This window comes from Bacillus sp. ISL-75 (assembly GCF_018613095.1).
Window position 1 is genome coordinate 57,672 of sequence record NZ_JAGGQX010000064.1, and the last position, 47,856, is coordinate 105,527.

The 47,856-nt window shown below is 38.2% G+C and carries 50 protein-coding genes (1 of these 50 cut by a window edge); 36 read left to right on the top strand and 14 right to left on the bottom strand.

Annotated features, from left to right (window positions below; all coding sequences use genetic code 11):
- On the top strand, positions 1 to 345 hold the 3' portion of the coding sequence (locus J7E63_RS24480; protein WP_215017334.1) for a hypothetical protein. The gene continues 159 nt to the left of window position 1, outside the view; 345 of the gene's 504 nt are visible here — the last part of the coding sequence; the start codon falls outside the window, past its left edge; its stop codon occupies positions 343 to 345.
- Between the two features lie 69 nt (positions 346 to 414).
- Here the strand turns inward: J7E63_RS24480 and J7E63_RS24485 are convergent, their stop codons facing one another.
- Positions 415 to 927 (bottom strand): CBO0543 family protein, encoded by a 513-nt coding sequence (locus J7E63_RS24485; RefSeq protein ID WP_215017336.1) that lies wholly within the window; start codon positions 925 to 927, stop codon positions 415 to 417.
- A gap of 218 nt (positions 928 to 1,145) precedes the next feature.
- On the opposite strand from J7E63_RS24485, the gene J7E63_RS24490 reads away from it, so the two are divergent.
- A complete protein-coding gene (locus J7E63_RS24490) occupies positions 1,146 to 1,868 on the top strand; it encodes a DUF2161 domain-containing phosphodiesterase (protein WP_215017338.1) in 723 nt (240 codons plus the stop codon).
- A gap of 49 nt (positions 1,869 to 1,917) precedes the next feature.
- On the opposite strand, the gene J7E63_RS24495 is transcribed toward J7E63_RS24490, so the two are convergent.
- A complete protein-coding gene (locus J7E63_RS24495) occupies positions 1,918 to 2,733 on the bottom strand; it encodes a cytochrome c oxidase assembly protein (RefSeq protein WP_251033733.1) in 816 nt (271 codons plus the stop codon).
- Entirely contained in the window at positions 2,720 to 3,229 is a 510-nt protein-coding gene (locus J7E63_RS24500; protein ID WP_215017339.1) for a DUF2243 domain-containing protein, read from the bottom strand. Before J7E63_RS24500 ends, J7E63_RS24495 begins: the two co-directional genes overlap by 14 nt.
- A gap of 212 nt (positions 3,230 to 3,441) precedes the next feature.
- On the opposite strand from J7E63_RS24500, the gene J7E63_RS24505 reads away from it, so the two are divergent.
- The 5 genes from J7E63_RS24505 to J7E63_RS24525 all read left to right on the top strand — a co-directional run bounded on the left by J7E63_RS24505 (position 3,442) and on the right by J7E63_RS24525 (position 10,101).
- Positions 3,442 to 3,615 carry a hypothetical protein gene (locus tag J7E63_RS24505; RefSeq protein WP_168244294.1) on the top strand — a complete coding sequence of 58 codons (174 nt, stop codon included), beginning with the start codon at positions 3,442 to 3,444 and terminating at the stop codon, positions 3,613 to 3,615.
- A 284-nt stretch (positions 3,616 to 3,899) separates the two neighbouring features.
- On the top strand, positions 3,900 to 6,086 hold the full coding sequence (locus tag J7E63_RS24510; protein WP_215017400.1) for a malate synthase G: 2,187 nt from the start codon (positions 3,900 to 3,902) through the stop codon (positions 6,084 to 6,086).
- A 171-nt stretch (positions 6,087 to 6,257) separates the two neighbouring features.
- On the top strand, positions 6,258 to 8,198 hold the full coding sequence (locus tag J7E63_RS24515; RefSeq protein WP_215017341.1) for an FUSC family protein: 1,941 nt from the start codon (positions 6,258 to 6,260) through the stop codon (positions 8,196 to 8,198).
- Positions 8,199 to 8,378: 180 nt separating this feature from the next.
- Positions 8,379 to 9,437, top strand: coding sequence for a tartrate dehydrogenase (locus J7E63_RS24520; protein WP_215017343.1), 1,059 nt, complete (start codon positions 8,379 to 8,381; stop codon positions 9,435 to 9,437).
- Between the two features lie 103 nt (positions 9,438 to 9,540).
- A complete protein-coding gene (locus J7E63_RS24525) occupies positions 9,541 to 10,101 on the top strand; it encodes a hypothetical protein (protein WP_215017345.1) in 561 nt (186 codons plus the stop codon).
- Between the two features lie 141 nt (positions 10,102 to 10,242).
- Here the strand turns inward: J7E63_RS24525 and J7E63_RS24530 are convergent, their stop codons facing one another.
- Positions 10,243 to 11,838 carry an acetolactate synthase large subunit gene (locus J7E63_RS24530; protein ID WP_215017347.1) on the bottom strand — a complete coding sequence of 532 codons (1,596 nt, stop codon included), beginning with the start codon at positions 11,836 to 11,838 and terminating at the stop codon, positions 10,243 to 10,245.
- A 182-nt stretch (positions 11,839 to 12,020) separates the two neighbouring features.
- Here J7E63_RS24530 and J7E63_RS24535 point away from each other — a divergent pair, with 182 nt between their 5' ends.
- Together J7E63_RS24535 and J7E63_RS24540 are read left to right on the top strand one after the other, a co-directional pair.
- A complete protein-coding gene (locus J7E63_RS24535) occupies positions 12,021 to 12,656 on the top strand; it encodes a hypothetical protein (RefSeq protein ID WP_215017348.1) in 636 nt (211 codons plus the stop codon).
- A 245-nt stretch (positions 12,657 to 12,901) separates the two neighbouring features.
- Positions 12,902 to 13,474, top strand: coding sequence for a DUF2062 domain-containing protein (locus tag J7E63_RS24540; RefSeq protein WP_215017350.1), 573 nt, complete (start codon positions 12,902 to 12,904; stop codon positions 13,472 to 13,474).
- Here the strand turns inward: J7E63_RS24540 and J7E63_RS24545 are convergent.
- Complete coding sequence (locus J7E63_RS24545; RefSeq protein ID WP_215017352.1) at positions 13,471 to 14,307, bottom strand: SDR family oxidoreductase; 837 nt, start codon at positions 14,305 to 14,307, stop codon at positions 13,471 to 13,473. The two genes, J7E63_RS24540 and J7E63_RS24545, sit on opposite strands and share 4 nt — an antisense overlap.
- 117 nt (positions 14,308 to 14,424) lie before the next feature.
- Positions 14,425 to 14,619, bottom strand: coding sequence for an alpha/beta-type small acid-soluble spore protein (locus J7E63_RS24550; RefSeq protein ID WP_026567533.1), 195 nt, complete (start codon positions 14,617 to 14,619; stop codon positions 14,425 to 14,427).
- A gap of 389 nt (positions 14,620 to 15,008) precedes the next feature.
- Here J7E63_RS24550 and J7E63_RS24555 point away from each other — a divergent pair, with 389 nt between their 5' ends.
- The gene (locus tag J7E63_RS24555) at positions 15,009 to 16,127 is read left to right on the top strand and encodes an NAD(P)/FAD-dependent oxidoreductase (protein ID WP_215017353.1); all 1,119 of its coding nucleotides are present in this window, start codon (positions 15,009 to 15,011) and stop codon (positions 16,125 to 16,127) included.
- A gap of 86 nt (positions 16,128 to 16,213) precedes the next feature.
- On the opposite strand, the gene J7E63_RS29825 is transcribed toward J7E63_RS24555, so the two are convergent.
- Both J7E63_RS29825 and J7E63_RS24560 read right to left on the bottom strand, forming a co-directional pair.
- A complete protein-coding gene (locus J7E63_RS29825; RefSeq protein WP_251033734.1) occupies positions 16,214 to 16,342 on the bottom strand; it encodes a LuxR C-terminal-related transcriptional regulator in 129 nt (42 codons plus the stop codon).
- A gap of 3 nt (positions 16,343 to 16,345) precedes the next feature.
- Positions 16,346 to 16,909, bottom strand: a complete 564-nt coding sequence (locus J7E63_RS24560; protein WP_251033735.1) for a helix-turn-helix transcriptional regulator — start codon at positions 16,907 to 16,909, stop codon at positions 16,346 to 16,348.
- A 144-nt stretch (positions 16,910 to 17,053) separates the two neighbouring features.
- On the opposite strand from J7E63_RS24560, the gene J7E63_RS24565 reads away from it, so the two are divergent.
- The 6 genes from J7E63_RS24565 (at position 17,054) to J7E63_RS24590 (ending at position 23,724) form a co-directional block, all read left to right on the top strand.
- Positions 17,054 to 18,001, top strand: a complete 948-nt coding sequence (locus J7E63_RS24565) for an alpha/beta hydrolase (protein ID WP_251033736.1) — start codon at positions 17,054 to 17,056, stop codon at positions 17,999 to 18,001.
- 30 nt (positions 18,002 to 18,031) lie between these two features.
- Complete coding sequence (locus J7E63_RS24570) at positions 18,032 to 19,675, top strand: flavin-containing monooxygenase (RefSeq protein WP_251033737.1); 1,644 nt, start codon at positions 18,032 to 18,034, stop codon at positions 19,673 to 19,675.
- Between the two features lie 264 nt (positions 19,676 to 19,939).
- Positions 19,940 to 21,022: a sulfate permease gene (locus J7E63_RS24575; RefSeq protein ID WP_215017357.1), complete on the top strand. Its 1,083-nt coding sequence runs from the start codon at positions 19,940 to 19,942 to the stop codon at positions 21,020 to 21,022.
- A gap of 186 nt (positions 21,023 to 21,208) precedes the next feature.
- Positions 21,209 to 22,123 (top strand): ketopantoate reductase family protein, encoded by a 915-nt coding sequence (locus tag J7E63_RS24580; RefSeq protein ID WP_215017403.1) that lies wholly within the window; start codon positions 21,209 to 21,211, stop codon positions 22,121 to 22,123.
- A gap of 190 nt (positions 22,124 to 22,313) precedes the next feature.
- On the top strand, positions 22,314 to 22,934 hold the full coding sequence (yyaC, locus tag J7E63_RS24585; RefSeq protein ID WP_215017359.1) for a spore protease YyaC: 621 nt from the start codon (positions 22,314 to 22,316) through the stop codon (positions 22,932 to 22,934).
- Positions 22,935 to 23,046: 112 nt separating this feature from the next.
- The gene (locus tag J7E63_RS24590; protein WP_214718196.1) at positions 23,047 to 23,724 is read left to right on the top strand and encodes a GntR family transcriptional regulator; all 678 of its coding nucleotides are present in this window, start codon (positions 23,047 to 23,049) and stop codon (positions 23,722 to 23,724) included.
- Positions 23,725 to 23,776: 52 nt separating this feature from the next.
- Here J7E63_RS24590 and J7E63_RS24595 read toward each other — a convergent pair whose 3' ends face one another.
- A complete protein-coding gene (locus J7E63_RS24595) occupies positions 23,777 to 24,583 on the bottom strand; it encodes an aspartate dehydrogenase (RefSeq protein WP_215017362.1) in 807 nt (268 codons plus the stop codon).
- Positions 24,584 to 25,249: 666 nt separating this feature from the next.
- Between J7E63_RS24595 and J7E63_RS24600 the strand changes: the two genes are divergently transcribed.
- Both J7E63_RS24600 and J7E63_RS24605 read left to right on the top strand, forming a co-directional pair.
- Positions 25,250 to 26,692: a hypothetical protein gene (locus J7E63_RS24600; RefSeq protein WP_214718199.1), complete on the top strand. Its 1,443-nt coding sequence runs from the start codon at positions 25,250 to 25,252 to the stop codon at positions 26,690 to 26,692.
- 193 nt (positions 26,693 to 26,885) lie between these two features.
- On the top strand, positions 26,886 to 27,593 hold the full coding sequence (locus J7E63_RS24605; protein ID WP_215017364.1) for a hypothetical protein: 708 nt from the start codon (positions 26,886 to 26,888) through the stop codon (positions 27,591 to 27,593).
- Between the two features lie 53 nt (positions 27,594 to 27,646).
- On the opposite strand, the gene J7E63_RS24610 is transcribed toward J7E63_RS24605, so the two are convergent.
- Complete coding sequence (locus tag J7E63_RS24610; protein ID WP_215017366.1) at positions 27,647 to 29,032, bottom strand: hypothetical protein; 1,386 nt, start codon at positions 29,030 to 29,032, stop codon at positions 27,647 to 27,649.
- A 405-nt stretch (positions 29,033 to 29,437) separates the two neighbouring features.
- Positions 29,438 to 29,773 carry a hypothetical protein gene (locus tag J7E63_RS24615; RefSeq protein WP_215017368.1) on the bottom strand — a complete coding sequence of 112 codons (336 nt, stop codon included), beginning with the start codon at positions 29,771 to 29,773 and terminating at the stop codon, positions 29,438 to 29,440.
- A gap of 344 nt (positions 29,774 to 30,117) precedes the next feature.
- On the opposite strand from J7E63_RS24615, the gene J7E63_RS24620 reads away from it, so the two are divergent.
- From J7E63_RS24620 to J7E63_RS24665, 10 genes are all read left to right on the top strand, one after another.
- On the top strand, positions 30,118 to 30,447 hold the full coding sequence (locus J7E63_RS24620) for a 2Fe-2S iron-sulfur cluster-binding protein (RefSeq protein ID WP_166258927.1): 330 nt from the start codon (positions 30,118 to 30,120) through the stop codon (positions 30,445 to 30,447).
- A gap of 66 nt (positions 30,448 to 30,513) precedes the next feature.
- A complete protein-coding gene (locus J7E63_RS24625) occupies positions 30,514 to 31,284 on the top strand; it encodes a creatininase family protein (RefSeq protein WP_215017370.1) in 771 nt (256 codons plus the stop codon).
- 242 nt (positions 31,285 to 31,526) lie between these two features.
- Positions 31,527 to 32,258: an iron-containing redox enzyme family protein gene (locus J7E63_RS24630; RefSeq protein ID WP_026567517.1), complete on the top strand. Its 732-nt coding sequence runs from the start codon at positions 31,527 to 31,529 to the stop codon at positions 32,256 to 32,258.
- 133 nt (positions 32,259 to 32,391) lie between these two features.
- Positions 32,392 to 33,855 (top strand): aldehyde dehydrogenase family protein, encoded by a 1,464-nt coding sequence (locus J7E63_RS24635; protein WP_215017372.1) that lies wholly within the window; start codon positions 32,392 to 32,394, stop codon positions 33,853 to 33,855.
- 29 nt (positions 33,856 to 33,884) lie between these two features.
- Entirely contained in the window at positions 33,885 to 34,364 is a 480-nt protein-coding gene (locus tag J7E63_RS24640; protein ID WP_215017374.1) for a GlcG/HbpS family heme-binding protein, read from the top strand.
- A 39-nt stretch (positions 34,365 to 34,403) separates the two neighbouring features.
- The gene (locus J7E63_RS24645; RefSeq protein WP_251033738.1) at positions 34,404 to 35,078 is read left to right on the top strand and encodes a chromate transporter; all 675 of its coding nucleotides are present in this window, start codon (positions 34,404 to 34,406) and stop codon (positions 35,076 to 35,078) included.
- The gene (locus J7E63_RS24650; RefSeq protein WP_098934160.1) at positions 35,075 to 35,605 is read left to right on the top strand and encodes a chromate transporter; all 531 of its coding nucleotides are present in this window, start codon (positions 35,075 to 35,077) and stop codon (positions 35,603 to 35,605) included. Before J7E63_RS24645 ends, J7E63_RS24650 begins: the two co-directional genes overlap by 4 nt.
- Positions 35,606 to 35,648: 43 nt before the next feature.
- Positions 35,649 to 36,353, top strand: coding sequence for a GntR family transcriptional regulator (locus J7E63_RS24655; RefSeq protein WP_215017376.1), 705 nt, complete (start codon positions 35,649 to 35,651; stop codon positions 36,351 to 36,353).
- A 184-nt stretch (positions 36,354 to 36,537) separates the two neighbouring features.
- Positions 36,538 to 36,885 carry a 2Fe-2S iron-sulfur cluster-binding protein gene (locus tag J7E63_RS24660; RefSeq protein ID WP_215017378.1) on the top strand — a complete coding sequence of 116 codons (348 nt, stop codon included), beginning with the start codon at positions 36,538 to 36,540 and terminating at the stop codon, positions 36,883 to 36,885.
- Between the two features lie 442 nt (positions 36,886 to 37,327).
- On the top strand, positions 37,328 to 38,101 hold the full coding sequence (locus J7E63_RS24665) for an NAD-dependent protein deacylase (protein ID WP_215017380.1): 774 nt from the start codon (positions 37,328 to 37,330) through the stop codon (positions 38,099 to 38,101).
- Positions 38,102 to 38,216: 115 nt separating this feature from the next.
- On the opposite strand, the gene J7E63_RS24670 is transcribed toward J7E63_RS24665, so the two are convergent.
- From J7E63_RS24670 to J7E63_RS24680, 3 genes are all read right to left on the bottom strand, one after another.
- On the bottom strand, positions 38,217 to 39,353 hold the full coding sequence (locus J7E63_RS24670) for a CAP domain-containing protein (protein WP_215017382.1): 1,137 nt from the start codon (positions 39,351 to 39,353) through the stop codon (positions 38,217 to 38,219).
- A 300-nt stretch (positions 39,354 to 39,653) separates the two neighbouring features.
- A complete protein-coding gene (locus J7E63_RS24675; RefSeq protein ID WP_215017384.1) occupies positions 39,654 to 40,331 on the bottom strand; it encodes a YdeI/OmpD-associated family protein in 678 nt (225 codons plus the stop codon).
- 21 nt (positions 40,332 to 40,352) lie between these two features.
- Positions 40,353 to 41,327, bottom strand: coding sequence for a 2-hydroxyacid dehydrogenase (locus tag J7E63_RS24680; protein WP_215017386.1), 975 nt, complete (start codon positions 41,325 to 41,327; stop codon positions 40,353 to 40,355).
- A gap of 479 nt (positions 41,328 to 41,806) precedes the next feature.
- On the opposite strand from J7E63_RS24680, the gene J7E63_RS24685 reads away from it, so the two are divergent.
- From J7E63_RS24685 to J7E63_RS24715, 8 genes are all read left to right on the top strand, one after another.
- Entirely contained in the window at positions 41,807 to 42,118 is a 312-nt protein-coding gene (locus J7E63_RS24685) for a MerR family transcriptional regulator (RefSeq protein ID WP_088087928.1), read from the top strand.
- A gap of 203 nt (positions 42,119 to 42,321) precedes the next feature.
- A complete protein-coding gene (locus J7E63_RS24690) occupies positions 42,322 to 43,512 on the top strand; it encodes a MalY/PatB family protein (protein WP_215017388.1) in 1,191 nt (396 codons plus the stop codon).
- Between the two features lie 394 nt (positions 43,513 to 43,906).
- The gene (locus J7E63_RS24695; protein WP_215017390.1) at positions 43,907 to 44,677 is read left to right on the top strand and encodes a transporter substrate-binding domain-containing protein; all 771 of its coding nucleotides are present in this window, start codon (positions 43,907 to 43,909) and stop codon (positions 44,675 to 44,677) included.
- Positions 44,678 to 44,738: 61 nt separating this feature from the next.
- On the top strand, positions 44,739 to 45,383 hold the full coding sequence (locus tag J7E63_RS24700) for an amino acid ABC transporter permease (RefSeq protein ID WP_215017392.1): 645 nt from the start codon (positions 44,739 to 44,741) through the stop codon (positions 45,381 to 45,383).
- A complete protein-coding gene (locus J7E63_RS24705; RefSeq protein ID WP_285289972.1) occupies positions 45,380 to 46,108 on the top strand; it encodes an amino acid ABC transporter ATP-binding protein in 729 nt (242 codons plus the stop codon). Before J7E63_RS24700 ends, J7E63_RS24705 begins: the two co-directional genes overlap by 4 nt.
- 415 nt (positions 46,109 to 46,523) lie before the next feature.
- Positions 46,524 to 47,159, top strand: coding sequence for a DUF2238 domain-containing protein (locus J7E63_RS24710; RefSeq protein ID WP_215017394.1), 636 nt, complete (start codon positions 46,524 to 46,526; stop codon positions 47,157 to 47,159).
- Positions 47,160 to 47,467: 308 nt separating this feature from the next.
- Positions 47,468 to 47,671 (top strand): hypothetical protein, encoded by a 204-nt coding sequence (locus tag J7E63_RS29830; protein WP_251033739.1) that lies wholly within the window; start codon positions 47,468 to 47,470, stop codon positions 47,669 to 47,671.
- A partial coding sequence (locus J7E63_RS24715) for a reverse transcriptase domain-containing protein (RefSeq protein WP_251033740.1) occupies positions 47,577 to 47,856 on the top strand: 280 nt, incomplete at its 3' end. The genes J7E63_RS29830 and J7E63_RS24715, both read left to right, overlap by 95 nt.

Sequence of the window (47,856 nt, forward strand, 5' to 3'; positions counted from 1 at the left end):
GTTGAGATAGAATTTGAAGATGGGAGAATCATAAATTCCATTATGCATGTAAAAATTCTGGCTGGAGGCTTGCCACAACTTAATTTATTCTGTGCACTCGATGATATCCAAGAATATCAAGATTTCGATCGGGTAAACGAAAATGATTCTTGGTTTCCGAATATAGAAGATGGCATTACTATAGAAGAAATAAGAAAAGTCGAAATGCCAAATGAGGATGTTGGTTTAAAACTTAATTTGCCAATCGACCAGGTCGAGTGGTTAAAAAAACAAAAAAAGAAAAGCTTAAATGAAATTTTTCATGAAATGATCTATGAATTTTGGGAAAAACAAGAATCGAAATGATTTTGGTGTAGTCAGCACACTTCCGTCTGAAAGAGGACAGACGGAAGTGTGCTGAAAGCCGTTATAAAATTACTTCATTTTGACAAGGGAAACATCAAAACCCAAACATAGAAAAATAGCAAAGATTGCTGAAAAAATAAGGGCGAGGATAGGTCTTTTAAAATGGATTCGAATGATTAAGAACATAACAATTACGAATAATAGGGACCATAATAAATTCCAATGATGGTGGTAGGTAATCGATCCGCCCTTCACCGCTACATATTCCAAAATAATATAGGCGAATGTAAAAAAGGCGATGTAAAGAGATTTATAGAGGACGCCTTTTCTAAAAGGATATTTGGAAAGGTAAACCCATGTCGAGAGGGGCATTCCAATCAAAGTTAATAACAAAATCGGAATCATAGCAAACTGTACCCCATTTGGTTCCATTTGCCAAAGTTGATATTTATAACAAAGGAGTTCATATAATGACTCTCCAAGGGAAGCAAAAAGCATCGTAGGATAATAGGCCTTCCAATTTCGATCTGCGAACTTAAAGGCAACAATTATCCAAATAACCGCATAAATGATGGCAATCATGAGGTACACTCCTAGAAGTTAATAAATACTATATTTCCCAAAAATAGATAGACCATCCATAGGTGAGTAATAATAAAATTTTTAAATTCAGTTATAAATTCTACAAATCATATAAAGAATTAAGTTCTTTCATCGGTAAAACATCCTTTTCCAAAAAGAAAAAATGGGTTACATTTGTAAGTATGATTCTAAAGGTTTGCATTGGGTGGTGATACCGTGTGACGGAAACAAAAAAGCTCCAAGAGATAGATTTATATAAACCCATTCAGACTTATTTTTTACGTGAAGGGTATGAGGTTTACGGGGAAGTGAAGGACTGCGATATTGTTGCAGTGAAAGATGAAGAGTTAGTTGTCATTGAATTAAAACTCACCTTAAGTGTGGATTTACTAATACAGGCGGCCAAACGGCAGCGGATTACGGATAAAGTTTATGTGGCGATACCGAAACCGAAGCATCGTTTAAATTCTAAACGGTGGACAGAAAAATGCCATTTAATTCGCAGGTTGGAGCTGGGATTGATTGTTGTTTCGAGCCCAGGAAAACGGGGAAGGGCAGAAATTATTTTCGAGCCCACTCCATTTATTCGCCGCAAAAACAAACGCAAGCGAGATTCTATTAGGAAGGAAATTAACGGCCGTAGTGCGGACTATAATGTGGGCGGCAGTAATCGAACCAAGATTATGACAGCTTATAAAGAAAATTGCATCCAAATTGCGTGTTACCTAGAAAATTTGGGTCCATTATCCCCGAAAAAGTTAAATCAATTGGGATCTGGAAAAAATACTTCCTCGGTCCTTACTAAAAACTATTATGGTTGGTTTGAAAGGATCAAACGAGGTATCTATGTAATAACTGAGAAGGGGAAAGAAGAAATCAAGGAATATCCAGAGTTGATAAATTATTATTTAACTAGTTTAGGCGATGACCAGGTTACTTAACTGCTACTACCTAAAAGGCTGCCCCAAAAATTACTTGGGACAGTCTTTTTTACTTTCTATGTTCAAAATATACTTGGGTCGTTCGCGGTCGTGTTTCTTTGAACCATTGATAACAAAAGATAGTGATCAGAATCAAGTCAATGACATCTCCACCATAGTACATAATCAAAGCGCCCGTTTTGGCTTGGGCAACGGGAACTCCCATTGGCGGATGAGCATAAATATATTTTGAAAGAATGCCGTGGCATGCCAAGGCGATGATTAATACGCTCGAACGGAATAGATTACTTGTCCGGTGTGGCTGGGGATCCGTATAAATAAAGGCTGCTGTGAAAAAATAGCCCGCAAGGAATACATGCAGGTGGACTATGATGTGAAGCAGTGCGTTATGTTGCATCGTTTGATATAGGCTAGTTGTATAGAGCACCCAAAGGCCGCCGACATTTAGGAGTGAGGCTACAATAGGATTACTGATGAATCTGATTGGGTTGCTTTTTATAATACGGGATAAGAGCCGTGCTTGCTTTACGTTTAATGTTCGCAGAATTAGTGTCATTGGGGCGGCCAGGACCATAAGAAGCGGTGCCAGCATCCCGAGCAGGAGATGGCCGAGCATATGTGACGTGAAATCTTGATGGGAACGGGCGGCCATAGGTCCTGAAATAGCAGCTAAGGAACAGGACAATCCTCCGATCCACAAGAATATTCGGAAAAACCGCCATGATTTTTCCCGTCGCTTAGATAGAATGACTGCGTAGAGATAGATTACTAATGCCATAATAAACGGCAGAGTTAAAATCAGTTGAGGAACCAATTCATGGATTTCCATTTCAGAACCTTGTTGGATGTGATTATGTATGTGCATTTTCTTTGGAGACTCCTGATGATTTATATCTCTTATTCGTACGAACGAGGAGGACGATGCCTATAATAATCATCAGAACAGAGGTTGTGTACCACACCATGTCGTAGGGTAGGATGTTTACTTGATAGCGTATTTGGTGAAGTCTCATCAGTTTATGTTGGATGGTTCCATCAAATAATTGGAATCCTCCAGCCCCAAGCAATACACTGCCCAACCACCTCGGTAGCAGCCATCCACTACGGCGGCGAAGGTCGGCAACCATAAATAATGATCCAACTGTAGCAAACCAGCTAAACGCATGAAAAAATCCATCGGATACTAGTCCAATCGCAGTCGTAGATTTATCGTAGAAATGATGCCAATGCAGTAATTGATGAAAAATAGTTTCGTCTATAAAAGCGACCAGTCCAATGCCAAACAGAATGCCAGACCAGAGATTTCGACTTGTGTATGCAGGGTAATTCTTGTGATTAGTAATCTTATTTTTTGGTTCCATTTTCTTCTCCTTTATCCAACTAATTCTTCTGCATTTCAATTTACCCTAAATGTATTAACAATAAACAGGTTTCCAGAAGAGTGCCAGTCCTTAATGTTATCTTATTGAGTTGATAGCAAAAATGGGTGGATAAAAATTCTTATTTTTAATTTCTCCTCAATTTGTCAAGACTGTTAAGCATAGGGCGATTAAGATAGGAAGGAGACTTATTTATGAATAAACCTTTTGAATACCAGGAAATCTTCTATAACGAAGTCATCTATTTTTTAGAAACGAAATGGAAGCGTCGACTAAGTGATCATGAGCGGCATGTACTGATTGAAGGATATCGATTTGGCAGAATGGTTGAGGCTGAAAATGAAATCAAAATCCTTTCGGCTAAGTAATTATAAATTTTTGAAGTGAAATAGACTTCTGGCAGCATCTAACGGTAATTGCTGCTGCCATCATTCTTATTTTTAACGGATGTTGAATGAAAAGATAATCTTGCATACTGCAAGGTTTTTTCTTATTTCAATTATTGTATAATAAAGGAAGCGCTTCATTATTTTTTGCGGAGAGGAGAAAATGGGGAAAGGTTTAATAAGATTCTTATTTTTTCATTTTGAAGAGAATCACAGATTAATAGGTGGATGTAAAAGTTTAAGCTACATAAGGAGGAATTTGAATGATGTCAAACTATGTAAAAATAGGTAATCTTCAAGTAGCAGATGTACTTTATCAGTTTATTAACGAGGACGCTTTACCTGGAACTGGCTTGGACCACGAAAAGTTCTGGGCTGATTTCGAGACACTCTTTGCTGATTTGACACCGAAAAATAATCAGCTATTAGCTCGAAGGGATGACATTCAACATCAAATCAATGCCTGGCACCGAATAAATAAATCCTTCCACTTTGAAAATTATAAATCATTTTTAAAGGAAATTGGCTATTTAGAGTCGGAGGCAGCAGACTTTCAAATTACTACTGAAAATGTCGATGAGGAAGTAGCCTTAAAAGCAGGACCGCAGCTTGTCGTTCCTGTTGATAATGCCCGCTATGCCTTAAACGCAGCTAACGCCCGGTGGGGAAGCCTTTACGATGCATTATATGGAACGGATGCAATAAGTGAGGACGGCGGAGCCCAGCGAAATGCTGGCTATAATCCACTTCGAGGAGAAAAAGTAATTGCTTTTGCAAGGGAGTTTCTTGATCAAGCCATACCACTTAACCAATTTTCCCATAAGGAAGCTGTTAAATATTCGATTGTGAATGGGAGATTATCAGTTTTACTCCGCAATGGCTCAACCAAAGGGCTTTCAGATGAAACCAAACTATTCGGGTATCAGGGGAATCCAGAAGAACCTTTCTCCATTTTGTTTAAAAATAATGGTCTCTATTTTGAAATCCAAGTCGACCGCAGCCATCCAATTGGCAAAACAGACCTGGCGGGTGTTAAAGATATTTTCATAGAGTCGGCATTAACAACGATTATGGACTGTGAAGATTCAGTTGCCGCCGTTGATGCTGAGGATAAGGTATCTGTTTACTACAATTGGCTCGGATTGATGAAGGGAGACTTGACAGCTGCTTTAACTAAGAATGGAAAGACGATCACGCGATCTCTCCAGCCTGATCGACAATATACATCCCCATCAGGTGAAGAATTCGCTTTAAAAGGGCGATCGCTTATGTTTGTCCGTATTGTCGGCCATTTAATGAAGAGTCATGCGATTCTTGACAAGGATGGGAACGAGGTACCAGAAGGGTTAATGGATACGGTCCTTACCAGTTTAATTGCCAAGCATTCTCTTTTGGCGAATGGAAAATATCAAAACTCGTCTAAGGGATCGATCTATATCGTAAAGCCGAAAATGCATGGATCCGAAGAAGCGGCGTTTGCCAACGAAACGTTTAATCGCGTGGAAGACATGCTTGGTCTTGTACGGAATACGCTTAAGATTGGTGTGATGGACGAAGAGCGCCGGACGTCTTTGAATTTGAAGAATTGTATTCGTGAAGTCAAGGATCGAATTGTATTCATTAATACTGGTTTCTTGGACCGAACTGGTGATGAAATTCATACGTCTATGGAAATCGGAGCGGTTATTCGCAAAAACGAAATGAAGTTTTCGACTTGGCTGCAAAGCTATGAAAAATCAAATGTGTATGTCGGACTTGCCGCTGGTCTGAAAGGTCGGGCCCAGATTGGTAAAGGGATGTGGGCGATGCCGGACCTGATGGCTGAAATGCTCAAACAAAAAATCGGACACTTGCAAGCGGGCGGGACGACTGCATGGGTTCCATCACCAACCGCTGCAACCCTGCATTCCCTTCATTATCATCAGTTAGATGTTTCAAGGGTGCAGGATGAGTTAGCAAAGGATATTCAGGATTTAAGAGATCAGATTTTAACGATTCCTGCTGCCGAAAATACCAACTGGTCCGCTGAGGAAATTCAGCAGGAGGTTGATAACAATGCTCAGGGCATTCTTGGCTATGTCGTTCGTTGGGTAGAAATGGGCGTTGGCTGTTCGAAAGTACCAGATATTAATCATGTGGGTTTGATGGAAGACCGTGCCACGTTAAGGATTTCTAGCCAGCATATCGCTAACTGGCTGCACCACGGTATTTGTACGAAGGAACAGGTCCTAGAAACGTTAAAGCGGATGGCGAAAGTAGTGGACCGTCAAAATGAAGGTGACCCGGCCTATCGCCCGATGGCTGTAGATTATGATCAATCTGTTGCATTTCAAGCAGCGTGCGACTTAGTATTTAAAGGCTATGATCAGCCAAACGGCTACACTGAGCCGATTTTGCATCGTCGCCGTATTGAAGCTAAAGCCAAATGGAGAGTTGAGCACCACAATTTATAGTGCCAAAATCACAAGCAACTACATGGTTACAGATGTAGTTGCTTTTTTTGATGAATGAAACTGTCAACATAAGGAAAAATACCTTTGATACATTACCTTTTAAGGAGTAAATAGGAATGAGTAATATGGAACAGAAGGAAACTTTACTAATGTTGGAAAGAAGCGATCAGGATGGAAGAAAGCCACAAAGCAGGAGCCTCTAAATCTAAATTCCTAACTATTATAAAGCAATCGATGGCAGTGAATAAGAAGCCATTTCCCTGGCTAAAGGCATTTTGTGCAGGTATTGCTGCAGCACTCCCTGTTATTATTGGATTATTATTTGGTAATTTAGAATATGGATTGTTAGCCGGGATGGGGGGCTTTACCTATCTTTATGTATTTAATATCCCCTATGCTCAGCGGGCAAAAAAGCTAGTTTTTGTCATTCTTGGCATGTGTTTGGTCTCAGTATTAGGGACTCTATCTGCTCCATATCCGCTTGCTATCGCCATTTTAATGGGGATCATTGGAGCAGCTGCTATTTTTATTTTTGGTGCATTACGAATAACGGGACCCTCTGCCATCTTTTTTGTGTTGGTTTTTTCGATGACTACAGGGATGCCAATCCAACCAGAGCTTGCCCCGTTACGCGCCGCTCTTGTCTTTCTTGGTGGAACCCTATCGTGGATGATTGCCATGTTTGGCTGGTTCTTCAATCCACATGGCCCAGAAACAGGGGTCGTCCAAAGAGTTTATTTGGAATTGGCTGCGTTTCTCGATTCCGTTGGTACAAATAAATTTTCTATTTCGAGACATCGAGTTATGTCCGTTTTGAAAGAAGCTGAAGAAACATTGGCAGCAGGGTATATCCCTTGGCGAACAACGGATCTCTTTAATCGCTTATACGTATTAAACGATCATGCCAATCAACTATTTTTGTATGTCCTTGAAAATTTTTCAGATAGTCATTCCAACTTCCCACCAGAATTGGGTCAAACTATCCGGGAAATGGCTCATTCACTAGACCATAAGAAAAAGGGAGAAAGTTTTTCAAAAAAAATTCTTCAGCCTTCAGTTATGGATGAAAAGGTGGCTCAATTATTTACAATCGTTTATGATGCGGATGCCATCATGAATGAACCAACATCTAAAATAAATCAAACGATTCGAATTTCCAAACCTTCCTTTAAGACTATTTTTATGGGTGCCTTTGATAAACACTCGATTGTTTTTATTACGGCGATACGATTCGGCGTTATTACGACCATTGCTGCAATTATTGCCTTTCAGTTTGCATTTGTACGGTCCTATTGGGTCCCTTTATCCTGTGTAGCTGTTTTGTCAGGCTCTACCATTGTTGCGACCTATCATCGTGCCATTCAAAGAGGATTGGGTACCATCATTGGTATTTTAATTGCTAGTTTCATTCTTGCTATGCACCCAGATGATTACATTATTGCTTTTTTCGTTTTACTATTGACGTTTATTACGGAACTTTTTATTGTAAAGAATTATGGATTGGCAGCCCTATTTTTTACACCGAATGCATTATTAATGGCAGAAAGCACGAGTCAGGGAAGTTTTAGCTTTTCTTATTTTGCCTCGGCCAGATTAATCGATGTGTTGATCGGAATTAGTATTGGTCTCATCGGTGTATGGTTAGTCGGGAGGCGATCAGCCTCTAGTCGACTGCCACATTTAATCACCAAAACCATCCGAAGTCAGGCTCAATTTTTGATTATCCTCTTTTCAGATCAAGGAGAAGGTTTTATTGCTTCGGAGAGTAGAGAATTAAGAAAAATGCGTACGAATATTATTAATTTAATTACGCTATATACTACAGCTGCAGGCGAGATTCCGGTTAATCAAAAAGCAGTGGAATACTACTGGCCGGTAATTTTTTCGATCGAGCATTTAGGATATTTACTAGAAAATTGTTCAAGAACCGAAGAACGTCCAATTCTAACAGATGAAACACTTTCCCAATTGCTTTATATATGTGAAACGATGGCCAATGCCACCGCTCGAAAACGTTCGCCTTCTTTAAAAAATGTACCTAACATCGAAGCATTTCCTAGCATTCAATGTGAAATTATCAGCCTGCAAAAGTCGCTTCAAATGGAAAGTTGAGTCTCTGTTAAAGTAAAAGAAGGACCTATTGCGATGTTTACAATAGGTGACTATAACAAAAATTTATTTCATATTTCTGTGTATTTTTATATTTTAAAAAAGTGTTATGATATTCATGTAATGTAAAAATATTCATGCGATCTGTCGACTGAATCGATACTAATTAAAGGTGGTGGAAAGATGAAGAATTTAAAAATTGCATCTATACCTGGGGATGGAATTGGAAATGAAGTTGTACCTGCGGCAATTAAAGTGTTGGATACATTAGCAAATATCCATGGCGGCATTAAGTTTGAATTCACTCATTTTCCGTACGGGTGTGAATATTATTTGAAAAATGGAGCAATGATGGCCGCAGATGGACTTGAAAGATTAAAAGAGTTTGATGCTATTTTTCTTGGGGCCGTGGGTAACGCCAAACTCGTTCCAGATCATGTTTCACTTTGGGGACTTCTCATTAAAATAAGACGAGAATTCGAACAGGTCATTAATATTAGACCTGCGAAAGTACTTAAAGGTGTGAAATCACCGTTGATTAACCCCAAGGACTTTGATTTAATGGTCGTCAGGGAAAATAGTGAAGGAGAATACAGTTCAGTTGGCGGAAGAATCTATCAAGGCGAAGATGAAATCACCATTCAAAATAGTATTTTTTCTAGAAAAGCAACGGAACGTGCGATGCGTTTTGCTTTTGAACTAGCATTAAAACGTAATAAGCATGTAACGAGCGCGACGAAGTCTAATGGAATTGTCTATTCGATGCCTTTCTGGGATGAGGTTTTTAAAGACGTATCAAAGGATTATCCAAATGTTGATACAGATTCGCAGCACATTGATGCCTTGGCAGCCTTCTTTGTTACCCATCCCGATAAATTCGATGTGATTGTGGCAAGTAATCTTTTTGGCGATATATTAACCGATTTAGGTGCGGCAATTATGGGAAGTATTGGGGTTGCGCCAGCCGCCAACATTAATGTAAATGGAAAATATCCTTCGATGTTTGAACCGGTACATGGGTCTGCACCTGATATTATTGGGAAAGGCATCGCAAATCCGCTAGGTCAAATTTGGACGGCCAAAATGATGTTAGACCATTTTGGAGAAGAGGAACTGGGGATTTTATTACTAGATGCTATTGAAAACGTCACCAATGCGGGCATCTTAACACCGGACCTTGGAGGAAGTCATTCAACAGAAGAAGTAACTGAAGAGATTATTAGGAAGTTAATAATAAACTAATATGTTATCGTTTCAACTTATTATTTCAAATACGCATCGGTTCCATCACCAATAAATAATAATATATTGTATGAAAAGAAACGCAAAGACCGAGGTGGAACCGATGTTTTTGTTCAAATCAATTTCGGATGATATTCATTCAGCGCAATTAGTCTTCAAACAAAATTCTAAAACAAAACGCCTTGTTCTAGCTGCACTATTCGCTAGCATTGCAGCTGTTCTCCAGGCAGCAGGTGGTTTTTTACCTGTAATGGGCTATTTTATCAGCCCTTTTGCGACCGCACCCATTCTATTCTGTTCAATCCTCTCCCTTCCACTTGGCACAATGTCCTATTTCCTTACCAATCTATTGCTTTTAATCCTTCAACCAAGTGAACTCATTGTTTTCCCCTTTACAACTGGCTTGTTAGGGCTGGGGACCGGAATCGCTTTCTATTTTCTCAAGAAAAGAATAAGCATCATTGCTTTTGGGGCTACTTTTTTAACGATTGGAATAATCAACCTTTTATATGTTTTCAAATTCCCAGTTTTAGGTCCAACTGTTTCTGATTCTTTTTCCATCCTTATAACAGGCAGTATTTTATTATTTTCTTGCTTTTATAACTGGATTTGGGTTGTTATTGGGTTAACATTTTTAAAAAGGTTTAAGAAGTTTATAACCTAGTAACCCTCCAAATCACACCTGTGCTCGGAGCAGCCCCATATTTGTTCCCGATTTTTTCTGGTCGTTCCATCGTATCCCACCTGGAATAAGCCTTTCTATCTACTTATTCAGATAGGAGTGGTCCTTATTTCAGGCTCGGGGTCAATTTTGCAAGGCAACGTCAATTACAACGATTTCCTCTAGGGGCTGCAGCTCCTCTTTGAGTATGTTTTCAAATTCACCGAGGGTGCTCGCTCTTATTCCTTTAATACCGAAGCTAGCGGCTAAATTAACAAAATTCGGGTTCTGGAAGGTGACTCCGTAGTTTTCTCCAAACATTTTGTTCATTTGCTGAACCTCAAGTTTTAACATTGAGTCATTTAAAACAATAATAAGGAAAGAGAGCCCTAGACGTTTGGCCGTCTCTAATTCTGCAAAATTCATGAGCGCGCCGCCATCACCAGTAATACAAATAACGTCGTCATCGGGACAAGCCAGTTTTGCTCCGATGGCACCTGGTATGGCAATTCCCATTGAAGCTAGACCGTTTGAGATGATTAACTGGTTTGGCATTTTGGGCTGATAGGTACGGGCGATTGAAACCTTATGGGAACCGACATCAGAAATCACAATTGTGTTCTCTGAAGTAAGACTTTCAATACTATGGAGAACATTCTCAATTGTATAGGGCAGTGTGCTGGAGTCTGGCTGATCTTGGTCGATTTGATAAGCAGTCTTTATTTTTTCTTTAAGTTCCCCAGAAGGTACCCAGGATTTAGTTGGGAGCTCTGATTGATTAAGCATTTGGAGTGTCATCTTAATGTTCCCGACCAGTTCAACCCCGACAGGGTAATATTCATTTATTTCGGCAGGTAAAGTATCGATATGTAGAACAGGAAATTTCTTTTGATTCCAGTCTTTCGGCAGTTTTTCAACAAAGTCGAAGCCGATAACAATCAATAAATCTGCTTCCTCCATGCCTGGTAAAACTTCATCGTTTTCATTAAATCCAAACGTAAAGAAATTCAGCGGGTGTTCCTTCGGAAACACACCTTTTGCCATAAAACTGTGGGTAACAGGAGATTGAATGGTATCGATAAAGGTCAGCAACTCAGGACATGCCTCCTGCCTGATTACTCCGTTACCAATGATAATAAATGGTTTTAGATGTTGTTTAATAAGTGTGGTTGCTGCTACGAGTGCCTCATTAACTGGGACACTTTCAGGCAAAGATGTTACCGGCAAAGGCTTCCCAGGAATCATTTGAGTGGAAAAGTTCTCCGGTATCGTAATAGCGACCGAACCCGGTTTCTCCATTTTTGCTACTCTGAATGCTTTTCGAATAATCGCGGGGACAGTTTCGGATTCCTTGATTTGAGTGCTCCACTTTGTTAACGGCTCAAACATTTTAGCTATATCTATATATTGATGTGATTCGTTATGGTGACGTTCCACACCAGCCTGTCCAATTAATGCCACCACGGGTGAATGATCGAGCTGAGCGCTGGCAATACCCGTTAATAAATTTGTAGCCCCAGGGCCAAGTGTTGATAAACAAACGCCGACTTTTTTTGATAATCTACCATATACATCGGCCATAAAAGCAGCCCCTTGTTCGTGCCTGACATTTACGTACTGAATTTGTGTTGATTTTGATAATGAATCAGCAAGATCGAGTGTCTCCGTGCCGACGATCCCAAACACATATTCCACACCTTCGTTTTCTAAACAATGGACGAGTACATCTGTTACTTTCATCTGATCCTCCTAAAAAACCTTGATTTTTATCCTATGTTTTCTATAGTTACCGCTGATAGGATTTTTCAACCCTCCCGCTAAAAGTGGATGATTGGATAATTGCAAAAGAAAGAAGGAGCAGACGTTAGGTTATGGTAGTGTTACAATTAGAAAAAATAATGGAAGTAAATAGGTGATAAATAATGAATGAACAACAATATGTCTGGTATGCAAGTTATGGTTCCAATATTAATGCCGACCGATTCTTATGTTATATAAAAGGTGGTCAACCTGAGGGGTCAGCCCAAATTGAGATAGGATGTAAAGATCCTACCCTTCCAGTAGACGAGTCAACCTTCACCATTGACCTGCCCCTTTATTTCGCCAAAGAAGCGGCTAGATGGGAATCTCAAGGTGTAGCCTTTATCGGATTGAACCAAGACAAAGGAAACCATACCTATAGTAAGAAATATCTAATTACTGGCGAACAGTTTCTAGATGTCGTCAAACAAGAAAATAATGGACTAAATTTTGAGATTGATTTACAAGAGGTTAAACAGAAGGGTTCAAAAGTATTCTACCGCGATTCCTGGTATGGAAATATACTGTATTTGGGAGATGAAAATGGCTTTCCCATTTACACCTTTACAGCCCCATGGGATATTAATGAAGTCGAGTGGAAGAAGCCTTCCCATGCTTATTTAAAAACTATTATTAAGGGATTATCAAAAGATTATTCAAATGAAGAAATCGTAGCTTATTTTCAAAGCAAACCTGGCATTAAAGATCAAATCACTGATCATGAATTGGCACTTCTGTTAAAAGGCCGTAAAGGATGATTTTTTCTTACCTCACGGCTTATTTTTATCAAGTAAGGAATAATAAGAACATTCATTTTAATGTCATTACGAGTAGGAGAGGAAAATTTATCCTTGGTAAATTGTGAATTCGCTTACAATTCACAATTTAGACCTTAATTATTCTATTTTTAGTGTTATGATAATGGTAATGGTACTAACTAATTGAAACCTCGAATTACTTGGAAGCTGTGGATGAAAATCTGTCGAAAAAAGGAAGTATTCCTATGAACTTAAAACATAAAAAGCATAATATTTTTCAACGAATTGGACGAGCTTTTAAGTTGAATTTTATCAAACTGTTACGTTCTCCCGGTGGAGCGAAAAAAGTTTCCTTGGGATTTGCGATTGGCTTTGGTTTGGAAATGGTCGTTCTATCGTCTGCATCCCTTATTTATATTGTGTTTTTACCGATGGTCCGGATAGCTAGAGGTTCATTGCCTGCAGCAATCATCGGAAATGTCATTGGAAAACTATCCTTTCTTCCTGTTCTTCTCTTACCTTTTGCCAAGAAAATTGGTAAACTCATCTATCCATTTAACGGGCAAATCGGTTATAAGACACCATTTTCGTTTGAACAATTATTGCAAGGGGATTTCCGAGGCGTTGTCAGTCTTCTTCATGGCGGAGTCCATGTGTTAATCGGAATGACTATTTTTGGAATCGTCCTTGGTGTCATCTCGTACTTCCTTGTTCATTATTTTTACGAAAAAGAAAAAACGAAAAGACTTACGAGAATTCGTGATAAACAAGCCTCTCGAAAAAATCCTCTTGTTATCATCGATGCTGCTAATAATTAAGGTTTTAGTTTCTTTATGATGATTGATTCTAAAAGCTTCCACGGCAGGAAGTTTTTAATGGTAAGCATATTCTTTACACCAGCCCCGATTGGATAACGGAGGTCGGGTGATTTCGGCTGCGAGGCAATTTGTGCAGCTAGTTTGGCTACCTCGATTGGATTGCCATGGCCAGCTTTTCCACCCTCTATTTCATTTACTATCTTCTCCATATAGGATGCGTACGGGGACTCGGCATTGACCCCCATCCCATCCACGCTTGCCCAAATATTGGTTTGAAAGGATCCAGGCTCAATTAAGGATACATCAATCCCAAATGGTTTAAGTTCCAGTCGTAAGCTTTCGCTATAACCCTCAAGTGCGTGCTTGGATGCGACATATGCAGATAATCCTGGGAAACCGAATCTCCCGCTGATACTGCTCATGTTAATAATCCTGCCTTGTTTCTTTGCCCGCATCAATGGAAGGACTGCCTGGGTAACGGCGATCAATCCGAAAAAATTGGTTTCAAATTGATGCCGATAATCCTCGATTGAGAGCTCTTCACTAAAACCTCCAAGTGCATAACCCGCATTGCTGACTAACACATCTATAGAGGGATATTTTTCCAATTTTCCTTGAAAAAGAAGAATGGATTCCGTGGATGTAACATCAAGCGGGAGGACATGAATGAAATTTTCTACCTGGTTTTCTTTTGCAAGTTCTATTAAGGGCTGTGCTTTGTTTACATCTCTCATCGTTGCAATCACTATAAATCCTTTTAATGCCAGTTCAATCGCGGTTAACAAACCGAAGCCGCTTGAAGATCCTGTAACGATGGCTGTTTTTTGTGTCATGATGGTCTCCTTTTCTTCCTTTTCTTCTATTTAAACTTAAAATAGAGAAGTTTGTATAGCAAAATGGAAAAAGGCTGCCCCAAAATACTTGGGTCAGCCTCTTTTTGAAATCACCTGTTATTGATTTTGATGATTTCGTAGGGTTTGTTCAGCATAAGCGACAAGACGTTTCGTCATTTCGCCTCCGACTGAACCATTTGCTCGTGCGGTCGTATCAGCACCAAGTTGAACTCCAAACTCGTTGGCAATTTCTTCTTTCATTTGATCTAAAGCATTGTCTGCTCCAGGAACCAATAGTTTGTTTCTAGCCATGATACATCACTCCCGACGAAGTTTTTTTGAGCAATGAAAAATTGCTCGTATATAATTTAACCGATTTTGTTCCATTTCATTATAAGTTGGTCCTTTTGAATCAATGAAAACTAAAATTTATTAATGTCATCGCAGTAAAATCTTCCGACTTTTGCTAAAATACGCTATCATGGGGAACATTACACTTATAGTTGTAAACATTATTTAATAAAGCGAGTGATGTAATTATGATAGAATTCCCCAAAAATCTTTATTGTGAAAAGTGCGGTAAAGAAACAGAGCACATGGTACGCGAAGATGCTCTAGAAATTGAATACATTTGTACAGAATGTATGAATGAACAAGAAATCATTAAGTCCTTTTTTTAAAAAGTGCGGAAAAGGTGTAATTTGCAGAAGATCGTTGTTATTGGAGCAGGAGTTCTTGGGGCGTCAACAGCGTATCACCTTGCCCAATTAGGGGCAGAGGTGACATTAGTGGATCGTATGGATCCCGGGCAGGCAACTGATGCTGCAGCGGGGATTGTTTGTCCTTGGCTTTCGCAACGGCGAAACAAAGCATGGTATCAGTTAGCAAGAGGAGGAGCTCGTTACTATCCAGAATTAATTGCTCAATTGGAAGCAGATGGCGAGAAAGAAACGGGCTATCAACGGGTAGGGGCAATTAGTCTTCATACAGAAATGAGTAAACTCGAACAAATGGCTGAACGAGCACTGAAACGAAGGGACGATGCACCCGAAATTGGGGAGATAACCATTCTTTCACCTGCTGAAACAAAGCAGCTTTTCCCGCTGTTATCTGAGGAGTATGGGTCTGTTCATGTTAGTGGGGGAGCACGGGTAAATGGAAGAGCATTACGTGAGTCATTAATCCGCGCCTCAATCAAGCATGGAGTTACTTTCATTAACGGGAATGCCTCCCTAGCAATGCAGGGAAACAAAGTGGTTGGCATTATACTTGATGATTCAACACTTTTAGCGGATCAGGTCATTGTTACGGCAGGTGCATGGTCTAAAGAGCTTTTACAGCCATTAGGAGTTCATTTTTTAGTCAAACCACAAAAGGCACAAATCATCCACCTTGAGTTGCCTGAAACAGATACGAGCCAATGGCCGGTTGTTATTCCACCCCAAAACCATTACATTCTTACCTTTGATAATGGCCGGGTCGTCATCGGCTCGACTCATGAAAATGAGGCTGGATTTGACAATCGTGTAACGGCAGGAGGAATCCATGAAATATTAGGCAAAGCCCTAGAAGTAGCACCTGGATTAGCTGCTGGTACGTATCTTGAAACTAGAGTCGGTTTTCGACCGTTCACCCCTGGCTTTTTACCTGTGATTGGGGCTTTACCTGATTATGAAGGAATCTATTTAGCTAATGGATTAGGGGCTTCAGGATTAACGAGTGGACCGTATCTCGGCGTGGAACTAGCAAAGCTTGTTTTAGGAAAACAAACAGAGATTGACCTGAGTTGCTATGAAGTAGCCCTGGCACTTGATGAGTAATAAAAAGAGCACCCACTTGGGTGCTGATACTCCAGTTTATCTAAACTAAGGTAAGTTACTTTAGTAAATAAAGCGCTTTCAAAAAACTACGAAAGTATTCCTCTCCGGAAAAGCTCTCCAATTGCATGGGAACGATTTTGAACGCCAAGCTTTTTAATTGCCGTTTTCACATATTGTTTTACCGTTAATTCGCTGATTTCCATCGAATCGGCCATTTCCTATGTGCTTTCTCCCCAGGCAATTCTCCTCATAACTTCTAGTTCCCGCTTACTTAATACTTGCGGGTCTTCCACACTATCGAATTTTTCTAGAAACTTTCCGACTTCTTTGCCATAAAGGGTTAATGAGACAAGATGTTTATCATCAATTGAAGATTCTTTCACGAACTCATTTGAGCAAATATATCCAATAATAACCGATCGGTAACAAATAGGTACAACTACAATCGAACTTACACTTGAAGAAGTTATGTATTTACTACTTGTTTGCTTTAGATACTCAATACCAGAACAATACTTTGCTTTCTTCTCATTAATGGCTGAGTAAATGATCGGCAGGGAACGGATATCATCCCGAATATCCCCAATATGGACCATACCAGCAGATGACAATGAGATGATTCCTTCACCAAGAAACCCTAACGGAGAAAATCTAAATAAATAGGCATTCATGACAGGATAAAGGTCCATGTATACTTCGAGAACTTTATATAATCTTTCTTCGTGGCATGTGGCTTCCTCTAAATCGTGAATTCGATGCTGTAAGGTATACTGAGATGTCATATTATCATCTCCTTTATAGGGATATAGCACGTCTAAAATTGGGAATATTCAAATTATACAAAAAATTATATCCTTAAGATACACTTTTAGGAAAATATTTTCTTTAAAAGTTGAAAAATTCCCAATTAGAAAGGAAGATGTTTTTTGGCCAATTTAGACCCGCAAGCAAAAGCTTATTTAGAAATGTTCAGCCAGATGCCATTAATCCAGTCATTAGATGCACAGACAGTAAGAGAAATGTTTGCATTAGCCCCTCCCGTAGAGGTAGAGCTGGCTCCGCTTGCGAAGATAGAGGACAAAATGATTCCTGTCTCCGATGACACTGAGATTAAGGTGAGAATTTATACACCGGAAGGTCAAGGACCATTTCCTCTATTTGTCTATTACCATGGCGGTGGATGGGTAATTGGGGATCTTGAGACAGCAGACCCAAGTTGCCGAATGATTGCTAATCGAACTGGCAGAGTAGTCGTTTCTGTCGATTATAGGCTTGCACCTGAATATAAGTTTCCAATCCCAGTAGAGGATTCCTATGCGGCATTAAAATGGGTTAGTGAACATGCTGTGGCGATAAATGGAAACGCTTCCAATTTAGTTGTTGGCGGTGACAGTGCAGGTGGAAATCTTTCAGCCGTGGTATCGTTAATCGCCAAAGAACAAAATGGTCCAGACATCGCTGCCCAGGTTCTTATTTATCCTGTAACGGCCCTCGGGTACGACACCAAGTCATATCAAGAGTTCCAAACTGGATTTGGTCTTGATAGAGACTTAATGATTTGGTTTGGAAATTATTATATTAACAATGATGAGGATACAAAAAATAAATATATTGCTCCATTATTGGCAGAGGATTTAAGCAATCTCCCGCCAGCTTACGTTATTACCGCAGAAAATGATGTCCTAAGGGATGAAGGCTTAGCCTATGCTGAGCGTCTAAAAGAAGCTGGGGTCAAGGTTGAAACGATTATCGAATCAGGTTTAGTACATGGTTATTTTACAAATATGGCGGTATTTCCAGAGCGAATTAAAGAATCAATTTCTAGATTTGCAAAGTTTCTAAGTGAAATTGACCAAAAAGTCGGCAGGGTTTAACGATAATATTAGATGCGGGAGGTAGGAATATTGAAATCTACTAAACAGTCAAATCAAGTTGCCAACTACGACGCTGTTGTTATTGGGGCAGGGTTTTCGGGATTGTATACGCTTCATCGCTTACGTGAGGCTGGTTTCTCTACCCGTGTTTTCGAGGCGGGTGATGGTGTTGGCGGTACATGGTATTGGAACCGGTATCCCGGAGCACGCTGTGACTCGGAAAGCATCTATTATAACTACACTTTTTCAGAAGAACTCTATAAGGAATGGACCTGGACTTCTCGATATCCTGAGCAGCCGGAAATACTAAGTTACCTAAATTTTGTAGCAACCAAGTTTGATCTCCGTCGTGATATCCAGTTTCAGACACGTATTTTGGCTGCCCATTATAACGAAGAGAGTAATAGATGGATGATCCATTTAAACGATGGAAGTAGTGTTTCAGCGAAATACTTCATCACAGGAGTAGGCTGCCTTTCTGCTGCCAATGTACCAAACTTTAACGGGATCGATAATTTCAAGGGCAAGTGGTATCATACTGGACATTGGCCGCACGAAAAGGTAGATTTCAAGGGTAAGCGAGTCGGCATTATTGGAACTGGTTCAACTGGCGTCCAAGCCATCCCAGTCATCGCTCAAGAGGCCGAACACCTTACCGTTTTCCAACGAACTCCACAGTATTGTGCCCCAGCGAGAAATCATGCGTACGACCCGGAGTATATCCGGCAGGCTAAAGAAAATTTCAGCGAGATAAAACGAAAAATGCGTGAATCCCAGGGGGGCCAGCCAATGGTACCACCTACTAAGTCAGCGCTCGAGGTTACACCTGAAGAGCGAGAGCGTGTATACGAGGAGGCATGGGAGAAGGGTGGATTAGGCATTTTTACTGCCTATTATGACCTGCTTATTAATGATGCAGCCAATGAAACGGCTGCCGAATTTATCCGCTCCAAGATCCGTAAGATTGTCGATGACCCTGAGGTGGCCGAAAAGCTTTTACCAAGTTATTTTTATGGTACCAAACGGCCAATCATTGACACGAATTATTACGAAACGTATAACCGTGAAAACGTCACCTTGGTAGACGTGAAGAAAGCACCGATTGAGGAGATTACTCTAAAAGGGATCCGGACCACGGAAGCGGAATATGAACTGGACGCGATTATTTTTGCCACAGGATACGACGGAATGACTGGGCCTTTATTGAAGATGGATATTCGGGGTAAAAACGGGGTGTCACTGAAAGAGAAATGGGCTGGGGGAGCACAGACGAGGACCTATCTAGGGATTACAAACGTTGGTTTTCCGAACATGTTTATGATTACTGGTCCTGAAAGTCCTTCGGTGCTGAGTAATATGCCTGTCTCCATTGAACAGCATGTGGAATGGATTGCGGATTGTATTGAGTATATGAATAAGAATGGTGTGGAAACAATTGAGGCGACTATTGAGGCGGAAGAAGCTTGGAGTACCCATTGCAGAGAAGTAGCCGAATCCACGCTTTATACTAAAACTGACTCATGGTACACAGGGGCGAATATCCCAGGCAAGCCGCGTGGCTTCCTGATTTATGTAGGCGGAGTCGGCGCCTATCGCCAAAAGTGTACCGAAATCGCTGCTAAAGGGTACGAGGGATTTTCATTAAAGAGTTCAACTAAGACAGCATCACATTAGTGGATGTATGAATCCAAATTACTACAAAAAAAAGAGTCTTCGGACTCTTTTTTTAATTTTCAAAAAATGGGTTTTAAAAATTGTAAAAAGTTATTTTTTGAAAATTTGAAGACATCTGAAATTATTGATTGATTAATGTGGTTTGAAAATGTATAATAAACAAAATACTAAATTATTCCTACCTGAATAGTATGAATTGGAAGTTTTAAAATTGGTTGCGTGTCTACCAGTTTAATAGATAGGGTACATAAGGAGAGATTATACATGGTTTGGACGTCTATTGCTTTTATTATTGCTTTTTTCTTTGCGATGAATATCGGAGCAAGTGGGACGGCAGCATCAATGGGATCGGCCTATGGTGCAGATGCCATAAAGAGTAAGCGCTTGGCCATGATTTTGGTTGCATTAGCAGCTTTTCTAGGTGCTGTACTTGGTGGTGGAGAGGTTGTGAAAACGATAGGCGAGGGAATTATTCCTTCCAATCTCCTAACGATTAAATTAGTCGTCCTTATCCTTGCAGGAGCTACGTTGACATTGTTTATTGCAAATCTGTTAGGGATCCCTTTATCGACAAGTGAGGTTACCGTTGGTTCGATTGTAGGTGCTGGGATCGCTTTTAAAAGTTTATATATAAATAATCTTTTGGTGATTGTTTTCTTCTGGGTGTTAGTTCCAATCGTCTCATTTCTCATTACCTTTGGACTTGGAAAGTTGATATCCGCTGCTGAAAAGCGTTGGGTCGGTTTAACTAAGGATGGAAAATGGAAAAAATGGCTGGCGGTATTACTAGTCATAGGGGGCTGTTTAGAGGCCTTTTCAGCTGGGATGAATAATGTAGCAAATGCCGTTGGCCCGCTAGTAGGGGCTGGGATGATTTCAACGAATAGAGGGATCTGGATCGGCGGTTTATTCGTTTCAATCGGAGCTATTTTACTAGGGAGCAAGGTGCTTGAAACGAATGGGAAGAAAATCACCCGACTTTCCTTGCTAGAAGGGAGTGCGATTTCCTTTACAGGAGGAACCCTCGTTATTGTCGCATCACTGTTTGGGTTGCCAATTCCTCTCACCCAAGTAACGACTTGTGGAATATTAGGTGTGGGTGCCTCACAAAAGGGGTTTGGTATTTGGCAAAAATCAGTCATTCAAAGGATTCTAAAAGTCTGGCTAATCTCACCTTTAGCTTCGCTTGTTATTTCTTATATCCTGATTAATCTCTTAGTTAAGATTAATATTTATAATATTATTATCATTGTAAGTACATTGATTGCAACCGTGGGTGTGATCAGCCTTTCAGCGACCATTCGCAAGGAAAACAGTACCATCCACGATGATGGGGGCGGAATATAAGTAATAGATTTTGCTGGTTAAAAACTCTGTTGGGAATCTATTTCAACAGAGTTTTTTAATTTCATTAATAAAATACAAGTAGTAAAATAGATTTGTGAAAGCCTGTTTACATACTATTTACTTGCTAAATCAAAATATAAAAATCGCAAATAGCACTTTTTCAATATGAAAGGAATGAAATGTGTGATGGAGATAAAAAAGGTATCGATCATTGGTTTAGGTGCATTAGGAATACTTTTTGGACATCATTTATCAAAGAAAATGCCAAAAGCAGATTTACGAATTATTGCTGACCGGGACCGAATAACCAAATATAAAAATGAACACGTCTATTGTAACGGAGAACGCTGCGATTTCACTTATCTGACACCTGATGAAAGGTGCGAGCCAGCTGATTTACTCATTTTCACGGTGAAATATAATGGTTTGAAGGATGCGATTCAAGCAGTAAAGAATCATATTGGTGACCAGACGATCATTTTATCGGCCTTAAATGGGATTTCCAGTGAGGCTGTCATAGGCCAGGCATATGGGCATGAGAAAATTTTATATTGTGTTGCCCAAGGAATGGATGCCGTTAAAGTGGGGAATCAACTCACATATGACCATATGGGAATGCTTTGCTTTGGTGAACAAGAACCAGGATTAATTTCCGAAAATGTTAACAGTGTCGCGGCTTTTTTTGGAAAAATGGCAGTTCCCTATGAGGTCGATCCCAATATGGTTAAGAGACAATGGGGAAAGTTTATGTTAAATGTCGGAGTCAATCAAACCGTAGCTGTCTTTCAGAGCAACTATGGTGAGATTCAACGTGAAGGAGAAGCAAGAGAGATGATGATTGCGGCAATGAGAGAGGTAATCACGCTATCTGAAAGAGCAGGCATCCACTTAACCGAAGCAGATTTAGCCTATTGGCTAGGTGTATTAGCAACCTTAAGTCCAGATGGTAAACCATCCATGGCTCAAGATGTCGAAGCCAGACGTCCAAGTGAGGTGGAGCTGTTCTCCGGAACTGTCCTAAAAATGGCAGATAAATATGGGATCTCAACTCCAATAAATAAAGAACTTTATAATCGAATTAACTTAATTGAAAGTATATAAAGTGCCTGACTCCTACTGCATTAAAGTTGTACAGTAGCGGGGGTCAGGCACTGTTTTGTTACAAAATGGTGAACTCTAGAGTTCTTTTATGTGATTTTTATTTGCAGGATTATGGCAGGTTTTACACTAGGTATCATAAAATAAAAGAAAATGAGTATAAATTACAACTTGAGAAGAGGGTTGATGTTTTTTGTGGCCTTTTGACGGCAAGAAAAAGACGACTGAGAAGGCAGAAAGGTCATGCTATGTTTCCGTTAAAGAGACTACAGAGGGAAACGAACTAATTGATATTGTCACTAAACTAAAAGAAGTCCTTAGTAGCACCTCGAGGGAAGTCATAATTTTGTGTGTGGGTTCAGACCGTTCCACAGGAGACTCACTAGGCCCGATTGTCGGGACGATGTTAACAGAAGCAGACATTCCTTTTCCGGTTTATGGAACCTTAGAAAAACCAGTTCATGCCTTAAATATAAAGAAAATTCTCAAGGACATTTATCAAAAACATAATCAACCATTTATCTTGGGTATTGATGCTTGTTTGGGGGATGAACGACAAATTGGGTTTATTTTTTTAAAAGAAGGTTCTTTAGTACCAGGCATGGCGGTTAATAAATCTTTACCTAGTGTAGGTGAATACCATATGAAAGCTGTGGTTAATTACCTAGATTCATTAGCACCTGCGCAATCCTTAAATAATACGAGATTATTCACTGTCGTGAAGTTGGCCGAAGTTATGGCAAAGATTATTACGCAAGCAGTCTTAGGGGAACCCTCAACTCGCAAAAGACCTATTGAAACTATCCAAAGATGAAAAATTTAAAATTATTTCCCACTCCCTTGGTAAATTCAACCATAGTATTTGATGTTTACAATTAGAGTAAGTTATAATTGGTACAATGTATACCTAGAAAGAAGGAGAAACCGTGGGGAATAATTGGGCAGAGGAAGATCTATTGTCTTTACGCGAAAGGGTCTTTATTCACATTAAAGATCTCATTTTAGAAGGTGAATTTAAAACGGGTGATCGTTTGGTGGAACGGGAACTGGCAGAGCGATTGAATATCAGCCGAACACCTATCCGTGAAGCGTTGTTTAGATTAGAATCACAGGGGTTTGTAAAAACCGTTCCAAGAAAAGGTGTTATAGTTGCAGATATTTCAGATAAGGAAATTATTGAAGTATTTACGATTCTTTCCTCACTTGAGGTTTTGGCAGCAAAATTAGCTGCTCAAAAATTAGACGATGAAACCAAAAGTAAGTTTGTCGAGTACTGTAAAAAAGTAGAAGTCTGCTTAAAGGATAAGAATGATAATGATTTCTCTAATTTACATGGTGAATTGAATCATCTATTATACAGTTCAGCAAAAAATTCGAAACTATATGAAATACTAAGTGGGTTGTCAGATTATATTCGGGCATTTGCCAAGACAGGTTATAAAAATCCAGGCCGACCGGTGCAGTCGATGGAAGAACATTTACGAATTATGGAAGCCATTATCAATCAAGAAATAGAAATGGCTGAGTATTTGACGAAAATTCATATCGAAAATTCTCGAAAAGCGTATATTGAGGCTGTTAATCAAGGAAAAAAGAGTAAATAAATAAAAAAACTCCATCCACTGGTGGAGTTTTTCTATTTCTGCCATCAAGTTATTAAAGTCCGATTACGACTGAGGTGGTTAGATTCTGTAATACTTTTGCGACACTCATCGCCACAATAGGACTAGATTTAGGATTTTGCTTAAAAGGCTTGTTTTGAATCTTTATTTCCATTTGACCAAAAAAGCCCTTCGCAATGATTGTATGGGTATTCATTTGAATCGTTGGATCCACATAAACTTGAACCTTCGTTTCTTCGAATCCAATCCCGGCAAGACTGAGTGCCGCGGAAACATTTACGTTTTCAGGGAATAATTTTGCAGCGTTTCTGGCATTACCATCAAAAACACAAAAAGGTTCAGTAATTGTTTCTAAATCAACTTTTTCCTCAGCAATCGTCCCGTACCAACTTTTTGTTGGCTTCCTTGTAATTAAGGTTATTTCATCGATTTCACCCAATACCCCAGCAGCGATCCGATCCAAACCTGCGATGGCAGCAGATGGAATGATCATTTGTTGATTGTATTTAGTTGCGGCCGCCTGTAATGACTCATAAAAGTCTATGTTAGCTAAAGCACCGACAGAAAGGATGACCAAATTACTTCCTGTGGAAAGCGCTTTTTCACCATATAGTTGGAGGGCATGATGACCGGCTGCTTCAATAATGATATCTAAATCTTGGTTAAAAAAAACATCTTCATCAGTAGTTATTGTACATTGACTAGGTGGATTGTCTAAAGGACCTAGTGGGGTTCTAACCAAAAGGGCTTGGAGGGCGACATCACCAGCATGTCCTGACTCAATTAACTCGCTAATACTCTTTCCAAGCGTTCCATATCCAATGATACCAGCTCTAAGCATATTCATTCTCCTCGGATTAAAATTTTTATAGTAATGAACTATAAAGTTACCAATCTATGTAATAAAAGTGTTTTGTATACCATATACCATCGATTTTCTACATTTTAGCCGATTTGAACCAAAAAAGCAATAGTAATCATATGAATTTATACAAACTTCTAAATTTTCAAAATAGTTTGCAAAGATCAGAGAATAATGGTATATTATTTTCATCCTTAAGAAAACAAGGTGTACATAGTGAAAAAGAGGGGGGATGATCTGGATATTCCTTCATATCAAACTACTTAATACCTAGTGAATATCGTGTAAGCGCATTTATATTTATTTTTGTGTAGATTGATTGCTTAAGGAAGAAGAAAAATGTCTGTTTATGAAGGTTCTTTTATTCAGTATTTGGTAGTAATAAGTAATTCTGAAAATATTTTTATAAAATTATGGTATACAATCTACAGTGTGCAAAAAAATCTCTTGAATTTATTTTTTTATTGAAAGTGAAATTGTTAATCTTTAGAGGGAATAAGAAAAGAAATTCAGAAGTAGAGGATATACACCATGATAACGATCCATTTTTAACTAGTATTCCTCTCCTACGGTCCTTTTCCAATATTTAAGGAAATCTTTCGCAACAATCGTTTTAAAATTTTTTAAAACAACGGAGGGGAATTTATGGAATTAACAGCAGCTCATTGGGTTTATCTAGTAGTCACTGTAGCCGTTATTATTATCATGCTTTTTAGAAAAGGTGTTGTCTTACCTCTTATAGTTGGAACCTTTTTAGTAGCGGCCGTGTATAAAGGGAGCGTGATCGGTGGTTTTCAAGCCGTCTTTAATGCAAACCTGGTTGCCGCTAAGGAACTATTTAGTATTTTCCTAATCATTTCCATCATGATCGGTCTCCTTAATTCCTTGAAGGATCTAGGGTCAGATAAAAGGATGGTCGTGCCGATCCAAAAAATAATGGTAAACGGACACGTTTCTTATTTAGTGTTAATGGTCACTACGTTTGTGATTTCACTCTTTTTCTGGCCAACCCCAGCTGTTCCGTTAATTTGTGCTTTGTTAGTGCCTGCTGCAGTAAGTGCAGGCTTGCCAGTTATGACTTCAGCAATGGTTATTGTTATTGCAGGACAAGGTATGGCACTTTCATCAGACTATATTATGCAAGTAGCCCCAATGCTTAGTGCGAAAGCCGCAGGAATTGATAAATCCTTAGTATCAGATAAGGCCTTCATTCTTTCTCTCATAACTGGAATAACTTCTCTAGCGATTGTGTATGCCACACATCGAAAAGCGATTACAAAAAGATCTGTTAATGAGATTAATAAAGAGGAAAAGGCATTCTTCCAAGTTACCGAAGAACTTGCTGCTACAGTAGAAGAAACTGCTGAAGTTATTAAGGTAAAAGAAAAATGGGGAAAAATCTTTGCGATTATTGTGCCTTTAGCAATGCTTGCTGTTATGATTTTTATGTTCCAGACAAAAATTGGCGGTGGAGCTGGATTTGAGGGAGGCGACGGCGCAGCTTTTATTGGAGGAGTGGCAACCATTCTCTTAGTGTTGGCGACGATTGCTTTTAACCGAATTCATGCACTCGATAAAATTAGTGAACATATTACCGAAGGTTTTGTATTCGCATTTAGGGCGATGGCACCCGTTATTCCGATTGCAGGCTACTTCTTTATGGGAAGCGGAGACTTTTCAGCGTCTATCCTTTCTTTAGGTGAAGATGCAGCAAAACCAGGCTTTCTATTTGATTTGATCCAAGCAGGTCAAAATTATATTCCACATAGCCCATTTATAGCAGCATTTAGTATCTTAATCGTTGGAATCATTACAGGGTTAGATGGTTCTGGGTTTGCAGGGCTACCGTTAACAGGTGCTTTGTCTGGAGCGATTGGACCTGGAAGTAATATCGATCCTTCCGTTCTGGCAGCAATTGGGCAGATGGGAGCGGTTTGGAGCGGCGGAGGTACGCTGATTGCATGGTCATCTCTTGTTGCAGTTGCCGGGTTCCTACAAGTATCACCGTTAGAACTGGCCAGAAAGAACTTCTTCCCAGTTATAACCGGACTTACCATTGCTACAATACTGGCCGTTATCATTTGGTAAAGTAACAGTTTTAATGTATTTAAGTATACAAGATACAGAAATTAGGTGTCGCTTATAAATAATGAGGCTATTCCAAAAGTCAGCAGCGAACTGATTTTTGGGGTAGCCTTATTATTTGTAGTTTAAACAAGAAAACATTTGTTATCCTGAAAAGACAATAAACATAGGATGAAACGAAGAGAGGGGATAAAGGATGAAACAACAAAGGATTGGTTTAGTAGGGATAGGAAAATTAGGAACAGCGTTGATGACTCATTGGGATAAAAAATCAATCCCAATAGGTGTTTACCACCCAGTTGAAACAAAAGCCAGAAATTATCTCCACTTATTTCAAAATGGCTATCACTTAACAGAAAGTGAAATAGGTAATGTAGATATCTTAGTTCTCGCACTTCCTGCTACGGAGATTATTCCGTTTATCTCAAGTTTAAATCTCCAGAGCAATGCTCAGCATACACCATCTATCATTAATATGGCCACGAACCTTGCTACCAATGAGCTAACGACCAAGTTTCCAAGCTTAGAGGTCCATGGTATAAAGTTTATGGGTCATTCGAAAGATTTATTGGAACACTCAAATGGTTTATTTATTACTGAATCCGTATTAACCCCAAAGATTAAAGAGCTTTTTGAGGAGATTGGAAGGGTAAAGATTGATCGTGAAAGTTGTTTAACAGAGGTAAATAAATTAGCCACGTATTTTGCCTTAAAAACAGCAATAAATATCGAGACTGAATTTGAGGATAGAGGATTATCCCCAGAATATCTTAAAAGAGCACTAACATCGCTAGCACCCGAAGTGATACGTTCCTATAGTGAGGGGAGTCTTGGTCACTTTGCTAAGGAAATAGTCAAAGAAATTAAAGCAGAGAAATCTAGTGATGGCCCTACAAGCCATTAGATTGCTAAAGGTGTCAATCAAATGATTGACACCTTTAGTTATGAGCGGCTGCGTTAGGCAAAAAACACTTGTAAAATAAATAGATACAACATGACACAGCCAATATAAATGCTTGCGAATGGCAGGTTCCAGTTAGACACTTTATAGGAGCTTTCCTTAACGATGTTTGACATAAGACCTAATGTCGCATTATAAGGGCCCACTAGAAAAGCAGAAACAGCTCCTGCTAACATCGCCACAGTCAAGATATGCGGTGATATCCCAATCACCTCTGGGTTCAAACCCTCTGTCATTAGGGCTAGTGAAACTGCGGGATGCAGTCCTAGAAAAGCAAAAGCCAACGGGATTAGTGGCAATAAAATCAAAAAGATTTCTACACCTGCTAAACTAATAAACTTATTTACACAAGTATCCAGCCATACATTAGTATGAGAAACATTAATGGTTGAGATAAAAAATCCTGTCGATAAAAAAATAAAAAATTGATCCTTCATACTTACAGAGAATGTTTGAAAATGCTTAACCAATTGGGCCCCGAACTCTTTCCCCTGTTTTAAGAATAGAGACCAAGAAAAGGAAAATGGAATGACAAGTAAGGATACTAAAATTAAAAACGGATAAGGAAACTTTGTTTCCACTAAAGAAATGACCACGTTAAAAATGATGATCGCCAAGAGAATTTGAAAGACTCTACCCGAACGATTCATCTGACCCGATGATTCTATCGTAGCAGCGGTTTCGTGGACGGATAGGTCCTTTTTGTTTTGGATCATGAAATTTGCCTTACGTGAGCCGATATACCAATCCACCCCCATACCAACGATGCTTAAGGGAATGACATACGGGAGTATCGAGACCCAGCTAACTCCTGTCATTGTGATAACTATCCCGACAATTGGTGTAACAGGTGCCCAAAGTAAAGGCATGGCAAACCCGCGCGTAATCGCTCGGCTCATGAACCGTTCCTTATTCTCTACGGGAATGACATCTAATGCAGGCCTAATCGAGTAGTATGTCATTGGTAATGTGGCCAGATTCATAAAAATACTAAAAAAATAAGATATACCTGACGTAATCATGTACAGTTGACCTGAGGTTTTTACTCTTTTTTGAATAATATTTTGTATGCCCCCGCTATAACCGCCTAGTTTTATCGGTATCCCTAAAACCGGAATCAGTGTAAACATGGTAAGCAAGTCCAGCATAGGGCCGAAAGAAAGAATATATTGATGCCAGGAAGCCCCGCTTGTCCATAATAAGACCACTCCAAGCAGCAAAAATGTACCTCCTAAAACTTGAACAAATCGCTTGGCTTGAAATAAGGTAATAAGTACAATCGCAAGACATAGACAGGAGATTAGTACACCAAGATTTAGCACAGGCACCAGCACAGAAAATAGATACAATAAAATAACGATAAAAAACATATACCTCAGCATATCAACCACCCTATCTTTTATAGATTGTATACCAAATCTTATTAATTAGGCTAAATTTGTCACGAATTTGCCATTTATTATGAACAATCATGGTATTTGGTATACAAAAATCTTGTTTTATTGTTAATTCCATTATACAATTACATTATCAAATAACTCAATTAATAGGGGGATTTTAAATGTTTAACTTTCTATTTGGATCGAAAAGGGCTGCAGAAAAAGCTGAGAAAAAACTAGCTTCACTAAGAAAAACTCTTAAGTTCTAACGTTACTTATTCCACCGCCGCTTAAAAGCCGGCGGTTTTTTGTGCTTTAAAAACAATATCAAGACAAAAAAACGGAGAGCCAAGCTACCTCTCCGGATTTTATATATAGAAAACCTATTTTTTTTGCACAATAAATATTCTAAACGGCAACCTCAGCAGATTTTACCAGTTTGGAGTTGACAGAATCCTCGCTGTTCCCGGACGCCTTGACAATCTCATTTAATTCCTCGCGAGCAGCTTCAATGGTATCAAACTTTTCAAAAAACTTTACAGCTATCTGATTAACATATTCTTTTCCTTCAAAATTTTCAAATAATCGAATTTTAATCGTTTCATCAAGGACTTCAGCAATCGTATATTTTGCTTTTAAATTGTCGAAGAAATAGAAATGGTAGGTTTCAATCGGTTTTAACCCATCGTTTTCGAGAATTGTTTGAAAGGTATCTTTATTAGTTAAGACAATATATTTCCCCATGTAGAACACTCCTTTGAGTTTTTTATAACCTTAAATTTCAAGTCAGATAAGTATTTAATTTCTGTTACTCTAAGTATAGTAACTTCCTACGTTAATTTTTTTCTTTACTCACCTCCAAGGAATATTGTATACCAAACTACTTATGTGTATTTTATATCAGGATGTTAAAATGTTCAAGGTTATATTCTAAATATTTAAATAATTACCAAGGTTGTAGATAGACTACTGATTTACATAAAAAAAATTCGTACTAACTAAAAATTCTAGTTTGCTTATCTAACAAAAAGATTGTATACTTCAGAAAAGTATCAAAATTTTTAGAATAAACAGAAAGGGGTAACAATATGCCAAAAGTTATTCTTCATGTTGATGGAACAACAATTGAACAAGAAGTGAAAGACAATGCCAATTTAGTAGTATTAGCAGGGACCCGTCAATTGCCAAAATTAAAGTATGGCTGCGGAATGGGGCGATGTACAAAATGCACTTGTATCGTCGTAAACGGAGCTGAGTCATTATCTCCACCGAATTGGAAAGAAGAAAAAATGCTTGGAGATAAGGTCAATGAGGGCTACCGCTTAACATGTCAATTAACCATTAAAGAAGATATTGAAATTTCTCAAGAGAATATCTCGATCCAAGCCCCGAAGAAACAATCTGCTATCCAATCTTGATAGGGAATTTATTTTATATTTATTAATGGTATACAAAATACAACAAACTTAAGTAGGTGAGTTAAAATGGATTGTTATGATTTAACCAGCATGACATGGAAAGAAGTAGAAGAATCGCTTAAGACTGTTGAATTTGCGATCATTCCAATTGGTGCTCACGAACAACATGGTCCCCATATGGTAGAAAGTTGCGATGCTGTCTTGGCAGATAAGATGGCCAAGAAGTTAGGTCAGCGGATGTTTCCCTATGCATTAGTAACACCAACAATCAACATGGGGGTATCTCAGCATCATTTGAATTTTCCGGGAACGATATCTTTGCAGCCGACAACACTAATAGCGATATTAAAGGATGTTATCTCATCTTTAAAGCATCATGGCATTGAAAAGTTTTTGTTTTTAAATTCACACGGCGGGAATCAATCAACGTTAAATGTTGCTTCTATGATGTTAACAAAAGAACTGGATGTAAAAATTTACTATGCTAAAACGACTGCATCTGCTAAAAAGGCGATTCAGGAAAATGTCACGTCGCCATTATTTGGTCATAGCTGCGAACGAGAAGTTTCCGAAGCACTTTATTTGGCTCCAGAGCTTGTCCGACCTGAAAGACTAGAAAAAGGTGATATTCAAAAAGATGGAAGATGGAAGCAGCTTCGACCTGGTAAAGCGATCCAAGGATTTTATTTTTACGAAGAAATGACCAAAAATGGGTGTATCGGTGATGGCACAAAAGGCAGCTGGGAAATTGGCCAGCAGATCGTGGAGGAAGCATTGGATAATCTATCGAATGAACTCTATCAATTATTAGATCTGAAAGTGGATGTCCATCAATAAATTTAGCAGGGAAAAGAAAACGATTACAATTCTTGAAAAATTCTAAAAATTATATTTACAAATAAACAATATCTTGGTAGTATAAACGTAAGGTATACCAAACGAACATTTTCCAAAAAGTAAAGAGTGCTGGAAGAGCAAGAATTCACAATCTTTTTATTTTTTAATCTAACTTGGTATACAAAATATCAAATACCAATCTAAGATTGGGTGCCTACATAAAAATAGAGGAGGAGTTTCAGTTGACAGAATTATTATCTAAAGATGAATTTCGCAGACAATTAGAGGAAGCAATTAAAGGTAACCATAGCCAGAAAGCTGCATTTACAGTAGCTTGGGCAGAGGGCAAACTTGAAAGAAAACACTTTGCTAGTTGGGCTGAAAATCACTACCATTATGTAGGTCCATTCGCTGATTACTTAGCGTATATTTACCACAATACTCCACAAGATCCAAAGTTTGCTGCTGCAAAAGATTTTACTCTACAAAATATGTATGAAGAAGAAATCGCAGCGGATCGTCACACAGACTTATTAATTCGATTTGCGGAAGCATGTGGTACAACTGCAGAAAGAATTATTGATCCTAACAATATGGCTCCAACTACTTTAGGCCTTCAAAGCTGGTGTTTCGCGGTGGCTGCACGTGAGAATTTCGTCGTAGCAACAGCAGCTCTAGTTGTTGGATTAGAATCACAAGTTCCTGATATCTACCGGAAACAAACTCCTGCTTTACGTGAGAAGTATGGGTTTACGGATGAAGAAATTGAATTCTTTGACTTACACATTGTTTCAGATGAGATCCATGGTGAGCGCGGATACAAAATTGTTCTTGACCACGCCGATACGCCTGAGTTACAACAACGTTGCTTAGAAGTTGTTCGTACAGGAGCAAAAATGCGCCGTATGTACATGGATGGACTTTGGAAAGAGTATATTGAAAAGGATTTAGGTGCATTAGTAGAAACGAAATAAATAGATAAGCGGAAGCGCCCGTGTACTGGCCGTCATATTAATCTTGTAATTTAAAGGTTTAAGTGACGGCCGTTTTTATAGAATCATATTTTTCGATATAGTTCGAACTAATAAATGAAAAAAGGTGATAGTTGTGATAACTACAAAAGTAGAGACATTCAATAATTATATAGATGGAGAATGGCAGGAATCGGTTAGCAAGAAGACGTTTTTTAGTGTGAACCCTGCAAATACTGAAGATCTTGTTGGGGAATTCCAGGCTTCAAACAAACAGGATGTAAAAATTGCGATTGAAGCTGCCAAGAATGCTTTCCCTAGTTGGTCCCAAACAGCCCCTTCCAAGCGTGCTGCCATCTTAAATCAAGCCGCCAGCATTCTAGAACAAAATGCTGCCGCCTTGGCCGAAGAGTTAACTAGAGAAGAAGGAAAGCATGTGGATGATGCCAAGAATGAAGTAATCCGTTCAGCACAAACACTCCGCTATTATGCAGTAGAAGGACAAAGCTTTACGGGGGAAACCTTTCCAAATGATGATGCGAATATGAAAGTTTCAACGGAAAGAGAACCGCTTGGAGTGGTAAGTGTCATTACTCCTTGGAACTTTCCGCTTTCTATTCCTGCCCGAAAAATCGCTCCCGCTTTAATTACGGGGAATACGGTTGTGTTTAAACCTTCCTCAGATACTCCCCTAATTGCTTTTCGCTTAGTCGAAGCACTAGATAAGGCAGGAATTCCTAAAGGTGTGATTAACTTTGTTACGGGAAAAGCTTCGGACGTAGGTGATTTATTGGTTACACATCCTGCTGTAAGGGCCGTTACATTTACAGGGTCAACGGCTGCAGGGGAAGATATTCATAGCAAAGCTTCTTTTACCACTCGTACACAAATGGAACTTGGCGGAAAAAATCCGTTAATTGTCATGGATGATGCCGACCTCAATCTTGCAGCAACCCTGACTGTAAACGGAGCATATTCCTTAACAGGGCAAGCATGTACTGGAACAAGCCGGGTTATTGTTTTAAAAGAAGTGAAAGAGGAATTTGTACAAAAACTTGTTGAAAAAACTAGTGCTCTCAAAATAGGAAATGGCTTCGAAGCGGGCGTGAAAATCGGGCCGCTTGCCAACGAAAAACAACTGAAAAATGTCTTAAAGTACATCGAATTCGGTAAAGAGGATGGAGCAGAATTGGTTTACGGCGGGGAGCAACTCCTAACAGGAGATTTCGAAAAAGGATACTATGTCCAGCCGGCAATTTTCACTAATGTAAAACCTAATTCGCGAATTGCTAAAGAAGAGATCTTTGGCCCGGTTGTGGCTGTGATTGAAGTAGATACATATGAAGAAGCCATTGCCGTTGCTAATGATGTCGAGTATGGTTTGTCTGCTTCGATTGTAACTAATAATCTCAAAATCGCCAACCAATTTACAAAGGATATCCAAGCGGGCACGGTAAAGGTTAATCGTACAACGACAGGAAACTTAATGAATGCCCCATTTGGCGGCCTGAAAAAATCAAGTACCTCTACTTTCCGCGAATCTGGAAGAGTGGGCTTAGAATTCTTTACGCAATTAAAAACTGTCTATATGGGCTATTAAAATAATACATTATGTAAAGGAGAACAAAAATGAAATCTGTTTTGAAATTAGAATTAGAAGAAGCGAAGTTAATGATTGAGGCAGCTAAGAAAAAATCAGAAGAGATCAATGTTCTAGAAACTATCGCAATTGTCGATGATGGAGGCAATTTGCTTGCGCTTGAACGTATGAATGGAGCACGGATCACAGGACCTGAAATCTCGATTGCGAAGGCGTACACAGCTGCTGGCCATAAACGATCTACCCATTTATTTAACAAAGAGCCTAATGGACCTGCACTTCCTGGGAATGAAGCTTTTGGAATTCAGCAAATGCTTCCAGGAAAATTTGCCATCTTTGTTGGTGGATTCCCGATTGTTGTCAATGGTGAAGTAATAGGCGGAATTGGTGTCAGTGGCGGCAACGGCGAGCAAGACACAGCCGTAGGAACTGCCGCCCTGCAAGCATTGCAAAGTTATCTGGAAAGTGATGGGCTGGAAGTAATTACGGAAGCCGATATAAAAAAATAATAATAACAGGACCTCATTCGAAGCATTTGTTTTAGCAGAATGGGGTCTATCTTAATCTTCGGTTCTATAAAAATATGCGACAGAATGTTATATTGGTATATAAAGGGGGAGAGTCAACTGAAAGCATATGTTGAGTTAGCTATTGGATTTGCCCGCACCGGTGTGACCGGTTATGGGGGCGGACCCTCTACGATACCGCTGATTGAATTTGAAGCAGTTAAAAAATACAAATGGATGAACGAACAGGAATTTGTCGAAATATTGGCATTAGCCAATACCTTGCCAGGACCGATCGCCACCAAGATGGCCGCGTATATAGGTTATAAAGTGAAGGGGTATTTAGGTGCGACCGTGGCTATTCTTACTCACATTTTACCATCAATTATTGCCATGATCGCTTTATTGGGTGTGCTTTATAGGTTTAAAGAATCACCAATTGTCAGTGGGATGGTTCAAGGGGTTACACCTGTGATCGGATTTATGCTCTTGGAGATGGCATATCGTTTTTTCCAAAATGGCCGTAAAGGCTTAGGTTTTCCGATTATGCTGTCACTATCGGTCGTTTCTTTAATATTTGTCCAGTTTCTTGACTGGCATCCCGGCATCTTGATTGCGGTATTTCTCATCACTGCCTATATCATTGCGGATCGAAAAGAAAAAGCGGCAAAAGCTTCCGCTGAGTTGCTTCTTCAGAGAAAGGAAAAAAGTTCATGATCTATTTGCATATCTTTTGGGCGTTTTTCATTGCTAATTTATTGGGATACGGCGGCGGCCCTGCAACCATTCCATTAATACAAAATGAAGTGGTCAACAATTACCATTGGATGAGTTTATCCGAGTTTGGGGATGTATTGGCGATTGGGAATGCCTTGCCAGGACCAATTGCCACCAAAATGGGCGGTTATATTGGTTATGAAGTGGGGGGGATCCTTGGTGCAGTAATTGCTCTAATCGCAACGATCCTTCCTTCTGCTCTCGCCGTTATTTTACTTTTTAAGTTTGTAAATCTATTTAAAGGTTCTCCAAAAGTAGCACTTATGACAAAGTCAGTACAGCCGATTATTGCGATTTTACTTGCTGTGATGGCCTATCAATTCTTTTTAACAGCTTATGAGAATAGTGGTGTTTTTCATTTAGTCTTTTTGGCTGTGGTTAGTTATTTTGCTTTGATTAGAGTAAAAATGCATCCATCCCTGCTAATTGTTTGCTGCTTGATTTATGGTGGAGTGTTTCTTTCGTAAAAATGAATGTTAGAAAATAATAAAAAATAAGCGGGTGGAATTTATGGACGTAAGATGGGAGGAAAACAATCTTTTATCGATTCGGGAGCATGCATATATTTATTTAAAGGAAATGATTCTGGAGGGCGAATTAAAAGCGGGCGATCGTTTAATTGAAAGAGAACTTGCCGGGAAATTAGGCATCAGCCGGACACCGATTCGGGAGGCTTTGTTCCGATTGGAATCCCAAGGCTTTGTAAAAACGGTTCCCCGAAAAGGTGTCGTCGTCTCCAATATTTCCGAGAGTGAAGTCATCGAGGTATTTACAATTCTTGCCTCTTTAGAAGTTTTGGCCGTTAAATTAGCTGCGGGGCGGATGGATAGAGAAACGCAACTAGAATTGGATCAAAAGATCGAAGAACTGATGTTGTTAAGAGATCAAGCCGAAGAAAACTTTAATCTTGAACATATACAAATGAATCGTCTGATTAATAAGGCATCGAAAAGCCCTAAATTGTTTGAGATTCTCTCTGGTCTGATTGACTATATACATATGGCTGCAAATATGGGATATGAGACACCAGGCAGAAGAAAAGAATCCTTAAGGGAACATATTGATATCATGAAAGCCTTGCGCGATAAAGAAGCGGAAATGGCAGAATATTTAATGAGAATTCATATTGAAAACTCGAAAAAGGCATATATCACTTATATTGAAAATATAAAAGAAAAGCGATCATCTAAAAAAGAAAAATTGATGTCCACTTGAAAAATATCAATAAAAGATCTCGTAGCGAGCTATCATCTATGTTAATGACCACACCGACTTCACGATGTGGTCTTATATTTATCTTTTTTTAAAATGAAAAAATTTAAAATATTTGTATTGTCCGAAAATTATAAATATGGTATATTGTATACCAAGAAGATTAATTTTAGGGAGGATACGAGGCATGCCAAAAATAAATTTCATTAACAGCAATAAACAATTAGAGGTACCAGAGGATTCGAATATCTTGAGGATGTCCCTTCGTTACGATGGAGAACTCCCAAACCGATGTGGCGGGGGAATTTGCGGCAGCTGCGTTTTTAAGGCGGAAGAAGGCGCTGAATTCCTAGATAAAGTCAAGGTACAGGAAAGAAGAAAATTAGGTGAAGAGTGGTTAAGAGAAGGATATCGCCTCGGGTGTCAAACATTTGTGACAAATGGAGATATTTCGATTTCTTGGGAAGATGCATTTACGGAAGTCGTGAAGAAAAGAAAGCCTGATAAACTCCAGAAAGAAGTCTCTACCATTTAGTAAGCTTAGTTAAAGAAAAATATGAATTCGGGGTGAGATCATGTGGGCCTGTGATAAACATATGAAAGAAATATTAACCTTCTTAGAAACTCCCCATATTAGCAAAGCTTCTTATCAAATTAAATGTTCACTTTGTAATAATCATGCACAAGCAAAAATCTATTACACTCATAAACCTTTGCATTTGAAAAAAAATAAAAAATTACGTGCATTTGCATAGCATCTATTATGGCCTACCTCGAGTGCTTTAAGTTGTAAAGTAGTGAGGGACAGGCACCATTTATAAAGGCTGTCCCATTAGTTTAACTTGGGGCAGTTTTTTTTATGAAATAAATCCTGATTTGTAAATACTATACTTGACATGTGACTAGGAATTGTTTTTTCTTATAAACTAAGTATTATTATTGTTGCCCTATCGGCGTATTTAAAGGAGAAGGAATCGATGGAAAACAAACTGATTGAAACCTGTACAAGCCACATTAAAAATGCAAAAAACATCATTGTGCTAACTGGAGCGGGGATTAGTACAGAATCTGGCATAAAAGATTTTCGTTCAAGGTCTGGGGTTTATCAACTTGCACCGGAATATATCCTTTCCTTGGATTATTTTTATCGAAGTCCAAGGGAGTTTTATCAATTTGCATTCGAAAATCTTTACCATCCGGATGCTGTGCCGAATGTAGGGCACAAGATTTTGGCGAAGTGGGAAAAAGATGGGAAGGTTTCTCATATCATTACCCAAAATATTGATGGACTTCATCAAAAAGCGGGCAATAAGAATGTCATAGAATTCCATGGAACCATAAAAACAGCAACTTGCTTGCATTGCGGTAAAAGCTATTCGACAAAAGAGATGGAAAATCGTCTCGATACCATCGATGAATTCTATATCTGTGACCATTGTGATACCAGCGATAAAAGAGAACGTTTTATAAAACCGGATGTCGTTTTGTTTGGTGATACAGGCAAGTGGTTTACTGTAGAGGGATTTGATGCGATTTTACACATGATTGATGTTGCGGATTGTGTGTTGGTATTAGGGACGAGTCTAAAAGTAACGCCATTCTCCACTTTCCCCCAATACAGAAGGCAAGGCGTTCCACTAATTATTATTAATATAGGTGAAACTCCTTATGATACTGACAGTAATACATATGTTATTCAAGAGTCTATCGGGAAAACCTTGTCCTTATTGGATCAAAAACTAGGAAACTGAAACCGTACAATAACTTTACAAGATGTTCCTCATTTTTCCATCGTAAAAGTAAAATCCACAAAACATGGGGTTTTGTGGATTTTTTAGTGTTCTGAATAATAACCCCTTGGACGTACTACTTCGCAAAAAAGTTTTCTGTATAGTAGGGCTGCGATTCGTCATTAAAAGCTACGCCTACTCCTAAAAACTCGTAACCCTTCCGCAAAATATTTTCACGATGTCCGAGGGAGTTCATTAAACCTTCATGGGCGAAGATGCTGCTAAATTGCCCATAGGCAAGGTTTTCCCCAGCCATATGAAAACTGATATCATCCTCTTTCATCCGGTCAAACGGTGATTGTCCTTTCAGATTGGTGTGATCGAAATACTGATGGACTGCCATATCAGTGCTATGTTTACGGGCTGTTCCTCTAACATGCTCATCCCATGTTAGAACTGTAAGCTGATGATTGACTCGTGCTGCATTGGTCAAATCGAATAATTGATATTCAAAGCCTTCTTTTAACGCTGAATTGGCTTTGGTGTAAAAGCCTGTTTTCTTCTGCTCAAAGTCCTTACTGATTAGTTGTATCGCTGTTACCGTATTATTTTCATGTTTATCATAAAAGATGGTTACGTAAGTTCCCTCAAGCAAGAACACATCATAGTCACTATTTTCCTGTAATTGATAAACTGTCAATCCTTTTTGGATATTGGTGATCGGTTCACCTAGTTTTGCGCGAACATCTATCTTGGAACTTCCGAGTTTGATTCCTTTAGTGGATGCAATCAAATCTTGGTTCGTGTATAATCCTGCTGCTTTGTTGTTTTCATCATACATGACCATAAAAAAATCATGGTAATTTTCGTGATAGGCGTACCAATTCGTCCCATATTCATTTAGAGATGACCGATTTGCCTTGCCTAAATTATGATCAATATCTTCTTTTAAATTACCAAGTTCTATATTATTTACTGAAAATACTTGGTTAGTAGGGATATTTAATTCTACTTTTTCTTTTTGTGGTTGGGGCTTTTGTTTAGTGAGAGGATTTTCTCCTGCCTGAAAGCCAAGCTGTCCAACTAATTGTTGTACCTTTTCATAAAAACTATTAAGCGTTTCTAATACTGCTGAGCTATCTTTTATATTCATTTCAGATTGAACAGAATCAATCTTTTTTTCTATATCGTTTTTCCCCATCTGTTTATCAATAACTGGCAATGAAAAATAAAATAAAAGTATAAATGAGATAATCGCAAGTAAACGAACCATGATATTTCCTCCATTTCTATTAGAATTGTACCCAATCTAGATAAAATGTATAAGTAATATGCTTGGGGGGAATGATATTTAGGTTTTTTTTGAAAAATGATGGCTATGCCATAATATTTGGATGGTATTAATAAGTAATATAGGAAGAAAGTGGGGAGTAGAACTGATAGGAGCTGATTGTATAAAAAATTTAGACAACCTTCTGCTTACTTGTGATAAAATTTGCTCTTGCCCTCTTAATAAAAAATTCCCGTCTATCTAATTAGATAGACGGGATCGTTTTGAAATTACATCCACTGACTATTTCTGCTTCCTTCGATATAATTCCATTGATTTATAGCCTGCTCCAAGAACAGTCACCATTTCTAACAAACGTTTATCTTGAGTTTCTTTTCTTTTCGCACTATAGACATAACGGGCCCAATCCTTTTGATATCCAAAAGTAAATTGATTATAAGCTCCCAATAGGTCCTCATTTTTGTTTAAGTACTGTTTAATATCATCCACATGAACAATATAGTCATCCACACATTGGCTAGATTTACTGCTGTCAGCCTTTTTTGTCTTTTTTGGGGCAGACTTTAAGCCCACCACTGTAAAAACATCGTTTAGACTGACCATTCTAGAAAACTTTATATCACTGTCAAGCGTATATCCCTCATCATCCATAGCAAATACGTTTAACAAGCTGTCGCGTTCAATGTATTCTTTATATTTTGGATTTTTCTTCTTTGGATAGGCATAGTAAACATATCCATTTTTCTCGAGTAATTGGTTTGCAATTACCGATTGAAGTTGCCGCGAAAATTCCTCTAAACTAAAAACGAATATAAATATCAGATCATATTTATCGTTATTAATAGATGAGTCATAGTCTAATTCATGAAAGTCATCCAAATCTTCCGGTTTCTGCAGAACAAGCTTCCGTGGATATTTATTCAAATTTAGTTTTTCAACAACACTTTTCGGTGAATTCATGTGTTTAACTCCTTCGTAATATTAATTCAGTACTTCAGGATTAATCAGGTTCCTTGGGCGTTTTCCCGTTAATCCTGCTAGTAAATTCTCCACCGCAAGCTTGGCCATTTTAAATTCTGTTTCGAAAGTGGATGACCCGATATGCGGGGTTGTCACCACATTTGGAAATTGGAGAAGCGGATGGTCCGCTTTGACTGGTTCACTTTGGAAAACGTCTAATGCGGCTCCGTGAATCTCGTTCGTTGTTAATGCTTCAATTAGTGCTTTTTCATCGACTGTTTTTCCGCGGGAACCATTCACGAAAATAGCAGACTTTTTCATCAATTTAAATTCCCGTGACCCCATTAAATTTTCTGTTTCAGGTGTGAGCGGTGTCATTAAACAAACAAAATCACTTTCTATAAGTAAGCGGTCAAGCTCTGTGTAGACAGCGTGATATTTTTCCTCAGCCTCCAGATTGCGAGTGCGATTATGGTAAAGAATATTCATATCAAAGCCTAAATGCCCTCGTTTCGCAATTAAAGCCCCGATTTTCCCCATCCCAATAATACCTAAGGTTTTATGGTGAACATCAATGGCATATTCATTTCTCGTTAAATGCTGCTTCCAATTTCCGGCCTTCACGAAGTGATCCAACTCAGGAATGCGTCTGGCAGCAGCAAGAAGAATCCCGAAAATCGCATCGGCCGTTGTATCTTCAAGTACGCCTGGTGTGTTTGTTCCCATAATTCCGCGCTTGGTCATCTCATCAATGGAAAGGTTATTAAATCCAGTTGAGTTATTAGAAACAATTTTTAAATTTGGGGCATGATTTAGTAATTCTTTGTCGACTGGAAGTGCAAGACCGACAATACCTTCAGCTGCTTTTAGAGATTGTAAAAATGCCGGGTCTGTTTTGGGATTTATCCTTTCAAAAATTTCAACGTCAAAATTGTCTCTTAAACGATCTAGGGTTTCAGAGAATTCAAAATTATAGGCAAGTATTTTTCTTTTCATAGTTATGAGTTCTCCTTTTGTATCTTTATGTAGGAATATATCTTTAAAGTGACATAGAAATTTTAAAGAGTCAATAATTCAAAAAATGATTGGAATCTCAAATTGTTAAAAATCCATGTCAATCACCAAGATTCAGTTGAAAGTTAGTAATTTTTTTGATGGATTTAGATTATATTAGTATATCAAAAAGAGTCTGTTTTTGTAAGCGTTCACCAAGGTCTTTACTAATCCACTCATAGTAAATAAATCTAAATTTATTCAAATTTACGGTGTTAAATAAGTATAATAGTGAATTCGCTTACATTTTTAGACTAAATCTTTTTTAAGATAATAGTAGCGTTAGCTGGAAATTAATATTTTTGTAAGAAAGGAATTTTTTGTTTCAGTGTATTACATCTTATGTTAGAATACATAACATAATAATTGTTTTAAAATTCACATTTTTTCAAATAAACTAAAACAAAATAGGAGGTGGTATCTTGGGAAACGAAAATCCATCCTATCGTGATCAAAAGGTTATTACCATAGGAATTGTGACAGAATTAACAGGTCTTTCAAGCAGACAAATTCATTATTATGAAACGCGGAAGCTAATTTTTCCAGATAGGACCCCAAATGGGACCCGTAAGTATTCATTTGCGGATATTGAAAGACTGATTGAAATTGCGGAAAAAATAGAAGAAGGAGTACAAACACTCGAAATTCGCAGGGATTTAGCGAAACGGGAAAAACATAAGATGATTATAGGTCAAATCAATTCCCATTTTAATCGGAACGGACCAATAAAATGACGAGGTTTTGGAAGATTAACGCGCATTAAAGAGCGAGGTTCATATACTGGGCCTGCTCTTTTTTTTAGTGTCATCGCCGACTTTTTTGATAAATTTAGCTATCCAAATTTTTAATCATTTCTATTAATCGTTATAATTGTAGTAATCAATAAATTTTTACATGTGAATCATTCGCAGGAATGAAAAATGAAAGGTGGATGTAAATGAAATATAACTTTGATGAAATTGTCAACCGAAGAGGAACCTATTCAATCAAATGGGATGGCGGGGATTTAATTAAACAGATTGGTCTGACGGAACGATATGACGATGAGACGATTCCGTTGTTTACAGCTGATATGGATTTACCAGTGCCTCAGCCGTTAGTAGATGCCTTACATAAGACGGTCGATCACCGGATTTTCGGATATACCATCTTTCCAAAAGAGTATTTTGAAGCCATCCAGCATTGGTTTAAAAAGAGACATGATTGGGATATTCCGCAGGAAGAAATCAGCTTTAGTCCAGGAACCGTTCATGCTTTAAATGTTGCTGTTAAAGCATTATCCAATCCAGGAGATGGCATCATTATCCAACGACCGGTTTATCCTCCGTTTACTTCGGCAATTGAAGCCAACGGACGAAAAGTTCGGAATAATGCACTTAAAGCGAATAGCGAAGGCTATTATCAAATCGATTTCGAGGATTTTGAAGCGAAGGCAAAAGAAGAAACGACGAAAATGTTCATCCTATGTAACCCCCATAATCCAACCGGCAGAGTGTTTACTCGCGAAGAACTAAGGAAATTAGCCGATATTTGTGTGAAAAATGATGTCCTCATCGTTGCTGACGAAATTCATGGAGATTTAGTACGACGTAATCAAACATTTATTCCGATTGCAAAAGCTAGCGACCATAGTGATCGTATTATTACTTTTACTGCCATCAATAAAACATTCAATGTTGCTGGGCTTCATTGTACAAATGTAATCATCTCAAATCCTGAACTTAGAAAAACCTTTAATACTGTTATGGGGATGCATTTACCCTCACCTTTTACCGTTTCTGCACTGATCGCCGTATACAATGAGGGCGAAGATTGGTTAGAACAATTAAAGGAATATATCGATGGGACAATGGAATGGGCAGTCCAATTCTTAGCGGCGAAAATGCCGAAAGTTAAGGTAAGAATCCCAGAGGGAACCTATATCATGTGGCTGGATTTTAGTGAGTATGGACTAACTCCAGAAGAAGTCCACAATCGGATTTATAATAAAGCAAATGTTCTACTGGAAGATGGGAAGATGTTTGGTAAGGAAGGGTTACAATGGCAAAGAATTTGTATCCCGTCCCCTCGTCCAATAATTCAGGAAGCATTTGAAAGGATTGCAAGAGAATTCGAGGATGTCAATTAATAGGTGAAATTATAACCAAAACCACTTGGTATCTATATTCCAAGTGGTTTTGTCTAGTGGATAAAAAGTGAGGAAAAGTTTAGGATATTTAATATTGAAATATAAATTGATTAAAAAATGAAAAGTAAATTTTTCCTTTAATGAATGCATTCTTAAAGTATGGATAAAATAAAAGTATTAATAGTATAGATTTTTTTAATCCAAATCTCTATTATTTCAATAAATCAAAAACGTCAATATTATTATATTATGTGTATTATGTGTATTATTAAATTTTTTTGTATATTCATATAGTTTAATCCCTTTTTTCTGTTAACTATATGTGATATATTAAATAAGTAAATTTGCTATATTCAGCAAGTAAGAACAATCTGAAAATTAAGGGGAGAATGAAATGAAAAAGTTAGGTCTATTAAGTTTGTTATTAATCCTTTCAATCTTTATCGCTGCTTGTGGAAGCAAAGACACAGCAGACGAGAAAGAAAAAGGTGGAAAAGTATATAAAGTTGGTGTTGATACAACTTATCCGCCGTTTGAATTTAAAGAAGGAAACGATTATAAGGGAATTGATATTGAGTTAATCAATGCAATTGCGAAAAACCAAGACTTTAAAATCGAACTTTCTCCAATGGATTTCGGTGGTATCATCCCAGCAATGCAAGCAAATCAGCTAGATGTGGCCATTGCAGGAATGAGCATTACAGATGAAAGAAAAAAGGTAGTAGATTTCTCAACACCATATTTTGATGCAGGCTTAACAGTCGTTGTTAAAAAAGATAATACAAGTATTAAATCAGTCGAAAATCTTAAAGGCAAAAAAATTGCTGTTAAAAAAGGTACAACTGGTGCAAAATATGCACAAGATAATGCTGCAAAATTAGGAATTACTGTTGTTCAATTTAATGATAGCCCTGCCATGTTCCAAGAGGTATCTAACGGAAATGCAGATGCACTTATTGAAGATTATCCTGTAATTTCGTATGCAATTGCCCAAAAAGACCTTGGATTAAAAATCGTGGGTGATCGATTAAATGGAGATCAATATGGAATTGCTGTTCTAAAAGGACAAAACGCGGATCTTTTGAAAAAAATTAACAATGGTCTTGCTGAGTTAAAGAAAGATGGTACGTATGATAAAATTATTAAAACGTATCTAGGTGAATAGAGGATACGAAATGATTAAGCGCGCTTAATGCGCGCTTTCTTTTTGAAAGGGGATGAACAGAATGGATATTATTTCTGCAGCACTGCCAATGTTATTAAAAGGTCTTCAAGTGACCCTATATATATTTGTAATTGCCATTATTCTAGGTTTTTTAATTGGTTTAGTAATAGCTTTATTTCGTTTAGCTCCGATCAAGATCTTGAACTGGATTGCTAAGGTTTATGTTGATGCCATTCGTGGGACACCGTTTATTGTGCAATTGTTTTTTATTTATTTCGGTGTAAATTCTCTACAAGTCGTGTCCCTAAATAGCACTACTGCTGGGATCATCACTGTTGCCATTAATGCGGGTGCATATTTTGCTGAGATTATCAGAGCGGGAATTCAATCAATTGATAAAGGACAAACAGAAGCAGCAAGATCGATTGGTTTTACAGGCGCACAAACCATGCGATATGTGGTGCTTCCTCAGGCCTTTAGAAGAATGCTTCCTACAATTACAAACCAGTCCATTATAAGTTTAAAGGATACGTCACTTTTATCTGTAATTGGGATTGCGGATTTAACACAGCAAGGACAAATTCAGGCTTCTGCCACCTTCGAAGCATTTAAGATTTGGCTGGCTGTAGGTATCATTTACTTTATTATTATTTATTTATTAACCATGCTTGCTAATTTCATCGAAAGGAGGATTCAGCTTAGATGAGCATGATCACAGTTAAAAACTTACGAAAATCGTTCGGAAATGTTGAGGTATTAAAAGATATCAATGCAGAAGTTAAAGAAAAAGAGGTAGTTTGTGTTATTGGTCCATCTGGCTCAGGTAAGAGTACGTTCCTTCGATGCTTAAATCGCCTAGAAGACATTTCAGGCGGAGAGGTAGTCATAAACGGACAGGATATAACAGACCCAAAAATCAATATTAACAAAGTAAGACAAGAAGTAGGAATGGTGTTTCAGCAATTTAATCTGTTTCCTCATAAAAGTGTATTAGAGAACATCACCATGGGACCTATTAAAATTCACGCTATAGATAAAACAGCTGCTGAAAAATTGGCATTTGATCTATTAGATAAAGTGGGTCTAAGAGAAAAAGCCAATAGCTTTCCAGGGGAACTATCTGGGGGGCAAAAACAACGGGTTGCGATTGCAAGGGCACTCGCCATGAATCCAAAAATTATGCTCTTTGACGAGCCGACATCCGCACTTGACCCTGAAATGGTTGGTGATGTTTTAGAAGTAATGAAACAGCTGGCATTAGAAGGTATGACAATGGTTGTTGTTACTCATGAAATGGGCTTTGCCAGGGAAGTCGGCGATCGGGTCATCTTCATGGACGGAGGCTACATTGTTGAAGAAAATGAACCGAATGAGATATTCAGTAACCCACAACACGAAAGAACCAAGGCGTTTTTAAGCAAGGTACTTTAAACTACAACATGATTTCCTACCTGAACAAGGAAATCATGTTTGCAAGTTCCTTGTTAATATATTTTTTTAATTGAGGCGTAGCATATAAAGGCCATTAAATACTAGAGTAAGAACGAATCTAGTATTTAATGGCTTTTTTTTATTTACTATATTAGTAGTCCTTGTTAGAGAGGATACCAGTGATGTTGGAAAAATACCTGGAATTTATATATTCCTAATCGTTATACTTCTAGATAACTCCATTGATTTAAACCTACCGTTATTGATATTCATTTTGAACAGACATTTAAATAGCTATGTGGTTTAATAAAAGAAAGGATGGACAACCTATAAAAGTTATTTTATAACTTTGCACCGGAGAGCAAGTTAGTTATTTTTTAACTTTACAACTGTAATATCATTAGGAGTGAGTTAAGTGATAAAAGATAAAAGTGCTTACTTTCATTTACTACTTATCTTGTTTGTAATTGCCGTTTTTATTTGGTCAATCTATAAGCCAGCAGGATATTTAATATGGGCGATGGAAGTACTTCCTGCCATTGTGATATGTATGATTGTACTTATTACCTATAATAAGTTTCGTCTTACTACGCTATCCTATATCATAATTGCCATTCTTTCGATTCTTACCTTCATTGGTGGTCATTATACTTACGCAAAGGTTCCACTTTTTACTTGGATAAAAGATTATTTTGAATTAAACCGAAACCACTATGACCGCTTTGGGCATTTCTTAAAAGGGTTGTTTGCCATTGTAATAAGAGAAATATTAATCCGAAAGAGAGTGACTAAAAAAGGTCCTTGGTTAATTTCTGTGATATTAAGTTTTTCACTCGCAATTGGAACTATGTATGAAATTATCGAATGGTTATGGACTAAATTAACAAAGAACAGAAAGACTTCCACTGAGTTTTTAGGAGCACAAGGTGATATTTGGGACGCACAGTGGGATATGTTGTTAAACTTTATTGGTTCTATCCTCGCGTTACTCATCTTATCAAAAGTACATAACAGGCTATTAGAAAAAATTAAGGGAATGAAATATAATTAGACCGTAACCCTCTTTCAAATAATGTTACAGTCACTAACTGTTCGTTTTCAATAACCGTACATTTACAATCGATAACTTCATTTATTTAATGTTATTCCAATATAATAAAATAGATGTAAACGTTTTCAGTTAATATAGTATTTCACCAAATACATGCCAATATTATCATTGGTAACCATTGTTATTTAAGGACATAGTACTATTTTTAGTAAAATTAATCACAATCCACACTTTGTTCAATACTTCACAAACCGGTATTCAAAATACATGTTATGATAAATCCATAAACAAACAAGGAGTGATAAGACATGATGGTATGTGAATGGAAAACCTTCTCTACAGATTCTGAAACTTATACCCTAGAAGTATTTGAAGAAGCAGTTGGGGATGAATTTGAGGCAATGTATTTTAAAGAAAATGAAGAAATCCCCGCCTATAGGGCAAAGGACCTCTGGGCACTTGGAATGTTTGAGCGCCGACCTGAAGAACTTCTTTGGAACCTTAGACCATGATTGGATAATTAAATTCGTGCAACATAGGATTGGTGATCCTAGAATTATTAGTCTGATTAAAAGATGGTTAAAAGCAGGTGTAATGGAAGGTAAAGATATTTATGTCAGTGAAACTGGAACACCGCAAGGTGGTTCAATTAGTGTACTGTTAAGTAACATTTATCTTCACTATGTATTGGATTTGT

What these genes read in the sequence shown, in the direction of transcription:
- J7E63_RS24665 (WP_215017380.1), top strand. Translation starts at nt 37,328, where the DNA reads ATGGAAAACAAACTGATTGAAACCTGTACAAGCCACATTAAAAATGCA.
- J7E63_RS24700 (WP_215017392.1), top strand. Translation starts at nt 44,739, where the DNA reads ATGGATATTATTTCTGCAGCACTGCCAATGTTATTAAAAGGTCTTCAA.
- J7E63_RS24495 (WP_251033733.1), bottom strand. Translation starts at nt 2,733, where the DNA reads ATGCACATACATAATCACATCCAACAAGGTTCTGAAATGGAAATCCAT.
- J7E63_RS24600 (WP_214718199.1), top strand. Translation starts at nt 25,250, where the DNA reads ATGGAATTAACAGCAGCTCATTGGGTTTATCTAGTAGTCACTGTAGCC.
- J7E63_RS24485 (WP_215017336.1), bottom strand. Translation starts at nt 927, where the DNA reads ATGATTGCCATCATTTATGCGGTTATTTGGATAATTGTTGCCTTTAAG.
- J7E63_RS24640 (WP_215017374.1), top strand. Translation starts at nt 33,885, where the DNA reads ATGAAATCTGTTTTGAAATTAGAATTAGAAGAAGCGAAGTTAATGATT.
- J7E63_RS24515 (WP_215017341.1), top strand. Translation starts at nt 6,258, where the DNA reads ATGGAAGAAAGCCACAAAGCAGGAGCCTCTAAATCTAAATTCCTAACT.
- J7E63_RS24705 (WP_285289972.1), top strand. Translation starts at nt 45,380, where the DNA reads ATGAGCATGATCACAGTTAAAAACTTACGAAAATCGTTCGGAAATGTT.
- J7E63_RS24610 (WP_215017366.1), bottom strand. Translation starts at nt 29,032, where the DNA reads ATGCTGAGGTATATGTTTTTTATCGTTATTTTATTGTATCTATTTTCT.
- J7E63_RS24510 (WP_215017400.1), top strand. Translation starts at nt 3,900, where the DNA reads ATGTCAAACTATGTAAAAATAGGTAATCTTCAAGTAGCAGATGTACTT.
- J7E63_RS24545 (WP_215017352.1), bottom strand. Translation starts at nt 14,307, where the DNA reads ATGACACAAAAAACAGCCATCGTTACAGGATCTTCAAGCGGCTTCGGT.
- J7E63_RS24620 (WP_166258927.1), top strand. Translation starts at nt 30,118, where the DNA reads ATGCCAAAAGTTATTCTTCATGTTGATGGAACAACAATTGAACAAGAA.
- J7E63_RS24500 (WP_215017339.1), bottom strand. Translation starts at nt 3,229, where the DNA reads ATGGAACCAAAAAATAAGATTACTAATCACAAGAATTACCCTGCATAC.
- J7E63_RS29830 (WP_251033739.1), top strand. Translation starts at nt 47,468, where the DNA reads ATGATGGTATGTGAATGGAAAACCTTCTCTACAGATTCTGAAACTTAT.
- J7E63_RS24595 (WP_215017362.1), bottom strand. Translation starts at nt 24,583, where the DNA reads ATGCTTAGAGCTGGTATCATTGGATATGGAACGCTTGGAAAGAGTATT.
- J7E63_RS24695 (WP_215017390.1), top strand. Translation starts at nt 43,907, where the DNA reads ATGAAAAAGTTAGGTCTATTAAGTTTGTTATTAATCCTTTCAATCTTT.
- J7E63_RS24655 (WP_215017376.1), top strand. Translation starts at nt 35,649, where the DNA reads ATGGACGTAAGATGGGAGGAAAACAATCTTTTATCGATTCGGGAGCAT.
- J7E63_RS24560 (WP_251033735.1), bottom strand. Translation starts at nt 16,909, where the DNA reads ATGACATCTCAGTATACCTTACAGCATCGAATTCACGATTTAGAGGAA.
- J7E63_RS24625 (WP_215017370.1), top strand. Translation starts at nt 30,514, where the DNA reads ATGGATTGTTATGATTTAACCAGCATGACATGGAAAGAAGTAGAAGAA.
- J7E63_RS24605 (WP_215017364.1), top strand. Translation starts at nt 26,886, where the DNA reads ATGAAACAACAAAGGATTGGTTTAGTAGGGATAGGAAAATTAGGAACA.
- J7E63_RS24650 (WP_098934160.1), top strand. Translation starts at nt 35,075, where the DNA reads ATGATCTATTTGCATATCTTTTGGGCGTTTTTCATTGCTAATTTATTG.
- J7E63_RS24575 (WP_215017357.1), top strand. Translation starts at nt 19,940, where the DNA reads ATGGTTTGGACGTCTATTGCTTTTATTATTGCTTTTTTCTTTGCGATG.
- J7E63_RS24680 (WP_215017386.1), bottom strand. Translation starts at nt 41,327, where the DNA reads ATGAAAAGAAAAATACTTGCCTATAATTTTGAATTCTCTGAAACCCTA.
- J7E63_RS24645 (WP_251033738.1), top strand. Translation starts at nt 34,404, where the DNA reads ATGGGGTCTATCTTAATCTTCGGTTCTATAAAAATATGCGACAGAATG.
- J7E63_RS24690 (WP_215017388.1), top strand. Translation starts at nt 42,322, where the DNA reads ATGAAATATAACTTTGATGAAATTGTCAACCGAAGAGGAACCTATTCA.
- J7E63_RS24675 (WP_215017384.1), bottom strand. Translation starts at nt 40,331, where the DNA reads ATGAATTCACCGAAAAGTGTTGTTGAAAAACTAAATTTGAATAAATAT.
- J7E63_RS24660 (WP_215017378.1), top strand. Translation starts at nt 36,538, where the DNA reads ATGCCAAAAATAAATTTCATTAACAGCAATAAACAATTAGAGGTACCA.
- J7E63_RS24670 (WP_215017382.1), bottom strand. Translation starts at nt 39,353, where the DNA reads ATGGTTCGTTTACTTGCGATTATCTCATTTATACTTTTATTTTATTTT.
- J7E63_RS24550 (WP_026567533.1), bottom strand. Translation starts at nt 14,619, where the DNA reads ATGGCTAGAAACAAACTATTGGTTCCTGGAGCAGACAATGCTTTAGAT.
- J7E63_RS29825 (WP_251033734.1), bottom strand. Translation starts at nt 16,342, where the DNA reads ATGGCCGATTCGATGGAAATCAGCGAATTAACGGTAAAACAATATGTG.
- J7E63_RS24580 (WP_215017403.1), top strand. Translation starts at nt 21,209, where the DNA reads ATGGAGATAAAAAAGGTATCGATCATTGGTTTAGGTGCATTAGGAATA.
- J7E63_RS24615 (WP_215017368.1), bottom strand. Translation starts at nt 29,773, where the DNA reads ATGGGGAAATATATTGTCTTAACTAATAAAGATACCTTTCAAACAATT.
- J7E63_RS24505 (WP_168244294.1), top strand. Translation starts at nt 3,442, where the DNA reads ATGAATAAACCTTTTGAATACCAGGAAATCTTCTATAACGAAGTCATC.
- J7E63_RS24535 (WP_215017348.1), top strand. Translation starts at nt 12,021, where the DNA reads ATGAATGAACAACAATATGTCTGGTATGCAAGTTATGGTTCCAATATT.
- J7E63_RS24525 (WP_215017345.1), top strand. Translation starts at nt 9,541, where the DNA reads ATGTTTTTGTTCAAATCAATTTCGGATGATATTCATTCAGCGCAATTA.
- J7E63_RS24540 (WP_215017350.1), top strand. Translation starts at nt 12,902, where the DNA reads ATGAACTTAAAACATAAAAAGCATAATATTTTTCAACGAATTGGACGA.
- J7E63_RS24530 (WP_215017347.1), bottom strand. Translation starts at nt 11,838, where the DNA reads ATGAAAGTAACAGATGTACTCGTCCATTGTTTAGAAAACGAAGGTGTG.
- J7E63_RS24520 (WP_215017343.1), top strand. Translation starts at nt 8,379, where the DNA reads ATGAAGAATTTAAAAATTGCATCTATACCTGGGGATGGAATTGGAAAT.